We start from the raw sequence: 56,237 nt of genomic DNA, 5'->3' as shown, positions 1-56,237 counted from the left end.
CCTTCATTTCTTTTGTGCCGGCCTGTGCTGCTTCAAGGTCCAGGTGACTGAGCAAACGCTCAGCGGTCTGATAACTTTCCGGGTGAATAGCCGTACGGTCGAATGGATTCGAAGACTCTGGCACCCGCAAAAAGCCAGCTGCCTGCTCATACGTTTTCGCTCCCAGTCTCGGTACCTTCTGAAGTTCTTTACGATTTGTAAAGCCTTCAAGCTCTTCTCTTTGCTTAATCACATTGTTTGCCACCGCTTTAGAAAGGCCGGCCACATATTGAAGCAGACTGCTCGAGGCACTGTTCACATCCACCCCAACCTGGTTTACCGCTGTCTCCACGACAAATGTCAGTGACTCATTTAGTCTCGTCTGCGAGACGTCATGCTGATACTGCCCCACCCCAATAGATTTAGGGTCTATCTTCACTAGCTCCGCCAGCGGGTCCTGGAGCCTTCTTGCGATGGAAGCTGCGCTTCGCTCTTCAACCTGAAGATCCGGGAATTCCTCGCGGGCAACCTCCGAAGCAGAATAAACGCTAGCACCAGCTTCGTTTACAATAATATACGAAACGTCTCCTTCCGCTTCCTCGACCATTCCGGCAATAAATTCTTCTGTTTCCCTTGAAGCCGTACCGTTGCCAATAGCTATAACCTGTATATCGTATTTTTCAATTAAAGCAAATACTTCTTTTTTCGCTTCGGTTATTTTATTTCTAGGCGGGACTGGATAGATCACTCCTACTTCAAGCAACCTTCCGTTGCCATCTACGACTGACAGCTTACAGCCGGTGCGGTATGCCGGATCTACGCCAAGTACTGTTTTCCCCTTCATCGGCGGCTGGAGCAGGAGGTTTCGAAGATTTTCGGAGAAGACAGAAATCGCCTGCGTTTCCGCTTCTTCTGTTTTGACTTTTCGAAGCTCCCGCTCGACTGCCGGGCCAATCAACCGTTTGTAGCTGTCCTGGATCGCTTCGTTCAGCTGCGGAACAGCAGACGAACCGAAACGCTTCACCACTTTCTTTTCTATAGTCGAAAGAATTCTGTCTTCCGGTGCCTGGAGGGAAATTTTCAGTATCCCTTCACTTTCTCCGCGGTTCATGGCTAACACTCGGTGCGACGGGGCCTTCGCCAGCGCTTCTTCATGATCGTAGTACATGCTGTAAATACCACGTTCATCCTTACTTTCATCTTTAGCCGCAGACTGAAGTCTGCCCTGCTTGTAGCTGAGATCACGGACACTGTGGCGAATGCCGGCATCGTCGGCAATCTGTTCAGAGATAATATGCCTCGCTCCTTCGAGTGCCGCTGCGGCATCTATCACTCCGGCTTCTTCGTTCACATACGCCCGCGCCTGTTCCTCCGGTAAACCTTCTTTTGGCTGCGACATGAGCCATTCCGCTAACGGCTCAAGCCCTTTCTCTTTCGCCACCGTCGCCTTCGTTCTTCTTTTCTGCTTATAAGGACGATAAAGATCTTCTACTTCCTGAAGCTGTACAGCTCCATTGATAGATTGCCTTAACTCCGGCGTTAATTTTTCCTGTTTATCAATCAGCCGAAGCACTTCTTCCTTTCGCTCGGTCAATTGATTTGCGTAATTCCAGGACTGCTGAACGTCCCGGATCACCATTTCGTCCGAGGCACCGGTCTGCTCTTTACGGTAACGGGCAATGAAAGGAACCGTATTGCCTTCTTCAATCATATGTATAATGTTTGTGACATGCTTTTCCCTTATCTGAAGATCAGAAGCTATTTGGGATGCGACACCGCTTATCTCTTTTTCCATTTGTATTTCCTCCTGTCCAGCGTAACAATCCATTAGAATCTGTACTTATTATATTATAACGTACGTATGCCTATGTAAGGGGCAAATTCATCATAACATCAAAACGTCTGGCCTGTTTTCGCTTATTATATACAAAAAACCCCTCCCATCACCGGCAGTGATGAAAGAGGTTTAACCTAATGCGCCAACCATTAAAGTAACATCATCATTTTCGTTTTCAGCTTTTTCAGCAAGTCTGTTTTTATATTCCTCTACCGAACGCATATACGGCAGGGCGCGTTGGTCTTCAGAGGATACAGTCATGCCGTCCGAGTGAAGAACAAAAGAGATGCCCTTATCGAAAGGAACGTACTCGAGCCGGTATTGAAATTTCCTGCCTGAAAGATAGCCCTTTGTTGGAACCGGCCGAAAAATTTCTTCATTATCCGCACTGATATAGCAGGTAATATTACCGATGCTTCCATAGGTCAATTCCTGCTCCTGATAGCAGACCTTAATGACTGCAAGGACTACTCCCCGTTCAGAAACAAGCGCCCGGTTACAGCGCTCCAGGAGCATGGGGATAGATTCATGTTTATGGGCCCGGATGATATTCATGGCTATCTCTGCGGACTGCCTGGCACCTTCGCCACTCCCCAGCCCGTCCGTCACAGAGCAAAGAAAAAAATCCTCTGTTTCGATAACGAGATAGCTGTCCCCACACACACGGTTGCCCGGCTTTGTCTTTTGAAAGACCGCGGTATTCACTTGTGTATTCGAGATGGACTCCTTCATTACAGGCACTCCGAAGGCTCCACTCTTATAGATTCACGCAGCTTCTGCAGAGCCCTTCGCTGCAGTCTTGAAACGTGCATCTGAGAAATACCCAGCTGCTCTCCCGTTTCTTTTTGGCTTAAGTTTTCAAAATACGTACATCTCAGGATCTCTTTTTCTCTGTCCGTTAAAACCGCAAAAGCTTTTTGGAGCAGCAGCTGCTGATCTGTTTTTTCATATCCTTCTTCATTGGCACCAACAAGATCCAACAGCGTCACGGCACTGCCTTCCTGATCTGCTTCTATGGAACGATCCACAGATAAAGCCTGATAGCTTTTGCCCATTTCCATGGTTTCGAGCACTTCTTCCTCGCTTACCTCGAGGTACTCGGCAATCTCATCTACATACGGAGAACGCTGCAGACGGGTTGTCAGCTCTTCCACGGCCTTTTTAATTCTCGGGCCAAGCTCCTTAATACGGCGGGGAACATGAACGCTCCACGTTTTATCACGGATAAACCGCTTGATTTCCCCTACAATTGTTGGGACTGCAAACGATTCAAAGCTCCTGTTAAAGGAATCGTCAAAACGGCGCAGCGCTGCCAGAAGCCCAATCATACCTACTTGATAAAGGTCGTCATCATGGTCCTGTCCCCGGGAAAATTTTCGTGATAAAGACTGCACAAGCGGTTCATAATGCTGTACAAGCTTAGTCTGAATTTCTTCAGTCGGGTCTTCCTGGAACTGGCGGATCCATTCATAAACTTCTTCACTCGTGCCGTTATTTTTGTTCTTGCGCGTTTGTTTCGGTTGAGACTCCGTCGACATTATTTTCCACCTCGTCTCTTTGCAGAAACTTTGTCATAGAAATAGCCACTCCGTTTTCGCCGCTGATTTCTACTTTATCCATCAATGTGTCTATGAGGAACAGTCCAAGTCCCCCCTCTTTCAGTTCCTCGATCGGTTTTTTGCTGTCTACGGGGCCGAGGTTTTGATCCAGTTCTTCAAGGACAAAGCTTTGACCTGTGTCTGCCACGACCATTTCCACCCGGTCTTCGAACACATTACAGGACAAATGCATATTACCGGTTTCTTCGTACGCATGGTTGACCACATTTGTGCATGCTTCCGCTATCGCAATTTTAATGTCCTCAATGTCATCGTAAGAAAAACCGAGGCGGTTTGCGAGTCCTGAAACTGTCAGCCGGGCGATCCCTACGTATTGAGGCTTGGCCGGAAGGGTCATTTCCAAATAATCTGACTGGCGTTCCATTATTTGGCCTCCTCTGTATTTTCATCATCAATAGTGATTACTTCATCAAGTCCGGTAATGGTAAACAAACGCTTCACACGCTCATTCAGCCCTGTCAGACGAAGCGTAGCATCATGATTTTCAGCTGACTTCAAAGCGCCAATAAATATACCAAGGCCGGTGCTGTCAATATAGCTTACCTCTGTCAGGTCCACTACCACTTCTGCGCCTTCTTCTTCTGTCAGCGGATTCAGGTTCGCTTTCAGTTCCGGAGCCGTATATGCATCCACTTCCCCGGCCACTTTCAAAATTTTCTTTTTATCCGATTTTTCTACCACTTCTGTCGATAAATTCATTTAGTAAACCTCCTCATAACCATGCTGCTATATATAAATTACGATTTTTTAATTGTGCATCCTTTTCATTTTTCCCAGATTACAATCTGGTTAAACATTTCTGCGCAGTATAATCAATGTAAAGTCGTCACGAAGCTGAAAGCCCTGGGCTCTTTCCAGTTCATAGAATACGTGATTTACAATTTCCTGGGCAGGCAGATGCTGATACGTACGGATGAGTCGCGTAATAGCTTCACGCTCAATAAAGCCGTCGTCGGTTCTGCATTCAGTAACGCCGTCTGATAAGAGCACAACAAAATCTCCCGGCTCCACCGTGAGTTGATATTCCTTATAGTTAGTGTTCCGCTTAATGCCAAGAACGATGCCTTTGGCATGAAGCTCTTCAAACGTATCTTCAGCTGCCTTATAGTAGAAACCGGGCTCGTGCCCCGCTCCTGCATAGTTAAATTGATGGGAGCGTGAATCATACGAGCCGTACATCATCGTAATGAACATGTTCGAGGCAATATTCTGCTCCACCACACGGTTCACATTTTCAAGTAAAGCCCCGGGCTGCAAACGCTGCTCCGGATAGCTATCCATCGTATACTTGATCATCGACATACATAAAGCGGCCGGTATCCCTTTACCGATAATATCAGCAATCGCAAGACCGACACAGTCGTGGTCGTCTTTAACGAAATGATAATAATCACCGCTCATTTTCGAAGCGGGCACACTTAGAACCCCCACATCCAAACCATTTACGTGTGGGATTTCATCCGGAAGAAACGTCTGCTGCATATTAGCAGCCACGTTAATTTCTGCTTCGAGTTCCTTTGTTTTATCACGAAGGCTCTGGTGTTCCCGGTACGCCAGTCCGTATCCCATCATTACCTCAAGAAGAAGCTCAAATGATTCATGAGCTCCTTTAGGAAGATCCGGAAAGAACTCCTCGAGCACCTCTAAATGAAGGCTGACCACTTCTTCCGGGGAAATCTGCTCCTCAAGCACTCTTTTACTGAACTGCTGGGCATAATAAAGCCCTTGTTCGCTCTGCTCTTCTAAATACGCCCGTAAAATATTCGCGTACTGATCATGTAACAATTCTTTCGACTCAGCCAACGTTTTTCCTCCTTAACGGAGCCATTTGATTGCCGTTATCGTTGTACCCTCTTCCATTACGGAGTCAACGTCAAAATCATCCATTAGTCTTCTCACTCCTGGAAGTCCGGCTCCTAAACCACCCGAAGTAGTATATCCGTCTTCCATTACTTCTCTTATGTTCTTAATGCCAGGGCCGCGGTCCTTGGCTGTAATCTTTATGCCCTTCTTTTTCTGGGTCCCCCTGGTCTCTTCCACTGCTTCGATAACGATTTCCCCTTTTTCAGCATACAGGTAGATGTTTCTTGCCAGCTCTGAAATGGCTGTCGTTATCCGCGCCTGATCCACACCGCCAAACCCTATTTCCTTAGCTAAATTTCGTCCGGCCTGTCTGGCTGATACAATTCCCCATTCGGTCTGCACTTCAACACTGGATTGGATACTCATGCTTACCCCTCCAATTCCTGTTGAAGTTTCTCAAGTCCCTGCTCAAGATCTAGTGCCGTTGGTACTTCTTCAAGCATAATGCCCATATCTATCAGAGTGATCGCCACTGCCGGCTGGATGCCCGTCAGAACAACTTTCGCTCCCATTAAATTGGACATTTCCACGACGTCGCCCAGCACTTTGGCGATAAATGAATCAATCATATCCACGGAGGTTAAATCAATCACTACGCCTGTAGAGCCTTCTTCGTGAATTTTACTCAGCAGGTCTTCCTGAAACTGAAGAGCTGTTTGATCATCTAGATCTACCTGCACTGAAATTAATAAATAATGACTTAGTTTTAAGATTGGAATCCGCATCGACTTATGCCCTCCATTCTGCTCCATTCTCTATCTGAACCATTTTGCGCTGCGTCAGCTCAAGCGCTGATTCAATGCCCTTGCGCAGGCTGCTTTTCGTTGGGAAGGTACTCAGATCAATGCCCAGATTTACAATTGTCTGGGCAATTTCCGGGCGGATACCGACCAGAATGCACTCCGCCCCTACCAGCCTCACCGCTTTAGAGGCCTGAATAATATGGTTTGCCACCATCGTATCTACTACCGGCACACCGGTTATATCAATTAAAACTACCTGGGAACGATGCTGAATAATCCCGTCGAGCAAATTCTCCATAATAAGCTTTGCCCGCTCGGTGTCAATCGCTCCAATCAATGGCATGACACTGACTTTTTCAAAGACAGGAATAAGAGGAGCAGAAAGTTCATTTAGAGCCATCTGCTGAATTTCGAGTGTTTTTATCCACGAATCGGAATAATCATCAACCAGCTGGTTCACGATCGCATCCACCCATTCTTCCACTTCTACAATCAAGCGCACGCTGTCTTCGTCTGCGTTATTAATATATGGCACAATGTAGGCAGTAACGATGCGCCGGAACACCTGCATTCCCTGCGTAAAATAGCTCAGCGGCCAGTCGGTCTGGATAAGCCGTTCCGCAAAATTCTTGATTTTACTTTTGGCTTCCGACCGCTCTAAACGGACTGAGCTGTACAGCACATCAATAAATTCTTCGTTGTTTGTGAATACTAAATCATCAGGAAGGGAGTTTTTAAAATATTCTTCCTGAACCCGGGCCATCTCTTCTTTCCATTTGGAAACCAGCTGTTCCTGATGGTCATTGATGGCCTGCACTACAGATGAATGCATCGTGAATTCCTCCATCTAGTCTGTCCATTTCCGTTTTATGGGCGGGGATAATTTTTATATGTTAATGCCCGGACTGGTGCATACTTTGTATTGTTTTGTACCGCATAGTTTGTTAATGGCACACCTGTACACTATCATACTCTATTTAGTATTATTCCATGTATAATACTTTAGCGCAAACAATTATGGCTGCAATCATATATATTCCTGAATAAAATTTATTACAATAAAAAAGCTGCCCGCCTTTCATAGACAGGCAAGCAGCTTTTTTATTCATCTCTGTTTCTTTAAAAGAAGAAATATAATTTCGAGTGTTTCAGATTCCGCTAAGCAATCGGCGATTCAAAGAGTGATCCACTTCTGTTTCTGCCTCAAATGATTCAGCAGCAATATTTAAATTGATACTGCTCATTTCTTCATACCCTTGCTTCATCGCTTCTTGAAACTCCAGACGTTGGCGTTCTTTTAAATACATCTCCGTGGCTTGATGAATAAATTCGTTGCGGTTTGAGCTCTGCTGCCCCTCTTCAATCATTCCATCAAGTTCGTCAAGAAGATAGTCAGGCAGGCTGACCTTAATCTGCTTAGTGCTTTTCTGATGCACTCCACACACCTCCAGGTTGACCCTTTTAGATTCCCATCCCTTAATCATTACTTAATTCATAATAGCATTTCTATATGCTGTTTGCAAAGCGCGTTTTTCATAAAATCAGGGTTCAAACCTGTTTTCGGGAGTATATACCCGGGGGACACGTTTACTGATGGTACAGGGAACTTCATATGTAATCGTTCCAAGACGGCCGGCTACTTCCGTGACGCTGATCGTTTCCTCTTTCTGGCTGCCAATCAGTGTCACTTCCGTGTCCACCGGAAATTCATGCGGCAGCCGAACCATCATCTGATCCATGCAGATGCGCCCTACAATAGGTACGCGAAAGCCTCCTGCCAATACCTCCCCCTGATTTTCAGCGTGCGCTCTCAGCCAGCCATCTGCATAACCGATAGGCACAGTACCTATCCATTCATTTCCCGTGGAGGTATAGGTTGCGCCGTAGCTGATACTCGTGCCCGGTGGCACTTCTTTCACCTGAGTCAGGCGGCTGTGAAGCGTGAATGCTTCCTTAAGTGTAAATGGAAGATGCCCGGTAATATCTGCTGCGGGGGTCAATCCATACATTGAAATCCCGAACCGGACCATATTAAAGCAGCGCTCCGGAAAACGCATAGCCGCTGCGCTGTTACCGCAGTGAATCAGGCGGGGAGCGCTCCCCAGCTGCTGCACCAGGGCAACGACCCGGGAAAAACGGGCATACTGCCGTTCAAAATAAGCAGTCTCCAGTTCATCAGCAGTAGCGAAATGCGTATACATACCTTCCAATTCTATAGAGGGAATCCGGTTTACCGCGGCCAAAAAGGAAGAGATTTCTTCGTCATTTATCAATCCCAGACGGCCCATGCCGGTATCTACTTTCATATGAATGAAAAGAGCTTCTCCGGCTGTATGCCGGGAGGCTTCCTTTAGCCATTCTTCCTGAAAGACCGTGAGCCGGATATCGTGGCGGGCGGCCACTGGGGCGTCCTGCGGCCGCGTTCTTCCAAGCACGAGGATAGGCAGTTCTATGCCGGCTTCCCGCAGTTCAAGCGCTTCTTCAAGCAGCGCCACCCCAAAATAGGAGGCTCCCGCCTCCGCTGCTGCCTTTGCAGTTGCCGCCGCCCCGTGTCCGTAGCCATCCGCTTTCACTACGGCCATTACGGCCACGTTATCTGTATGAAGCTTCCGCACTTCACGGATGTTGTATTTAATGTTTTCTGTATTGATCTCCACCCACGTGTCCCGGTAGGATTCGCTGGAAAACGCCATGATGACTCCTCTTTTCTATCGTTTCTTTTGTGCCTGAATGAAGGTCAGGGCTTTCGGCAGATAATCGATCAAATTGGATGCAGTAAAAGAATAATCCGATATCCCTTCATTTATCGCAATTTCTGCAGCCAATCCGTGTGTATAGACTGCATTACAAACTCCCTCTTCCACTGTTGGACCCTGAAGCATCATCGCAAGCACGATGCCGGTCAGTGCATCCCCGGATCCTCCCTTGGCCAGGGCACTGCTGCCGCTGGTACTCACATACTGCCTGCCTTGAGGGGTTGTAATAATCGTGTTTGGCCCCTTCAGCACAAGATAGCAGCCGAATTCACTTGCATATTCGCGTGAAACCGTAAACCGCTCTGCATTGACCTCCTTTGGCGAAAGGCCCGTGAGGCGGCCCATTTCACCGGGGTGCGGGGTCAAAATCAGCGGGTATTCTCTGTTTATCATTTCCTTCTCCAGCTCCGGCAGAAAATAAAGTCCATCTGCATCCAGCACGAGCGGCGTTTGTGTCTCTGTCAGGAGCCGCTTCGTTAATACTCTCGTGCTTTCTGTCCGGCCAAGCCCGGAGCCGGCTGCAACACCGTCCATGCCGTCCCACGGAAACGGCGTTTCCTGTAAATCGGCGACCTGACCGTCCTCCGTTTCAGGCAGCGGAAAGTAGGTTGCTTCTAGCACATGAGAGGCGACGGCGCTCAATGCAGATTCCGGTACGCTTGTGGTCAGAAGGCCGATGCCGGCATGCAGGCAGGCGTTCGAAGCAATGGCCGGAGCGCCGGGCATATTATAGGCCCCTGCTATCAGCAGCCCTTTGCCGTTATCGCCCTTGTGGGACTCCTGCGTCCGTTCCGGCAGACTTTTGGCTGCGTCAGTCAGATCCCACGTCTGTCTTTGCTGATCCAATGCCTTCCAGGAAGCTTGCGGTACGCCAATCGGCACAATTCGAATTTCACCGTAATAGTGCCTCGCCGGATACAGGTACGTGCTTAGTGTAGGAGCTTCAAGAATTACTGTAGTGTCTGCATTCACCGCCATACCGGGAAGTTCTTCCTCATTCGCCGGTACTCCCGTAGGAATATCTACAGCTACAACCGGTGCTGTTATTCTGTTCAGCCACTTTCCTGCAGAATAAAAAGGCTCCTTCAGCTCTCCGTAAATTCCGGTTCCAAGCATTGCATCAATATAGATAATCCCTTCCTCCGGCAATTCTGGTTCAGGCACGCTGGTACCTGCTTTCAGCGGAAGCCCGCAGGCTCGGTACAAGTCTTTATGATAAAGCGCTCCTCCGGAAAGGGCCTCCTCTTCTGCCAGCAGATACACAGAAACCTCCCACCCGAGAGAGGAGAGTGTCCTGCCGATAACGAAACCATCGCCCCCGTTGTTTCCCTTCCCTGCAAAGATAACAGCTTTACGCGCTTCAGGATACATATCATGTATGGCAGCTGCCGCCGCCCGTCCCGCATTTTCCATTAGCAGTTCTTCTTTCATTCCAAGTGTTTCGATGGTGTATTGATCGAGCTGCTGCATTTCTTTACTTGTTACGATCTGCATCCTATTCGCCGCCCCTTTCTTCAATAATAACCTGAGCAACCGCACTGTCCCGCGAGTGACTGATGGAAACATGGATAATATAAGCCTCATAGCCTTCGCAGCGGAGCAGCGGCTCCCCCCGCTCTCCATTACTCACTGTAATATCGTGAAAGCCTGTCTGCGAAGAGATGCCGGTGCCTGCTGCCTTTACAAATGCTTCCTTGGCAGCAAACCTTCCTGCTGTAAATTCTATCAGCCGTTTGCCGGAAAAATGTCTGCAGGCATGTAATTCATCTTCATTTAAAATTCGCGGCAAAAATTTTTTCTGCTCTAAAGAGCGTTCAATCCGCTCTAACTCAATGATATCAACGCCTATTCCTTTAATCATTACTTTCTCCCTTCCCGCAGCGCTTTTCGTGTATTCCTCTATTTATTCATGCTACACTGACCGTACATACTTATACACTTTAGTATACCCGTCACCAGAAAGGGGACTAACCCACTTGTTTATCCGCCATGAAACTTTTTCCACATTTATAAGACGCTACCCCGTAATCTCAATTATATTAGCAGTCCACCTGCTATTGTTTTTCTGGGTAAATCTTTCGGAATGGACGAACGGCCTGATTCCGTTCGGGGAAGTTATTTATTATTTGATGGTTGGCAACAACTTCGCTATTCAGAGCGGAGACTACTGGCGCCTTCTTACTCCAGTTTTTTTACATACGTCTTTTGGGCACGTGCTTTTTAACTCCTTTGCGCTGCTGCTTTTCGGACCGCCGCTTGAATTCATGCTCGGCCGGCTCAAATTTCTGACATTTTATTTAACAGCCGGAGTTATTGGAAATATTGCTACACTGTTTTTCGGTTCGCTCTACTTGTCACATTTGGGTGCCTCCGGCGCCATTTATGGGCTTTTTGGAGCTTATGTATTTATTATGATGAACCGCCGGCATCTTATCGACCCTTCAAGCGCCCAGATAGTTATTGTTCTCCTTGTGATAGGCATGGTGTTCACCCTTTTGAATTCCGGCGTCAATATATGGGCGCACCTATTTGGATTCGTTGCCGGTTTCGGACTGATTCCTATGTTTTTAAAAAACGCAGTTCCCTTTTACTTCTCCCAGGGATTTGGGCCTTCTTCCGACATTCGCAGGCCGCGCCGGAAAGTACGCGCGGTTACTGCCCAGAAAGTAGGAAGACGAATCGCTTTAATTGCCGCCTACGTCATTGTCGGCGCCGTGCTTCTCCGGGTGCTCCAGCTCGTCATCGCCGCGCTGATGTAAAAAGAAAAGCGCAAGAAGCCGGGTAGTGGCGTGGGATCTGGAAGCTCTTTTGACAAGTGGCTCTTTCACTTGGAAAAAAGAGCTGAAGAGACCTGCTGCCACTGGCTTCTGGAGCTGGACAGAAAGAAAAGCGAAGCACCGCGGTACAGGAGCCTTATACGGCTGGCCCGCTCCTGGCTGGACTTGGCCAGAGCCAAGGAAGTAAGGGCGGCCAACGGAATAAGCGACTGCGGGGCGTAGCTGGGCATAGAAAAGCGCAAGAAGCCTGGTAGTGGCGCGGGATAATTCTCTCCATATAATAACTGCTTTCCCCAGATAGAAAAGAGGCCCTTCCCGCAGAAGTGGCCTCTTTTTCGTTTATCTGCTTTTTACGAGCAGATTGACAGCTTCCTGGACAGATTCACTGGTATCTTCCCCACGTTCCATCTGTTCACGCATGCATTGTTCCAGGTTTTCACTGACAATTACACCGATTGCACGGTCCATCGCAGAACGAGCAGCTGACATCTGCCCTACAGTATCCCGGCAGTCCTGTCCTTCTTCCATCATCCGAAGAACACCCCGCACCTGCCCTTCGACACGGCGGAGTCTGTTTTTAATATTGGCATCATATTCCATGAGTTAAGCGGCCTCCAATGTATTTAAAATGTACATTGTAATTATACATGAAATAATTGGTAATTTCCTACACCCTCTAATAAATTTTCAATCAGCTTGCTTTCCACCCGATCGTATTAGGAGCTGCAGGGACTTCCCATTTTTGGTTGAGCGGCACTTCTCCAAGTGAGTCACTGTTCTCAGAGATAAACTTTATGGATTCATATCCAAAGTCAGCTGCCGCCAGTCCCACCGCGTCAATCATCGCCTGCTGCACTTCCACAGACGTATCCTCAAGAGAGCCAGCCAGGCTGATAGTTACTGATTCACCCTCGCCTTCCACATTTCCTACAGTAAGAGAGCCGGGGATAGGAGCTCTCACTTCAGAAATTTCAGGTCCTTCGTTCATTTTCACCAGCGTTTCCTCCAAAGAAAGCAAAGACCCGTTTTCATTTGTTGTAGAAACACCCGCTCCTTCACCAGTCACTAAATAAGAGGCGTCATTTACATCATATAAATAATAGCCACGATTCTCATCAATGTCCCGGACGTCTATTTCTTCTTCATTTCCGTTGTCTTCATCAGGGATATTTGATACTTCTATACCTTTTTCCCCTAAATAACGGGCAAGCTCTTCAATGCCACGTTCGATCCGGCCGGCTTCCAAAGCCGTAGCTTCGGAGGATACTGCTGCTTCAAGCCTGCCGTTCTCTGCATCTTCCCAGGAGACTTTTTCAGTCATAGCAGGACCGAGCCCGAATTCATTTCCGTCTACTTCTTCCGTAATAAAATTCAAAAGCTCTTTCAGATCCGTTTCTGCTGTAAATGTTAATGGGACAATAACCGAATCCTGTACACTTTCAAAAGGGATCGTCACAGCATTCACACTGCCGCTGCCTTCTTCTTTAGTAAGCGCAGATACATACCCATCCGGTATTTCTTCGTTCTCCTGCGTATCTTCCTGAACTGTCGGCGGGCTTTCTTCTTCAGTACCACTACCCGCCGGCTCAGATTCTTCAGGCACTCCGTTGTCTGTATCGTTTTCAGCTTTATTTTCCGTTTCCTGCTGTTCGGCTGACTCTGAATCTCCGGCCTCATTCTCATCTTCAGCGTTCTCTTCCTGAGAAGGGGAAGCCGTCTGATTCGAAGTCCACCATATTCCCGGAACGATAAGTATCGCTAGTAGGAGAACTGCCGCCGAGGTAAAAACAGGGGCTGGCCATCGCCGATGCGTACGGTGTCTTTTCTTTGAGTCCAGCCGATCCTGAATATTATGGAAAATTTCATCTTTGGATCGTTTATCCTGCACCCGGGGCATTTGCTTTAATGAATGTTCAATCCGTTCCATGGAACGATTATGCTTCTTCACTCTCCTGCCCTCCTTTCTTCTAAATTTTCCCTGTTTTCCATCAAGTCCTGTATTTTTTTCACGGCCCGGTGCTGTGTCGTTTTCACCTTACTCTCTGACCATCCGAGCACTTCAGCTGCTTCTTTGATCGAAAGCGATTCCACATAACGCAGCATAAGCACCTGCCGCTGATCCGGGGAGCACGCTTTCATGCATTCATAAATTTCACGCACATCGTCTTTCGCAGTGAGAATCTCATCTGGAAGAGGCGCCGGGTCCCGCATTTCCTCTTTTGATAAAGGACCGAGTACTCCCAGCCATTTCCGCTTCTTTCTGTTTTGCTTGCGGATCCAGTCTATGCCGACATGTCTGGCGATAGAATAAAGCCAGGTTTTTTCACTGCTTTTGCCTTCAAACGTTTCAAAGGAATGCAGCACTTTAATGTAAACTTCCTGGACCAGCTCCTCGGCTGTTTCACGATCTCGGACCATATAAAATAAATATTGGAAAAGGGAGTGATGATATTGTTCATATAGCCTTTCAAACTCATCATGCATGATGAACACTTCCTTAATGTAGACGTTCCCTGTCTTTTTTAGTTACACCGTTGATTTTATTAATGGAAGGCGGAAAAGAAATTACGCTTCCATCCATTTTCTGTTTATGTATATTCAACATTTAATTTTTCTGCTGATACTTTCTAAGATATTAGCAAAATACTTCGCATTATTATAGCATTTCCACGGTTTTTTCCGAAAAACCCCCCACCGCTTTCACACTCTGATTTAACATTAGTAAAGTCCTGTTTATGTTCATTTGAGGGATTTGAACCTTTCTTTATTTTGAAACATGGTATAATTATGTAACAACATTGTATTAATTGTAAACTAAATTTAATATTTGACCTGGGGGGATTCCATGAAAAAATTCTCATTTTTAGCAGTTGCCGCCACAGCCGTTATTACTCTCAGCGCCTGCGGCACCGAAAATAGCGAAAACGCGGAAAACAGTGAAAAAGCAACTGAAACAGCCTCCGTTGAAGCTAACGGAGAAGAAAATGAAGACAATGAAGAAAATGACAGTGCAAAGAATGAAGAACAGAAAGATAAAGATACGGCTTCCGAAACTGATGAAGCAGCAGAAGACGACGCTTCCGCTGAAGACAGCGCCTCTACAGAAGATACTGCCACAGAAAATGAAGAAGGAAATACGGAATCCGAAGACACTGCCAGCGAAGATGCTTCATCGGAAGGTACTTTACCGGAGGATGATGAGGCAGAAGAAAGTGCTTCTGAAGAAACGGCCAACAGTGAAGAAGCAGCTTCCGAAGAATCTACTGAGACTGCTGAAACTACAGATACAGAAGCTAACAGCACCTCAGCTTCTGAAGAAGAGGCTGTAACAGAAGAAGTAACTGTTTACTACCTCGACAGCGATTTGATGAATACAATTTCTGAAACCCGCAGCCTTGAAGCAGCGTCTGAAAATGATCTGCCGTTTGAAGCTGTGCAGGCATGGCTCGACGGCCCTGAAACAGAAGATGCCGTTAGTCCGCTTCCAGTAGAAACCGAAGTACAGTTTGTCGAATTTAAAGACAACACTGCCTTTGTTTCCTTTGAACCTTCTGTCCTCGAAGCCACTACAGTCGGAAGCACTCTCGAGCTCGCATTTGTAGAACAGCTGGCAGTGTTAATGGACCAGTTTGGATATGGTCAGACTCAGATTCTTATTGACGGCGAAGTTGTCACGGACTTTTACGGGCACCGGGAAATCAACCAGCCTATCGAAGCGACGGATCCTTCGGAGCTTTATGGCAGTAACTAACGCCAGGTATATAAAAAAAGCGCCCGCACACGCGGACGCTTTTTTTGCTTTCTATTAGTTGCCCAATTTCTCTGCCACTTTTGCAACGCGGGCGCCTAAACGGCCGCCCATTGTCAATTCACCCTCGCTTGGCATCCGGGTACCGTCCGGACCAGCAAGCGTAGAGGCACCGTATGGCGTTCCGCCGACAAAGTCACGTTCAGTCATTTCCGGGTTTTCCCCGTATGGAAGACCAACAAAAATGAATCCAAAATGAAGCAGCGGTACGATCGACGTTATAATTGTTGTTTCCTGACCGCCGTGAGCTGTGTTTGTGCTCGTGAAGATTCCTGCTACCTTGCCTTCAAGCGAACCGTTTGCCCACAGGCCGCCAGCTGCGTCCATAAACTGCTTAACCTGAGCCGGCATATTGCCAAAGCGTGTTGGGATACCCCAAACAACGCCGTCAGCCCATACGAGATCGTCTGTTGTAGCTTCAGGAATATCTGCCTGTTTATTCTGCGCCTCTACATACGCTTCCTGCGTAGACATACCTTCCTTAGCCATCTGCGATTCGGGAATTCTTACGACACGTACTTCTGCACCTGTTTCTTCTGCGCCTTTCGCTACTGCCTTTGCCATTTCATGTATATGTCCATAAGAACTGTAAAACGGTACCAATACTTTACTCATTAAAAAACACTCCTATTACTTATATTTATAAAGTTACTTACTTTTCGAAAGTACATGAAAACATTTGTACTGTCAACTCACCCTTCAAGCTATACCCCAGCCCCTCCTCTACGAAACAATGATTTTGTGGTACTATGTTCATAAAGAGGTGAACTATTATGCAGAAGACTTCCATCTGCCCAAAATATGAATTTGCAGCGGAGCTGCTCGGCAAAAAATGGACGGGCCTATTAATCCTTGTGCTTCTTCAGGGACCACTCCGCTTCAAAGATATAAAAAGAGAGATTCCGGATATGAGCGACCGGCTGATTACCGAACGGCTAAAAGAGCTTGAAGAAAAAGGGATTGTCGAACGCAGCGTATTTCCGGAAAAGCCTGTGCGCGTCCAGTATCAGCTGACGAGTAAGGGTAAGGATCTCGAACCGGTCATTAATGCCATCCAGGACTGGGCTGAGGCCTGGGTTTAATAAAAAGCAGGTACTTTTCATGCAGGAAAAGCCTGCTTTTTTCGTGATTTAAACACAAAAAAGCGCCTGCCTTCAAGCAGCCGCTTTTCCCTGATTCTTTATTTTTCCAAAAACATCTGCGTCCAGTATTGACCGTATTCTCCGCCTTCTTCATAGCCGATCGCAATATGCGTGAAGTCCGGATTGAGGATGTTATCACGGTGACCCGGGGAATCCATCCAAGCATCAACAACGTCCTGCGGCGTATCCTGCCCGGCTGCAATGTTTTCACCTGCGCCCTCATAGCTTACGCCGAATTCCTGCATCATTTCAAAAGGACTGCCGTAGGTCGGACTTTCATGGGCAAAATAATCATTCTCAATCATGTCCTGGGACTTCGCATCTGCTACGCTTTGCAGGGAGCTGTCCGCTTCCACCGGTGCAAGTCCATTTTCTGCCCGAACTTCATTCGTCAGACGAACAACTTCCTGTTCAAATTCGGACTCGCTCTGGGAAGAAACTGCATCTGAAGTTTCAGCGGAACTGCTTTCTGAAGAAGAGTCACTTTCACTTCCCGGAATAGCAATACTCTGGCCTACATTAATCACATCAGGATTTTCAATGCTGCTGTTTTCTTCCATAAGTGCATCAACGCTTACACCGTGATCTTCAGCAATCGTATATAAAGTATCTCCTGACTCTACGGTGTATGTATCCTGCCCCAAAGCAGTTAAAGGGAAAATAAGTGTTGCTGACAGAGCACCGACAACTGCTGTTCTTTTAAATCTCATCTCATTCACCTCTTATAAAAGATAGATAACTAAATATATAAATGATAACGTTATATTAAAATTTTACCATTAATTTCTTGAAAATAAACATTTCAAAGGAATTTTACAAATTTTTGCGGCTATTGTACTATATTTTACATTAATTAAATCTAAAACTTTCCTTATCAAAATAATTACTATGGTACTCTACCCTCCTTGTTGTTGCCGAAAACTAAGATTATCTATTAAGATAGGAAGAGTGCTTACGAACGCGGGCAGATTATCAGCAAATTTAAACGAAGGATGGATATAACGAATGGCTACATGGAAAAACGAAATCGAATCCCGAAAGACGTTTGCCATTATTTCGCACCCGGACGCCGGTAAAACGACCTTAACGGAAAAGCTTCTGTACTTTGGGGGCGCTATCCGTGAAGCCGGAAGCGTTAAAGGCAAGAAAAACCAGCGTCATGCTACAAGTGACTGGATGGAAATTGAGAAGCAGCGCGGGATCTCTGTCACAAGTTCTGTAATGGAGTTTAATTATCAAGGGCACCGCATCAATATTCTCGACACTCCCGGCCACGAAGACTTCAGTGAAGATACGTACCGTACGCTGACCGCGGCCGATTCGGCAACCATGCTTATTGACGCAGCCAAAGGGGTCGAGGCACAAACCAAAAAGCTCTTCAAAGTCTGCAGCATGAGAGGCATTCCTATCTTCACATTTATTAATAAGCTGGACCGCCAGGGGCGGGACCCGTTCGAGCTGATGGAAGAAATGGAAGACATTTTAGGTATCCGTTCATACCCGGTCAACTGGCCGATTGGTATGGGCCAGGACTTTCACGGCATATACGACCGCCATGCCAAAAAAGTAGAATGGTTTAACCCGGATTCCCCGTCCCAGACGGAAGTCGTTTACGTAAACGGCACCGACGATCCTAAGCTGAAGGAACGTATCGATCCACAGCTCCTCGCTGCCTTTCAGGAGGAAATTGAACTTCTCGATGTAGCCGGGGATGCGTATGATGAAGAACGCATCAAAAGCGGCGAGCTCACTCCCGTCTTTTTCGGGAGCGCAGTTTCGAACTTTGGGGTGCAGAATTTCCTGGAATATTTCATGGAATGGGCGCCGGCTCCTGTCGGAAGGGAAAGCGATCAGGGATTTGTTTCCCCGCTCAGTGACAATTTCTCCGGGTTTATTTTCAAGATTCAGGCGAACATGAATCCAAAACACCGGGACCGGATCGCCTTTATGAGAATTACTTCAGGCAAATATTCTCCAGGTATGCAGGTCAATCATGTCCGTATCGGCAAAAACATGAAGCTTCACCAGCCAACACAGTTTCTTGCCAAGGACCGCAGTATTGTCCAGGAGGCATACGCCGGCGATATTATCGGCCTGTACGATCCGGGGACCTTCCGAATCGGCGACACGCTTGCAGAATCAGGCACATTTTCTTTTGAAGAAATGCCACACTTTTCTCCTGAACACTTTGCTGCCATTTCTGTTAAAGATGCAATGAAGCACAAATCATTTGAAAAAGGACTGCAGCAGTTAACCGAAGAAGGCGCCATCCAGCTGTTTAAAACGTATCAGCGGGTGCCGGAGCAGCAGATTGTCGGCGTTGTCGGCGTGCTTCAGTTTGAAGTACTCGAGCACCGGCTGAATAATGAATATAACGCCCATATTAAAATGGAAAATCTTCCATTGTCAGTCGCCAGGTGGATCGATGGACCAGCAGAGGCAATGAACACCTTTACCAGAAAACAAAAGAATTTGGCTCTCGACCGGAATGGCCGGCTAGTTGCCCTATTTGAAAATGAGTTCCAGTTAAACATGGCCAAAGACAAATATCCTGATATTTCCTTCCACGAAAACTCTTATTTCGTTTCCAGCCAGACGACGTAAAAAGATAGCAAAAACGGACTGCCTTTCCATCAAGAGGCAGTCCGTTTTTTTGCGTTATACAAAGAATTTTTATTTCATGTCTTCACCCGGATTTTTACGCTTTTCTTGATGTCCAGCTCCAGAAGCCAGTGGCGGCAGGTCTCTTCAGCTCTTTTTGCCAAGTGAAAGAACCACTTGGCAAAAGAGCTTCCAGATCCCGCGCCACTACCCGGCTTCTTACGCTTTTCTTGATGGCTGTAGTTCTTTGATGAATTTTTTGTCGATCCGGTGCTTGATTTTAAACGGTGCTTTGCCAGCACGGGTTTTGTCACCGTAAATCATCAGCCCCTGCTTACTTCCAAGATTTAAAATTGCCATATAATTTTTTTGTGGCGAATACTTGGTCAGCTTTTTGCCTTTCAGAGAACGCTTGATGTTTTCAAGAAGCACAGGAGCTTCTTTGACAGCTGAGATTCCGTTTTTCGGAATGTCTTCATGTCCCGCGATGGTAACGCAGTCGCCCACTCCGAATATTTGCGGATACGCTACTGACTGCAGGTGTTCGTTTACGAGCAGATACCCTTCGCTATCGACCGGCAGTCGGGAGGCTTCAAACCAGGCTGGTGCTTTCGGGCCGGTCATCCACAGTAGGTCTTCATACGGAAAGGAGAGCGAATCCGTTTCCACCGTTCGGTCTGTCACCCGGTGCACTTGTTCGTTTTCAAAGTATTCAATCCCTCTTTTATCAAGAAGATCGTACACCTTCTGACGCGTTTCATCTGTGTCCTCCGAAAGCAGCTTACTCCCGGAAATAATTTTCACCGGAGACAGGAACTTGTTTTTACTTCTCCATGCCTGCGCGGTAAATGCCATCTCGATTCCAGCATAACCACCACCGACAACAACCGGATGATGACTTGTGCGGACACTCTCTATTGCTTCAGAGAAGTTTTCGTTGGCTTTTAAAATTTCCGCATGCTTTTGCACATGTGGAATTTCAAGACCTTTCGGCTGGGCGCCAATATCTACGGATAAATAGTCAAAATGCATAACTTTACCTGCATTGGTGAGAACAATATTCTGCTCTGGATCAATGGAAGTAACCTTGGCTGAAACAAACGTGCCGCCGTTTTCATTACAGAACGACCGAAGCGGAACACGAATATCTTCGATGGCGTAGCGTCCTTCCATATAGCCTGAATACATACCTGAATAATACTGGTACTGTCCCGGGGAAATAAGAATCCACTCTACGTTTTTTTTCTTTTTCTTCCATTCTTTTATTACGGAAAGATTGGTGTGGCCTGCTCCGACGAATATTACTCGTTTAGTCACTATATTTCCTCCTCTGTCTCTTCAATTACCGAAACCATGCTACATACTTTTTAAGTACCTTGTTGACGGGGCTGTTAAACAAAGCCTCCCGCCAGTATTCATCCGCTGCTTTTTTCACGATGTCCCCGTGAGCCGGATACGGATACACGACACTTGAAAATGACCGCAGCTTCTTCTTCCACGTTTTTGCTGCAGTGACCTGCTGCATCCAGTCAGCCGCATGGCGTCCGACAGCATGAGCCCCAATAATGTTTCCTTTTTGGTCGGTAATAATTTTTACTAAAGGAACCGGGTCCCCTTCAGCCAGAAAACGGTCCACCTGTTTTCCTTCGATGCGGTAAATACGGGCATCTACGCCTTCAAGCTGTTTCGCTTCTTCCTCAGTGACGCCCAGATGAAAAATTTCCGGCTCAGTATAATACGCCCAGGGAAGCGCATTATAATTAATTTTCCGGCGCAGCCCGAAAACAGCGTTGGAAACCACAGTCTGCCCTTCCATACCGGCCGCATGTGTAAACATATATCCTCCGCTTGCGTCACCAACAGCGTAGATATGCGGCACAGACGTCTGCATTGTATTCGAGACGTCGATGCTCCTATCTTTCTTTACCCTCACACCTGCTTTTTCTAATCCTATGTTATTTGTGTTCGGCACACGTCCTGCCGCAAGCAAAAGCGCATCCGCTTCAATTTTCTGTTCGGCCGCTCCTTCTGTGACAGCATAAACGCGCCCATTTTCTTCTTCGAGTCTTACCACCCGGGTGTTGGGAATAAAATGGATTTCCTTTTCTAATTCTTTCTGCGCCCGTGCAGCAATTTCCTTTTCCTCTTTTGAGAAAATCCGATCCCCCGAATCTACCGCCGTCACAGAAGAGCCGATTCGTGCAAGCGTTTGGGCAAGCTCCATACCTACCGGGCCGCTTCCGACACACACCAGCTTTTCCGGCAGCTTCTCAGCCTCGAAAATTGTTTCATTCGTGTAGTAAGGCAGAAGCTCCAGATTTTCAATTGGAGGCACATTCGGACTCGAGCCGGTGGCAATGACGATTCTTTTTCCTCCAATGACACTTCCATCTTCAAGATATAAATGATGGGAATCCATAAATTCACCGCGCCGCATGTACACATCAATCCCGAGCGCTTCGAACTCGCTTATGTCATCAAGCTCCTGCACCTCAGCGACAGCGTCCCGCACTCTTTTTTTCACTTGTTCAAAATTGGCATTTCCATCCAGCTGAAGACCAAATTCTTCCGCTGCCCTTCTTGCGTTCTGGATTTCCCGTCCGACAGTCACAAATGCTTTCGAAGGTATGCAGCCGGCATGCAGGCATTCGCCTCCAAGATTTTCCCGGTCATCGACCAGAGCGGTCTTCATGCCAAACTGCGCTGCTCCCGACGCGACGGTCAGTCCGCCGGACCCGCCCCCAAGTACTATTAAATCGTAATCAATCTGCGGCATTCTCATCCTGCTCCTTTAATAATCGTTTTGCTTCCAGCAGCCTCTGCAGGCCGGTAAATGTTTCGACAAATAAAAATAAAGCAGTGGAATACAATAAAAAAGCTGGAAAAAGCATCATTAGGGAAAACAAAATAAATCCTTCGGTCCGCTCAGCGAGCCCCGCCTGATAGTAAAACGATTTGACTCCGCTTCGTTCCGACATATTTCCCACTGTTAAAAACACGGTAATCGAAAACAATATGGAGACACTTAACAGAAGAAGCAGCCACATTAAATCCGGATACCGGAAGGCAAGTCCAAGCAGAACGCTCGCTTCCACAAGACGATCAAACGTAATATCAAGCACCGTCCCAAACGCAGAAGGCCTGGTTTTTCTCGCCATTGCCCCGTCTACGGTGTCTAAAAACCCTGATATCCAAAGACAGATAAAGGCTGCCCATGCAGCGTCAAAATAAATGAGCGGCCCTGTAAGCACGCCGATTCCAAATGCCAGAACCGTTACCTGGTTGGCGGTCCAACTCCGGTTCAGAAACCAATCGGCTGTTTTGTCTATAACCGGGTCTGCCCATTTCCGGGCGTGTGTATCAATCATTGCAGTTCCCCATTTATGTTATTTATATTATTTTCATACCCTTTTTTCCGTAAAATGACAACCACGATCAAAAGAGCGGCAAAAACGCTGACAGCGCTCAATATATATCTCCATTCCCCGGTTAACAGCCCCGACCCCAAAAAGCTGTAGCCGACTGCCCCCGGCAGCAGTCCAATAACAGTCGCTGCTGTATAGGAGGACAGGCGCACCCGGGACAGCCCGCATACGTAGCTGACAAGGTCAAAATTCAGGACGGGCAGAAGCCTCATCAAAAGCGTGCCCCGAAAGCCTTCCGCTTCGAGCTTCCTCCGCCACACTTCCATCCGCCCTTTAATTTTTGGCCGAAACAATTCTTTCCCGAGAAGGCGTCCGAGTCCGTAGGCTAGCAGGGCCCCGGTGGTCCCGCCAATCATAATGTATATCACGCCTGCAGCCGGACCGAAGGCGAGACCGCCGGCAAGCGACATGATCGAAGCTGGAAATAAAATAAGCGGCCGGAGCATACAGGCTGCTATGTAATAACTGGAGCCCATACGCCGAGTAATAGAATTTCATCCCGTACTGCCTGTGGCGAGAACCGGAATACTTCGGCGTTCAGCCAGGCAATGGTCACGACAGCTGTCAAAAAAACCACATATTTTATAATGCTTTTAATACTCATACGCTGCCCCCTTTTTAAATCCAGGTTATAAATGTTTTTCCCTGAAACGGTTCATTCACAGCAAGGGTAACGGACTGGACTCCCCCAACTTCATAAAATGTCTGAATCCACAGGCCGTACTGTTTTTTTACAGGTCCTGCTTCAGCTGCGACATAACCCTTTCCCGCCTCCTTTGTGACCCGCAAAGCTTCGGCCGGGACAAAGCCTTTCTCCGGAAACCACCATCCATCTGCTAGCAGAGAAGCAGTCTCTTGTCGCTCCGGCGCACTCATCAGTTTGTCTCTATTACCTGTTTCTATAACTTCTCCGCCGGCCATCACACTGACACTCTCTCCCATATCGAATGCCTCCTCGCGGTCATGCGTAACAAACATTGAGGTGATGTTTTCCTGCTCCAGTATTCCTTTCACCCAGTGGCGCATTGTTTTACGTAAAGAGGCGTCCAGACTCGAAAACGGCTCATCAAGCAGTAATACTTTCGGTGTTGCAGCTATCGCCCGTGCAAGAGCTGCACGCTGCTGCTGGCCTCCGGAGCATTGATACGGATACAGTGCCCCGAGCTCCCCTATCTCCATTTTTTCGAGCAGCTGCCTTCCGGCTTTCGTGCGTTCTTTTCTAGTTATTCGTTTCATCTTCAAACCGTACGTAACGTTTTGCAGAATCGTTAAATGTGGAAAAAGCAGCGGCTGCTGAAACATTAACACGACAGGACGCTTCTCCGCGGGACTTTCGTTTACACTTGCCCCGTCAATCATCACCGTACCGCCTGAAAACGTATCAATACCCGCAATACAGCGTAAAAGTGTTGATTTTCCCGTGCCGGATTTACCGACCAGGCTTCGGTTTTCCCCCTCTTTAAGCTCGAGGTTTATGTTCCGGAGCACCTGATTGTCCTGATAGACCTTGCTTCCGTTCTGAACTGACACATACGACATATTTCCCTACCCCTACCACGATTTTAAAATTTTCGTACTTATTCTGAGTACTCCGTCAGCAGCAAGCGCAGCCGCCGCTGGCAGGGCGGCTGTCATTAATGAAAAGGCACTGACTGCTGACGGCGGCGCACTGTTTGTATACGGATAATACAATACCGCCATGGTCGTAACCGTTCCTCCTCCTATAATAACAGTCAGGGCAAATTGGCTGACAGAAATTACGACGGCGAAAAAGACAGCTGTGCGCACAGAAGCAGTCATCTGGGGAAGCTCAATCAGCAAAAACCTGGCGGCTGCCCCGCCACCGAGGCTTCGCGATTGTTCATACTGACTTCTTCCTATCCGCTCGTAGCCGGCACGAATGATACGAATCGTGTATGGAAGTGTCGGAAGCAGATGAAAAAAAGCGACCCCGTACCATGTATTTGCGGTACCACTTTGCAGAGCAAAAATGTGCAGACCGACAGCAAGGGCGGTAATCGGAAGAAGCACAGGGACTAAAAGCATGGCATCTATCAGTTCTTTCCCCCTGAATTCCCGGACAACAAGCGCTTTGGCTGCCGGAATGCCGATCACAAGGTTCAGAGCCGCCACGCAGAGGGCAATAAGAATCGTCTGTCCCCAGGCCTCGGCAAGCAGCGGGTCGCCAAATGGCACTCCCCAGCCGTCGAGCGTCCAGGCCGTCGGCCAAACCTCCCCAAACGGCCATTCCGAAGCGAAGCTTTGCACCATGAGCGCAAGCAAAGGGACTGCAAAGCAAAGTGCAAAAGCGGCTGCTGCTGCTTTTCTTTTCATGCTACTCCCCCCTCCATATCCGTATACGCAGCCGGCGAGTATACCACATCAGAAGTGCGCTGAGAGTAATGAATATCACGCCGATCCAGGCCGATACCGCGTAGGCATAGGGACGCTCCTCCCAGTTTCCGCCGCTGTACCATTCAAAAATAGTAACACCAATCATTTCCGGACGGGTTGCCCCTATCAGCCCCGGCACTTCAAAGGCACCGAAAACAAACGCAAACAGGATTACTCCTGTTTCCAGGGTTACTGCTTTTAAATAAGGCCATTCCGCGTCTTTAAATTGACGGAACGACCCACCGCCAAGCGTCGCCACTGCATGTTTTACCGAATTGTTCATCTCAAGGTATACCGGTGCTGTCATCAGCACCACGAAAGGCACCTCTTTCCATACGTAGGATAAAATAATACCGATGCCGCCAGTATCATTTGTCAGGATAGGGAACTCTGTTCTATTGTCGATCCAGCCCATCTGCTGCGTCAGAGAGGCTGCCCATCCGCTTTGCGAAAAAAACCAGATGACAAGATAAGCCCCCACAAAATGGGGTACAGCCATTGGGACCCAGAACAGCGAACCAGCTCCGGCACTCCGCTTTTTACCAAACAATAATTTAGATGCGATCACTCCGATCCCTAAAGAAAGCACGGTGGAAACGGCCGTCACTCCAAAACTGAAGCTGAGGCTTTCCCAAAAAGCAGGCAGCGAAGCTATCTCATTAAGGATGACTAACGGACTTCCTTCTGCGCCCAGCCGCGTCCACAGTACTGCGACCGCGTAAAATGAAAGCCCTGCCGTAACGAGAAGAGCCGGCAAAAGCATAACTGTCATGCTTTTACCTTTGAACAATTTCATTTTCCCACCGGTCTTCGGTCCACTCTACATAGCCCGCATCCATTTCCGGCTGATAGGCGTTGTTCAGCACTTCCGTATCCAGCACGGAATCCCCGCGGTCCTGTTCAATAAACTTCTGGCGCATCTCCCCGGAGAGCGTATCCAGATCAAGAACGGTGCTGTCCCCCCACATTGACGGCGCCTGTTTCTGCAGCTGGGCTTCCGGAGACACCAGGTAATTAATCGCAGCCATCGCTCCCGGTACATTAGTGCTGTTAAAAGGTATAGACAGATAATGGGTGTTCCCTATCGAATTGTTATCAAATACAAACGTGTCTGTTGTTTCCGGAAACGTGCCGTCCTGGATCAGGCTTTCCGCCCGAGCTTCATTGTAGCCCATGGTCATAGACACTTCGCCGTCCCGGTACAGCCGGTCCAGCTGGCTGAGCGACGATGGATATGTCTCTCCGTTTCTCCATAAATCCGGCTCCATTTCCCGCAGGGTCTCCCACATACTGCCGCTTTGCTCATCGATCCATTCTTCATCATAGCCCTGTTCAATAACCTGTTCGGCTTCGACATTGTTATAAATAAAATGACGCAGAAACGCGTTACCGGTAAAATCGGTCGCTTCCGGATACGTAAACTCTCCCGGATTCTCCTTCACCCATGCAGCCAGCTCTTCAATACTGTCCGGAGGCGTCTCAACCTTTTCCGTATCATACATAAAGGTAAACTGTACCGACCCCCACGGCACTTCCATCCCTTCAACCGGCGTACCGAAATCATACGCGTTTGTATCGGCCTCCATATCAATATGATTTTCAACGTTAGGGAGAGCGTCTGCAAAGGAACCGTATAAAAGCTCATTTTCCTTTGCGTTGCGGAAATTCTCCCCGTTCAGCCAGACGATATCCATCGTCCCTTCTTCCGTACCCGCTTCTTTTTCAGAATAAAGATTTTGCAGCGCATCTTCGGTTTCAATTGGATTCCGGTTCAGCGTAATGTCATACTGCTCCTCCAGACGCGGGGCCACCCATTCATCTATGTATTCGTTGGTTCCCTGGTCCCCGCCCCACATATGTAATTCCACGGTCGTTCCAGCGGCTTCTTCCTCAATATCCTCCCACTCCTCTTCCTCCCAGGACGTCCCGCCTTCCTCTGAATCTCCGGAGCATCCTGCAGCGATAAGCATCGTTCCCGTGGCTGCGATTATTTTCCAATTCATCTGCTTCAATTTCTCCCTTCATTTGTGCTTATTCCATGCTTTTTCTTTTCCCTTTTATCAGTATCTCATACATACCATGTTTATCGCCTGCACACAAAAAGACTGCCCTCTGCAGGACAGCCTTTTTAAAAATAAATACTACGCTTCTTCGCGGCGACGTTTCGTTACAGCAATCCCTGCAAGAATGAGCGCCATGCTGCCGGCAGCAATTCCCCATGGGCTCACATTCTGCTCTGAGCCGCCAAGGCCGGTCTGAGGCATTTCTTCCGGCATTGCTTCGTCAGAAGAGCTTTCTTCAAAATTCTCCGGATACTGAGCTACAATGGCGCCGGAAAGACCTTCACTCACGCCGAACATATGGCCGTAAGCTTCGCGTGTATCTTCATAGGCACTGTCGTACTCTCCCATTGTATAGCTGTCAAAAGCGCCGATCAGCTGATCCACGTGCATGCCGAGACCTTCAGAAAGTCCTTCTGCTTCCAGCTCACCTTCGGTAGCCCCTGCCAGAAATTCAGAGAACTCTGTCTGATAGTTTCCGAGGTTGTCGAGCGCTTCCTGCTTTGCTTCCTCGTCTTCTGCACCTGTCGCTTCCACGTAATCAACAAAGTAGCCGATGTGCTCGCTCCACATTTCTTCAAACTGTTCTCCTGCTTCTTCCCCGTACACGGAAGCAATTGTATCAGAGAGCTCCTGTGTATTCTGATTCAGGATTCCTGCCGCTGCCCCAAAATCCTCTGCTCCGGCTCCACCCTTCTGCATCGTCGTTACAGCGAGTGCTGCGTGTTCTGAAAGCAGGAAGTTCAGGTCCGAACGAAGATCAACCGCCGGGGTGTCCGGGGTGGTGTTGTCATACTCTTCCGGGAACTGGGCGGCAATAGCACCTGATAAGCCTTCGCTGACTCCGTACATGTGCTCAATGGCATCGCTTGACATGCTGTAGGCCTGGTCGTAATCGCCTGCAACGTAGCTGTCAAAAGCGCCGATCAGCTGATCCACGTGCATGCCGAGACCTTCTGCAGCTGCATCGGCTTCAAGTCCGCCTTCAGTAGCACTGTCAAGAAACTCTGAAAACTCTGTCTGATAGTTTCCGAGGTTGTCGAGCGCTTCCTGCTTTGCTTCCTCGTCTTCTGCACCTGTCGCTTCCACGTAATCAACAAAGTAGCCGATGTGCTCGCTCCACATTTCTTCAAACTGTGCACCTGCTTCTTCTCCGTAAACGGATGTGATAGTGCTTGTGAGATCCTGTGTATTTGCTTCTAATGCCGCGGCGGATTCTTCAAAATCATCTGCTCCGTCCGCCCCCTTCTGCATCGTCGTTACTGCCAGATAGGCGTGCTCTGAAAGATAGTGGTCCAGCTGGGCCCGGAGGTCCCCGGCCGGCGTGGCTACAGAAGCCATCATTTCCTCTGACATTTCCATATCGTCGTGGCTGTCATGACTGTCGGCTGAAGCGACTCCCGGTGCTGCCGGGATAATAACGGCGGCAGATAACGGCAGGGCTATGAAGGTACGTTTCCAGTTGATGTACATGAATGAATCCCCCTTATATTTGGTTTCAGTCAGCTAACGAAACAAATATACAGTTGGATCATATTTTGTGAATTTTTTGTTAATTTTCATTTGATATAATCTCCCATGACCCCCGGTATGAAAGCAATTTCATATAAAAAAAGAACCGGAAATTTTTTCCGGTCCTTTCGCAGCTTTAGGAAAACGGAGCTTCGAGCACTACTTCACCTTCAGGTGCTTCATTATCCGGCTCTGGTTCTCTCGTAATCGCTACGGCGTTCCAATCTTCGTTCACTGCATCCGATGGGAAGACAAGCGAACCGCTTCCGTCTTCATTGGTTGTAAATGATCCGGCCGGAACCATCTGGTTACCGTCACCAACCATCCATACCTGATAGACTTCACTATTATTGAGATTTTCGAGTCCTTCTACGTGTACAGCCATTTCTCCCTGCTGCTCTGTATTAAGAAGCGTAACCGTTCCGCTCCCCTGGGAGTTTTCTGTAGCGGCAAACTCCTGGGACGCAATCACTTCGCCCGTTTCCTGCGAAGAATCTTCAAGCTCGGAAAGAGCCGTTTGCATTTCTCCAAGGTCTCCGGCGAGTTCTTCGCGTTCTTCAGCTGCCTGCTGCCACTGCGTGCCAAGGTAAACGTTCGTGCCTATGGAAGCAAGCAGTACAGCGGCCAGTGCGCCTGCTACAGCGCTCCATTTTCTTTTTGGTTTTGCCGCCGTGATTTTCTCTTCCGGCTCTCTTCCGACGACATGCTCCATAACCCGGTTTTTCATACCGGCCGGCGGGTCCTGCGGTTCGATATGCTGGGGAAGCTCTCCCATAATCGCCTGCATTTCCTCAAGCTCCTGTCTCGTCTCCTCGTCCGTTTCGAGCCAGGCTTCAAACTCCCGCTCTTCTTCTGTGGTCAAAAGACCATTTATATAATCAAACAACCAGTCTTGTTTATTACTCGCCATAATCAACCCTCCGTTCCCTGGAGAGGTGTTCTTTTAATTTCTTTAGGGCTAGCCTTATGCGGCCCTTAACAGTACCGAGCGGTATATCGCAGGACTCTGCAATCTTACGCTGGGAAAGCCCCTGAAAATAAAACAGGCGGACAATTTTTTGTTGTTCCTCTGAAAGAAGCGCGATTGCCTGTTCGAGCTCTTCGTTGCTTTCCTTCAGCTCCACCTGCTCTTCCACCCCTGTCGTTTCCTCTTTTGAATCCCTCGGATCCCATTCCACTTCCGGCTTTCTTCTCCGGATGGCATCAATCGAGGCATTGCGTGTAATCGTAAGCAGCCAGGAAGAAAGCGACCCTTTATCTTTCTGGTAGACGGCGCTTCCCTTCCCCTGCCATATTTTCATAAAAACATCCTGCATGATCTCTTCGGCTATTTGCTGATCCTTGGTCATTCGGTAGGCGAATGAATAAAGCAGCCGTTCGTAACGATCATACAGAAGTTCGAGCGCTTCTCTGTCGCGCTCGCGTATGCGCTCATACAAATCGTTATCCGATAACTTCGACATAGGTCTTCTCCTTTTTTCAAAATGCGTGGGAAAAGAGGTATGTACTCAGCTTACGCAACGTACCCCGGTATTGGATCTCTTTTCCTCGAAAAAATTTGTGTAATTCTATGGTGTATACATCTCCTTTATCTATCGTAAGCGTTTAAATCAATTCTGCCAATAAAAAAATCCCGCCCGAAAGGCGGGAATTACACCATGTAGGTAAATACATAATGAAGGAAAAAGAGAAACGAAATAGCGTACATGACCGGCGAAACGGCCCGCGGACTTCCAAGTGCCATCTTCAAAAGCGGATAGGCTATAAAGCCAAAGGCAATGCCGTCGGCAATGGAGTACGTGAGCGGAATGATTCCGATGACCAGATAGGCCGGGAACCATTCGGAGGCATCATCAAAGGAAATATGGCGGATTTCCTGCACCATCATCCCTCCAACAATAATTAAAACAGGAGCAATCGCACTTTCAGGAATAAATCCTAAGAGCGGGGTGAACAGGAGAGCCACCAAAAACAGCAGGCCGGTTACGACCGCCGTCAGCCCTGTTTTTCCTCCTTCTGCCACTCCCGCAGCACTTTCTGCAGCTGGAATTGTCGGCGACGTGCCGAGAAAGCCGCTGCCAAACGCCGTTACTGCTGCTGCCTGATAGGAACGGCCAAATTTTTCTTTACGCTCCAGCAGGCCGTGTAAGAGCCCCATACTTTCAAACACGATAATCATAGTCAGAGAAAAGACTGCTGTCCAAAACGGAATAGACGACCATGCGGAGAAGTCAGCTGCAGTAAATACCGAGGCATAGGCGCCGGTAGTTTCCGCCGTTTCTCCTGCGCTGCCGCTGCTGATCCCAAACAGTCCTGCGGCAATAGAAATAACCGCAATGCCAATAAGAAAAGCACCCTTCACTTTACGGACGACAAGCATCAGCATGATTAAAAGGCCAAAAAGCGTCAGCATCGCAGCTGGCTCTGCCAAATTGCCAAGAGCCACAAAAGTTTCCGCATCGCCCTGCACGAGCCCGCCCTTCTGCAGGCCGATAAAGGTTAAAAATACCCCGATACCGACTGTAATGCCCTGCTTGAGCGACAGCGGCACCGCTTTTGCCAGCTTTCCTGCAATCGGCGTCAACGCCGTTATTAAAAACAGCAAGCCTGAAAGAAGGACAATCGCAAGTCCCTGCTGCCATGTCCAGCCCATTCCAATCACAAGCGTATACGCGAAAAAGGCGTTCACTCCCATGCCCGGGGTCAAAATGATTGGGGCATTACCCCACAGCCCGATGAGCAGACACCCGAAGGCTGTCACGAGTGCCGTAGCGAGAAGGGCAAATTCGTACGGCATTCCTGTATCAGATAAAATAGCCGGATTAACAATTAATATATAAGCAATGGTAAAGAAGGACGTTAAGCCTGCCGTCCATTCTTTTTTTACTGTCGTCTGATGGTCCTCCAGCTGAAACAATTTTTTTAGCATCATTCATTCTCCTTTATCTTCCCGTATATGATTTTTAACCATAAAAAAGTGCCCCCGCGTGAAGGATCACGCAGAGACACGTAGTCGGGAAAATCGGCTCCCGGTAGAAACATCGGACCCAGTTCGTCCGATTATACGAGTCATTTTTGTTTGTCAGTTTTTCTTCCAATTATGGAGTATAGCTTCTTCGGACCATTTCGTCAACTATTATTAACTTCCGTTTGTCAATTCGTGTTATTCTGAATGTATAATTCGGACGCCACGGGCGTTACATAAGAGGTGACGGGAATGAATGTAGTAGCAATTGATATGGACGGCACTCTTCTCCATTCAAAAAAATATATATCTGAACAGAATGCCAAAGCATTAAAACGGATGCGGGTGGAAGGACATAAGCTCGTCATTGCAACCGGCAGGGGCATTGAAGACGTGGAGCATCTGCTCGAGGATGCCGGCCTTGAAGCTGATGGCATCGTTTCGCTGAACGGAGCCATCGTAAATCAGGGGCGCTCCGTGGTGTATGAAAACGTAATGGAAAAGGACACAGCGCTCCGCGTTGTACAGTCGCTTGAAGACTTTGGCGTTTATTTTCATGTTTACACGAACAAAGGCATGTTTTATATGCCGAAGGGCTGGCAGTATTTTATGGAGGACGCCCATGAGTTCGCAAAAGAAGAGAACGATTATGAGGATCGTATGGCAGAATTCAAGCGCAAGGAGGAATACAATACGGGGCGCTTTCATATGCACCAGCTCCGCTCCCTCGAAGAGATTGAGGGCGAAGACGTGCATATTTACAAATTTTTGATGCTTTCCCCGCTCGAGGATAAGCTTGCTGCTGTCCGAAGCGCGTGGAAAATCCGCCAGGACGTTTCCATTACGTCCTCAGGCCGGGACAACCTGGAATTTATGCACCCAAATACCGAAAAAGGAGCCGGTCTCCATCACCTGCGCATTCAGGCAGGGTGGGAGGATGCAGTTACGTTTGCGATCGGTGACAACTTTAACGACGTATCCATGTTCCGCTACGCTGATACTGCTATCGCTATGGAAAATTCCGAACAGGATGTAAAACTGCTCGCAGATGAAGAGACGAGCCATAATGATGATCACGGAGTCGCTCAGGCTGTATATGACTACGTGCTCTCTTCCACGAAACGAAAAGCAGAGCCGCGCTAAAAACATTCAATAAAAAAACCGTCTGCTGCGGCTTTTGCCACAGCAGGCGGTTTTATTTTACAACAAGCACCGGACATTGCACGCGCTTTACCACTTTGTGGCTCACGCTGCCAAGCACCATCGTCTGCAGCTGGTTAAGTCCCCGGCTCCCGATCACAAGGCAGTCATAAGCTCCGCTATTTGCGAAAGATACGATGGTCGGCCCAGGCTCGCCGTGTTCAATATGAACCTCGTAAGAAATACCTGCTTCTTTCAGATCGTTTTCGAGATCTTCAAGCTGCTCCCGGCGCTTCATCTGAATAATTTCTTTGTTTCCGTAATGCAGCACGTCCGATTTGGACTGATCCTTATCAATAATATAAATGACGTCCAAATGTCCGTCCGGCACATTTTTTAATAGCTTTACCGCATGCCCTGAAGCACGGCGGGCATGGTCGGACCCATCTGCTGCTAGTAACACTTTTTGGTACACAGACATTCCCCTCTCCATTAACAATTCTTTCTCCCGTAGTTACTTCTTAATGTCCGGAAGACATTCCTTCAAGCTTGCGCATTAATTCCGAGCTTTCCTCGTTAATGCTTGTAAAGTGTACTTTGGTGCCTTCCTGTTTAAACTTCAGTCTGACTTTTTCAATCGCTTCGACCGCCGAGTCATCCCAGAGGTGGGTTCGTGATAAATCAATTTCCACTCTATCGAATTTCTCTTTGTAATCAAAGCTCTTCACAAAGTCAGTTACCGAAGCGAAAAACAATGGCCCGTCCACATGGTACACCCGTGTGGTTTCATCCTTAACAGTTTTACTCACGTGAACCTTTGAAATTTTAGCCGCGAAGAAAATAGCACTCAAAATAACACCGGCCACTACGCCAATCGCAAGGTTATGCGTATAAACGACTGTAGCTACCACTACAACCATTACAGTTGAATCCGTTTTTGGCGCTTTTGCCATTGTCGGCAGGGAGCCCCAGTCAAATGTACTGATTGAGACCATGATCATGACTCCTGCCAGGGCCGCCATCGGGATTTGAACGACGAGACCCTGGAGTACAAGAATCAGAAATAGAAGTACTACGCCTGCAGTCAACGACGAGAGCCGGCCAGTACCGCCCGACTTTACGTTGATCACCGATTGACCAATCATGGCACACGAAGCCATACCGCCAAAGAAACCCGTCACAACGTTAGCGATTCCCTGGCCACGTGATTCCTTATTTTTATCACTTTCTGTGTCCGTCATGTCATCAACAATTGTTGCGGTCAGTAATGACTCAAGCAGACCTACGACAGAAAGCGATAAAGCGTATGGAAGGATAATCATAAGCGTTTCAAAGTTTAATGGAATATCCGGAAGCAGAAATACGGGAAGCGACGTTGGAAGAGTTCCCATGTCACCCACTGTCTGCGTGTTAATGCCTCCAAATACAGCAATTAAACTAACAACAATTATAGCTACCAATGTAGAAGGGATCGCCCCTGTAAGCTTCGGAAATAGATAAATAACAAAGAGGGTAATACCCGCTAATACAAACGGCCAGTAGCCGTTGCCCTGAAAATATTCCAACTGGGAAGTGAAAATCAAAATTGCCAGGGCGTTGACGAAACCCACCATTACCGATCTGGGAATAAACTTCATCCAGCGGGCAAGTCCGCTGAAGCCGGCAATTAATTGAATGATTCCAGTTAGAATTGTTGTCGCTAGCAGATACTGCAGTCCATGTTCAGCCACCAGGGTAACCATCAATAATGCCATTGCCCCTGTAGCAGCTGAGATCATGCCCGGCCGTCCCCCCACAATCGCAATCATTACCGCCATGCTGAAAGAAGCATAAAGCCCTACTTGAGGGTCTACACCTGCCACCAGGGAGAATGCTATTGCTTCCGGAATCAGCGCGAGTGCTACTACAATTCCTGCCAGCACGTCACCCCTAATATTTCCGAGCCACTCCATTTTCAGTTTTGAAAAATCCAAACCTTTTTTCTCCTCTCTTTTTTTATACTCTTTATCCTTGGTGCATGCGGGCATTCCGGCCTGTTGCGCGCCTCACATGCTTTCTTTTTTCAGGCTTTCATCTGTATGAAAACCAACGTCACGAACCATCAAAGTGTAGCATATCACATCAATTTTTCAATAGATTACATGAAAGTTTTTTATGTAAACGCTCTCTCATAATGGGCTTTTTTCCTCTGATTGAAAACCGGAAAACTCGGGAAAATCAAATAGCGAGATATCTATTAGGAGGAGTCAATATGTACGGTACTTTTGTTTTTGATGTAGACGGAACGCTTATTAATACAGAGGACGCCATTATTAAATCACTTAGGCGCGCTGTGGAGGAGACCACGGGAGAAGTTATTGAGAATGAAAATCTGCGGCCGCTTCTTGGCATGCCCGAGGCAGACGTCTTAAACCGGCTGGGGCTTCAGGATGACGAACGCCGCACGGTGCAGGAAAAATGGAGCACATACCTCGAGGACAACCGGTTTTTGATTGATATGTTCCCCGGCATCCAGGAGCTGCTTGAAGGGCTGAACATTCAGGGCTACCAGGTCGGAATCGTTACCTCCAAAACACGCGAGGCATTTGACCATGAAATGAAACCCTTCGGCCTGCAGCAGTTTGCTTCTTACATTATCAGTGCCGACGACACTACCCATCATAAGCCTTCTCCGGAACCGCTCCGGGCATTCATGGAAAAAAGCGGAGCAGAGGCCTCCAACACCATTTATATTGGGGACACGCAGCATGACAGTGAAAGTGCTGAAAAAGCAGGCACTGCTTTCGGTTTAGCCGGCTGGGGTGCAGTTCACCCGGAAAATACGTCACCGACGCTGCGTTTCGAACGTCCCGAAGAAATTTTGGAATATGTCACAAACGCCCCGTCATCCTGATAAATATAGAAAGGGCTGCCCGGACGACCGGACAGCCCTATTTTTATGCCTTTCTTTCCCATTCACTGTAAAACTCCTCCAGATAACTGACCATAAACCGCTGGCGTTTTGTAGCGATCGATAGGCCCGTATCTGTATTCATCATTCCTTTCAGCCTCAGCAGTTTATCGAAAAAGTGCTGAATCGCGCTGTTCCGTTCGTTCCGGTACTCCGGACGCGGATCATGAAGCGGCTGATGGATGTGTCCAGTATATGCAAATGTACGGGCAATCCCGATCGCACCGAGGGCATCCAGGCGGTCCGCATCCTGCACTACTTTTCCTTCCAGAGTCTCCGGTGCCCGTTCTTTATGGTGCCGGAAGGAAATCGAAGAAATAATCTGCATAATATGATGCTTCAATTCTTCATCGGCTTCATTTTGCTCAAGCCAGCGCATGATTTTTTCTTCTCCGTCTTCCCCCTCTTCGAGAAGCTTTTCATCCCCTATGTCATGAAGCCAGGCTGCGAGAATACATACATCAGGGTCGGCCCCTTCTTTTTCAGCGATGTCCCCTGCAAGCGCCGCCACCCGCTCAGTGTGCCAATAGTCATGTGCGGGATCTGTATGGGCAAAGAACGCCCATGCCTCCTGCTTCGCTTCATGAATCAGCTGCCTGATATCCATAAGAACCTCTCCTTCCGACTATCTCTTTCTTTATATTATACCTTTTGCAATCGTTATTGTATGTACTTTTATTCCCTTATTTCAGGAGTAATATGCTAAAATACGGGCATGGAAAACGTACGGAAGATAGTATTTCCAGCGTTGCAAGGAGGATGAGGATTGGCTTTATTTGTTCCGGACGCTATACGCCAGATGACCGATGAAACTACATATTTAGAAGGCAAACGCCTGTATGATTTATATAAAATCGCCCATATGACAGAAGAAACCCTGATGCAGACCCGGCATGTGGAAGCAGTCGTAAAGGACACTCCTTTTCCGGAAGACGTTTTTATTGCCGTTGACGGGAGCCATACCATTCAGGAAATGTACTGTTCCTGCGACCGTTTTTATCATTCCTCGTCTGCTCCATGCCGCCATCTTGTTGCCCTGCTGCTCGAAGCTCCTGCCTTCACCAGCCCTCCGGCTTCGCCTGTTTCAGCTGCATCGGCCGGAAAAGATACAGTGAAAGATCAGTTCCTGGAATACTTTTCGCCCTTTCAGTCAAAGGTGGAGGACATAGGCACGCAGATACATGCTGATTTTTTACTATCTTTTCCTGTAGATAACCGGAGGCCCGACGTTTTATTTCCAGTCGTCCAGGTGAAGATTGGAGAAAACCAGCGATACGCTGTGAAAAACATTTATCAGTTTATTGAAGCAATGAAAAACGAGACCCCCTTCCGCCTGGCTCCTTCTTTAACATTTGATCCTGTCTCCCACTATTTTTCAGAGGAAGATCTTCATGTCCTTCAGCTGCTTGCTTCTGTGCTTCGGCATGAGGAATCGGGGTCTTCCTTTCAGGAGCAGTGGATAGCAAGAAGCGGAACGAAGAGGGAAATCGCGGTGCCGCCTTATGCAGTCGAAAAGCTTTTCAGCCTGCTCGACCTCTGCCCGAATGCCTATATCATAGATACATACGGTGAAAGGCCCTGGAACGTGAAAGACAATTGGCCGTATTCTTTTTTTCTCAGTTATGAAAAGGAAGCGGATACGCTGATTTTCTCCACCCCACAACAGGAAACGCCGTCTTTTATCAGCGAGAGCATATATTGTTTGTGGAACGGACAGCTGTACTGCCCGGAAAAGGAACTGGCGCGAACCGCAGCTGCCGCCCAGCGAATGCTCATACAGGCAGAAGGGCAGCGCCTCGTTTTTTCCCGACAGGAGTTTCTCGATACCTTTTTACACTGGGGCGCTCCGTTAATGAATCACCACTGCCTGGAAATGGATGAGAAGCTGGAGGAAAATCTTCACATAGAGCCGCTGCAGACAGCCCTTTACCTTTCAAAAGGTACCGGAGGTAAAATTACCGGAGAGTTAATTTACCGTTATGGATTTAAAGAGTACAGTGCCTTCCGGCCGGACCATGTGCCGTCTGTCGAAGATTCTTATTTTATGCCCCGGGACCGGCAGCAGGAACACCTGCAGCTCCAACGGCTGCAGAAGAAAGGATTCCTTCAGGAAAATGACCGTTTCGTCCTTTCTTCCCCCAAAAATATTATTGATTTTTTATCGAAGGAGCTGGCAGCGCTGCGGCCTTATATGGACATCTTCATGAGTGAAGAAGTTGAAAATATGCTTATTCCAGGGGACAGCCTGTCGTTACTGTCTGACATTCATGCCGATGAGGGATGGATGGAGCTGTCGCTTGCCTCGTCTGTAACAGACACTTTAGAAACACCCGGGGTCTGGAAGGCAATCCAGGAAGGACAGGACTTCTATAAAACAGATGACGACCGGTACCTGCCTCTCGATGATGAGCTGCTGCAGCGCCTCGCCCGCGCCCTACAGCAAATGCCGAAGCCGGACCAGTCCAAAGAAGGCGGTGCAGTGCGTTATCCGGCCCATCAGGCGTTCAATCTGGATAAACACCTTTCCGGCACTCCCCGCTGGCAGACGACCCTTGAGGTCGATGACATGCTTGAAAACATCCGGCGGGCTGCTGAAAACCATAAATTACTTGCCGAGCCGGCCGGCGTAAAGCTCCGGACGTATCAGCGTGAAGGGATCCAGTGGATGAAGCAGCTCGCCGCCTACCGCTTTGGCGGCATTCTGGCAGACGACATGGGCCTTGGAAAAACGCTGCAGGCGCTGGGCTTTATTGCGACAGAATGCAAAGAGAACCCCGGAGGAGAACCATTTGTTATTATCGCTCCCTCCTCACTTTTATATAATTGGAAAAAAGAAACGGAACGCTTTTTTCCATCTTTAAACACCACAGTTGTTTCCGGAAGCAAAAAAGAACGGGAGCAGCAGATCCAGCAGCAGAGCGATATTTTCATCACCTCCTATCCTCTGATCCGCCGGGACGTTGAATGGTACGGAGAAACATTTTTCCGCGGCGTTCTGCTCGATGAGGCCCAGGCGGTCAAAAATGCCGGATCTAAAACAGCAAAGGCCGTAAAACAGCTCCGGAGTAAATACTGCTTTGCGCTGAGCGGCACCCCGGTGGAAAACAGGCTTGATGAGCTGAGATCGATATTCAGCGTCGTGATGCCCGGGCTCTTTCCAAACAAAAAGCTGTTTTCTTCCTGGAGTCCCGAAGAGGTGAGAGACAGAGCATCTCCTTTTATTATGCGCCGCACGAAAAAAGAAGTGCTCCAGGAGCTCCCTGAAAAGGTTGAAACGACCACTTACTGTGATCTGTTAACGAATCAGGCGGACATATACAAAAAAACGCTGCAGAACGTGCAGCAGGAGGCAGGCGCTCTCCTTGAAGAAGGAGCGGACTCCAACCGGATGCACCTTCTTTCCCTTTTAACCCGCCTGCGCCAGATCTGCTGCCACCCTTCGCTTGTGGAGCCCGAATATCAAAGCTCATCCGGAAAGCTTGAAGAACTCGTGCGTATCCTCCATGAGGGCACGGCCAATGGCCAGCGGGTACTCGTTTTTTCCCAGTTCACCTCTATGCTTGCTCTTATTAAAAACCGTCTGGCAGAAGAAGGCATCGATTACTATTATCTTGATGGGAGCACTCCAGGAGAGGAACGGGTACGACTTGCTGAAACCTTCAACGAAGAAGAAGGCCCGGACGTCTTCTTGATTTCATTGCGCGCTGGCGGCACCGGTCTTAACCTTACCGGAGCGGACACCGTAGTACTGTATGACCTATGGTGGAATCCGGCGGTGGAAATGCAGGCAGCTGACCGCGCCCACCGTCTCGGCCAGACTAAGACAGTTCAGGTAATCCGGCTTATCACTCATGAAACCATCGAAGAAAAAATTCAGCACATGCAGGAGGAAAAACGACACCTGTATGACCAGGTCATCACTGATGAACAGACCAGCCTGAACACGCTAAGCGAAAATGATATCCGCCTGCTGTTAACCGGAAAAGCGCAGGAAACCTGAGTAGCGGTGGATGCTCTGGAGGAGATTGGCCCAAAGGGGCTTTTTCCCTTTGGCGAAGCTCTGAAGAGCACGCCGCCGCTGGTTTCCGGAGCTGGATCAGGAAAAGCGCAGGAAACCTGAGCAGCGGTGGATGCTCTGGAGGAGATTGGCCCATATAAATTAAAGAAGCAGAGGCGCCTGATCGGACGCTTCTGCTTCTTTATTTACTGTTATTGTTCCGGAAGATATCCGGCTACCAATTCGACCAGCGGGTGATGAGCAGGAAGCTCAGCGTAATGGCTTAAAGCTCCTTTGTACCCTTCCCGGTCGATCGTGTTCTGAAGCTCTACGGCCTCCCCGTCTTCAGTTACGTTAAACTGAAGAGCGGCGGCGATAACAAAAGCCAGTGCTTCCGGGCGTTCCCCTGCTTCCTGCAGCTCCACCGCAGGACGGACTAAACGATCCTTCGGACCAAGCTTCCGGATCGGCCCGCGGCCTACCCGGGTCACGGGATCGGAAAGATATTCGTTTGAAAATCTTCCTTTGATTTTTGCCTGGTACTCGTTCTGTTCTTTTTCACCGAAGCCATGCTTAATTTGCAGCAGGCGCCCAGTTTCCCGAATAGCCGCTTCAAATGCACCAGCCACCTCCGGGTGATCCATCGCTTCCTTCGTCGTTTCACATCCGTATAAAAAACCGACATAAGCAAGGGCTGCATGGCCGGTATTTACCGTAAACAGCTTCCGCTCAATATACGGGGTCAGGTCATCCACATACGTAACCGCTGGTATATCCGGAGTTTTTCCCTTCAGCGAAGGGGCTTCCACCGCCCATTCCAAAAATGGCTCGACGACCACCTTCAGTCCCTGGCCCTCAGGCTGGTTCGGAACAATGCGGTCTACTGCAGCATTGGCAAATCCGGCAAAATTAGCGGCTTCTGCTTTTTCTTCCTCCGTCAGCTGCTCCCAGATATATTTTTTCAATTCCGCCGTTCCGGCCACCATATTTTCGCAGGCTATAATATTAACCGGGCTGGCGTGCCCTTCAGCAGCTTTTTGTTTTAATGCTTTTGCAATAACGGGAGCTACATGCTTTAATACTGCCGGCCCAACGGCCGTTGTAATCAAATCCGCTTCCGCCAGCTTCTGTACGAGAGCCTCTTCCTCTTTCGCACTGTGAAAAGCCTGAACTCCCGAAATGGTTTGCGCAGAAGCACCGTCTTCGGCGAGCTCTACCACATATTCCCCTTCGGCCTTCAGCTGATCGATCAAAGTATCATTTACATCTGCAAAATACAGCTCATACCCGGCATCAGAGAGCACCTGCCCAATAAAGCCACGGCCAATGTTACCAGCGCCTATTTGTACTGCTATCATGAGAGTTCAACCTCACCAATCACCTCGAGCAGCTCTTCTTTAGACGAAGCCTGAACCATTTTCTCAATGTTGTCTTCATCGGAGCACACAATCGCAATTTTCGATAAAATGTTCAGGTGTGCATCCCCTTTGCCAGCAATACCTATCAGAATTCGTACATTGTTGCCGTCAAAGTCCACCCCGTCCGGCACCTGAATGACTGACAAACCGGAATGGTCCACCCATTCGCGCGAGTCTTCCGTACCGTGCGGAATCGCAACGCCGTTCCCCATGAAGGTCGATGTTACTTTTTCGCGCTCGAGCATACTGTCAATGTAGTTTTGCTGTACATATCCATTATCGACAAGAACGCCTCCCGCTTCACGGATGGCTTCTTCCTTTCCTCCGAGCGATACGTTCAATTTTACATTTTCCTGCTGCAGTACTGGTTTAGTCATATGATTTCTCTCCTTCTCCTTAATTTATTTTCCGTTTCAACCATTCCCGAAAAACTTCATCAATATGCTTTTGAATGTCATTTTCTTCCCCACTCCTGAGGACATCCAGCCGATCGGGGTTCATCAGCATCTCTTCACTGATGGTACTCATCAGCTCAAATACTTCTTTTCGTTCCTGTTCCGGTGCAAGCATGACCAAAACACGGTCAACGTCCGTTGTTTTACCATCCATGGCTGTCAGCGCCTGTGGTGCTTCGAGCTCCCACAGCGTCAGAGACGGTTCACTCACCATAGCGCTTCTTGTATGAAATAATGCCACATTGGTTTCGGGAATCGCAAAGCCCTTAGCCTGCTTTTCCCAGATTTCTTCTGCGATACTTCCCGCATCCTGTACGATATTTTCTTTCTTCAGCTCGTCCATGATCCAATGAACTGCCTGTTCTGCTTTCTGTCCGCCCTCTACTTTTCTCATATAAAAGCGGTGATACATCTGTACGGTTAAATCTACGCAAAGCTGTATTTCATATAAACTGGGTGTTGTTTCATGTGCTTCCTTCCGCTTCACTGACACCCCGGCTCTGCTCTGCTGACGGTAGATCGAGTCCGCTGACCGAAGGATTGCTCTCGTATCTTCTTCATTTAGAAAAGGATGAACCACTAGATGTGGAAGCGGCTGCGGATCCAGGGGGATCGTAGAGATAATTAAATCGTAGCCGTCCATATTCATTTCCTCGAGATCGAGCAGACTCACATTTTCGAGATCTCCGAGTACGGGGATTTCTTTTCGCAGCCGGCTTTCAAGCAGCTTCGAGGAGCCGATGCCGCTCGAGCATACGACAAGCGCATGCAGGGGAGCGGCAGCCTCTTCACGCTCTATTGCCGTTCCGAAATGCAGGACCAGAAAACCAACCTCGGCATCCGGAAGATAGCTTTCCGTAAATACGGTGTCCGCTGCCTGACGAAGATTTGCGAACAAATCAGCATAATTTTCTTTAATAGATTCCATCAGTGGATTATGGATTCTCATGTTTTCACTAAGCCGGTACAATGCCGGCTCGAGATGGGCAACCAGCCCTTCATACAGGGAATGGTTTTTCTCAAGCGGTTCTCCCGTTAATTTTTCCATCTCTCGAATCAGCGCTTTTGCTTTTAAGGCCACCGGGAGGTGATCCACCTCCAGCTGGTTTTCCACCGGCGTCCGGAGCTTTGCCCCCCGCAGATGCATTGTAATATAGCCAATTTCCGCTTCAGGAATGGACAGTTCAAGCACACGCTCAAGCTTTCGAATGATGGCCTCTGCAATCGCAAACTCTTTTGTGTCACGCAGGTTCTCCATGTAGTCCGCATTAATATCTATGCTTTCTCCTACAGAGATCCGCTCAATCGCTAAAGTTAAATGGACGATCAGTCCGATATAAGCACTGTCGGCAAAATTCTTCGGAAGCTGATCCTGCATGTTTGAAAGCACCTGCTCCACCGTCGACCAGTGGTTTTCTCCAACCATATCGAGCAGACGTTCAGCTACGCGGCCCTGTTCGGTCTGCACATTTCGCTCGTAAATGTGGTGGCGGATCGAGCTGAGCAGCTCCTTTTCTTCCACATTTTCTGCAATCAGGCTGCTCATCGCCCGTCGTTTAGCTGCTTCCGCTCCCTGCACTTCCACCCCGTAGCCTCTGCGTCTCACAAGTGTGAGTGAAAATAGCTCAAGCCAGTCTTTGAGTTTATCCAAATCCTGGCTGATCGTTGCTATAGTTACTTTTAATTCTGCACCGAGCGCCGTTAATTTCACGGGGCCGTCCGATTCAAGAATGAGACAAATCAGCAGGGTACGGCGTTCATCCGGCGTATATTCAATAACAGCGGGACGCTGGAGACGGAGTTTGATTTCTTCGATATCTTCTTCCGTCCCCTTAAGCCGCACTCCGCTTCCTGTCCGTCTTTCGAGTTCAACCTGTTCGCCGGCAAGCCAACCTGCCAGCTTATCAAGGTCCCGATGGATGGTCCGGGAGCTTACATTAATTTCTTCAGCTATTTCAGCCACTGGCTTTAGTTCCTGATGATGCAGAAGGTGCAGCAGTAGTTCGCGCTCCCGGCCTGTGAGGTATTCCATCGGTTTCCCTCCTTATTCTCTTGTTTTTAGATCTTCAACCACTTCGTCGTACTTGTCGCTGCCGAGGAAATTTTCCACCGAAACATGTTCTGCGTCCGGCCGTTTCTGCCGTGCCCGTTCGGTTAAATCCTTGTGCGTAATGATCAGATCCGCGTCGTCCGGAATGTTCGAAATCGATGTGTTCGATACACTGATATCGAGTCCGGCCTTTTTCACCTTGTCCTTCATCACCGACGCTCCCATGGCACTTGAGCCCATACCGGCATCGCAGGCAAAAATGATTTTGTTAACCGGCGGCTTTGCCGCTGCCGTTGTTCCAGCAGAAGAGCTTTCTTCCACACCTTTTTTCTGCTTCAGATCTTCAACCACTTCGTCGTACTTGTCGCTGCCGAGGAAGTTTTCCACCGAAACATGTTCTGCGTCCGGCCGTTTCTGCCGTGCCCGTTCGGTTAAATCCTTGTGCGTAATGATCAGGTCCGCGTCATCCGGAATGTTCGAAATCGACGTGTTCGTTACGCTGATATGGAGCCCGGCCTTTTTCACCTTGTCCTTCATCACCGATGCGCCCATGGCGCTTGAGCCCATACCGGCATCGCAGGCAAAGACAATTTTGTTAACGTCTTTATCCAAATAAGCACCGGTGTCTGCTTCAGCCGTACTTGCATTGGAATGAAGCGCAGAAGCTGCAGAGCTTTTCTTCCCTTTCATGCTTTCCATCTTCGCTGTGGATTCTTCAAGTGTTTCTCCTTCATTGGAGCTGAACTTTAGAATCAGGGAAGCGATAATAAAGGATACGGCAGCTGAAAGCACTACGCCCAGTAAGACTCCAATGAAATCTCCAGGGGCTGCAAGGCCGAGTACCGGGAAAATACTTCCTGGTGACGGAACGCTTGTAAGGCCAACGTTGAACAGGGAGAACGTGAATACCCCGGTCATGCCGCCTGCGATAGCTGCAAGAATTGTGAGAGGTTTTGACAATACATACGGGAAGTAAATTTCATGAATACCGCCCAGGAATTGAATAATCATAGCGCCCGGAGCGGAAGCTTTCGAAATTCCTGTGCCAAATATTGCAAATGCAAGCAGAATCCCTACACCGGGACCTGGGTTTGGCTCGAGCAGATACAGAATTGATTTTCCGGCGGAAGCCACCTGTTCTGCTGCGATAGGACTAAGAACTCCGTGGTTAATAGCGTTGTTTAAAAACAGCACCTTCGCCGGTTCAATGATAATACTCGTTAACGGCAGCAGGCCTGTGTTGACCAGAAAGTCCACCGCTCCGCTTAAAACGTTCGTTAACCATTCCACGATCGGCCCGATGGCAAGAAGGCCGAAGATAGCCAGAATGAAGCCGATAATTCCTGCGGAAAAGTTGTTTACGAGCATTTCAAAGCCCTGACGGATTTTCCCTTCAACCAGTCTGTCGAATCCTTTAACGGCAATACCGCCGAGCGGCCCCATTGCCATAGCTCCGAGGAACATTGGAATTTCAGCGCCGGCCACAACGCCTATTGTGGCGACTGCGCCAACGACCCCGCCGCGAACGTCATGGACAATTTTTCCGCCCGTATAACCAATTAAAAGCGGAAGCAGGTAAATGATCATCGGATCTACCAGTGTTGCCAGAGTTTCGTTCGGCAGCCATCCGGATTCGATAAATAATGCCGTAATCAGTCCCCATGCAATAAAAGCACCGATATTCGGCATGATCATGCTGCTTAAAAAGCTTCCGAACTTTTGAATTCTTGAACGGATACTTTTCTTCTGCGGTGCATTTTCTGTTGATGCACTCATTGTGGTTCCCCCTTTTTTGGTCCAAATATATTGATGACAATAATGAAATGATTTCTTGATGAATTATGGACCGTTCATTTTTAGTATTCGCTTACATCTTTATTTTATGGGGATTTTTGCACGAACACAATTAAAGGAAAATACAAATACGACAGGAGCGATGTTGACACGATTAAACAAACAGATCCAAATGCTGTAAAGCACCTCCAGCGCACGCAGACTTTTTCATTTATGTATAACTATTCGCTGATCTCTTTCTGGTATCCTTCATTTCATAAAAAATGCCGCGCTTAGCGCAGCATTTTTATTTCTTTATCTGGTCGGCGGGGCCATGAATTCAGGTCCAACCGGGTCTTTTACATGCTTATTTACAATTTCGTTCACGGCTTTCATATCCGTCTGATCGAGCTGCCAGTTCATAATTTCCTCAATGCCGTTCATCTGATCCGGGCGGCGGCCGCCCCAAAGGGCTGTGCTCGTACCCGGCTGGTCCAGCACCCAGCGGACAGCTAAATGAATCACGCGCTTGTCATATTTATTTTTCACGTATTGATCGAGTTCATTTACCGCCGCAATATACTGTGGAAAACGGTCTGCCTGAAACTTTGGATCCCCGTTGCGGAGATCATCACCTTCAAATGTCGTATTTTCCGTCATTTTGCCGCTTAACAGCCCGCGGCACAGTGAACCATACAGCAGCGTGGAAATTCCCTGCTTTTCAGCATAAGGCAGAATGTCTCTTTCGATGCCCCGTTCAAAAATGTTATACGGCGGCTGTATAACGTGAACCGGTGCCGTTTTTTGAAATTCTTCGAGCTGCTCCACAGTGAAATTACTGACCGCTATTGCGCGGATTTTACCAGCATCGAGTACTTCCTTCATGGCTCCTGCCGTTTCGGCCATATCTGCTTTAGGATCCGGCCAGTGCACATGATAAATATCGATATGGTCAGTCTGAAGCCGCTGCAGGGAATCATCAATTTCCCGGTGGATCCGGGCAGCCGTACCGTCCCGGAAGGCACCTTCATCGTTCCAGTTCATGCCGCACTTGCTCGAAAGTACAACGTTTTGCCGTTTATTATCATGTTTTAACGCTTTTCCGACAATTTTTTCTGATTCTCCGAACCCGTAAGCAGGAGCAGTATCCACAAGGGTGATGCCTTTATCAAGTGCTGCATGTATCGTTTCAATCGACTGTTTTTCATCTGTACCGCCCCACTGCGTGCCGCCAATAGCCCACGTTCCGAGCCCTACGCGGGACGGGCGAAGATTCGTGCCGGCAATTGAAGTATGTTCCATACTGAAAGTCTCCTTTGTATGATGCGTAGTTGAACATACTTTTCCTCCAATGCCAGCATTTTAAACCGTGTCGCTTTTTAATTCCTCTACGATAGACGTCCCCTTCTCACTGCTTTCATCCTGCCACTGCCACTGTTCGTGCAGGCGGATTCTTCCGTCTTCCAGCACTTCCGGGACCGAATAGCACCTGCCGCCCCGGAGGCTCCAGTCCTCGTTTACATGATTGTAGCGGAATTCCAGTTCTCCATTTGCATACACTTTTCCAATTAGAACACCGGAAACGACTTCTCCTCCAGAATAGTGGGCCCGAAGCACTGACCCCTCCTGCTCGTAATAAAAAACAGTCTGCCCTGATACCTCTCCGCCTGCGCTGTTCTCTATACCTGCAAACTGTCTGCCATGATACTTCACTGCTTTTCCTCCTTCACTGCCCGAGCGAACGGGCTAATTGGTTTGAAAACATGATGACCGCCAGAAAAAACGGACCGGAGCCTGCCATGATCCAGGCAACGGTCTGGGCCTGCACAAACTGGGTAACAAAAAATGACATGGAGGACGCCATCGTCACAATGACGAAAAAGCCGTCGAGCTGATAGGCGTAGATAATCGATACGCCGTAAAAAATGCCAAGAAAACCGAAAAAAAACGTACCCAGAATTGGATACAGAATATGATACTGATACGGCTCCACGAGCTTAAGAAGAAGCACTCCGACAATCGAACCAAGGTACGTGCATACCGCTAAAAGAAAAGCCAGATTGGGAAAAAGCTGCACCTCCCCCAGTATAATTGTATAAAATATAAATAACAGCAGGGTAACCGTACAGGCGGCTCCGCTGCCCTTTAAATACTCTCTCAGCATATCTGTCGATGTATCCATGCAATCCTCTCCCTGTTCCTTCCTTCTTTTCATATTATATCAGACAAACCCCTCCCCTTGGCGTTTCTTTCTTTTTCCTATTATGCTAAGATAGTATCGGTAAATTCTAGGGAGGTGTTCATCTTTGGAGAGGGGTAAACGTTTAGCAATTATGATAGAAACAGCATTCATGGCTGCTCTCTCTTTTATTTTAGGATTTCTTGAATTCGGCGGACCGTGGCTCGCCGGCGGTTCGATTTCTTTTATTATGGTTCCTATTTTTCTAATGGCTTTTCGCCGCGGATGGAAAGCGGGACTTGCCACAGGGTTTTTGGCAGGAATGCTCCAGCTTCTGCAGGGAGCAACTATCGTTCACCCTGTTCAGCTCGTTCTTGAATACCCGATCGCTTACACGGTGCTCGGATTTGCTGCGATTTTTACGACACATGCTGTATTCCGGGAACGGATTCCTTACCTTTTAATGCTTATCGGCATTGTTTTCGGGGCACTGCTTCGCTATATCGACCATTTTGTCTCAGGCGTTATCTGGTTTGGAAGCTACGCTCCGGAAGGTACACCTGTGGTAGCGTATTCGGCACTTTACAACGCTTCGTATTTAATTCCGCAAACCATTATTACCGTTATTATTCTATTTGTTATCGCAAAATACCGTCCGAAATTTTTTGATCAGCCGAAATGGAAATAGCATGTTAACGCAAAACACTTTAAAGCGGCAGTCGTCCTGCCGCTTTTTTCTATGATGGAGACGTTTCCTTTTCCGGTCCCGGGGGAAAAGTTTATTAATAACTTTTGAGGAGGTCGTCAGTCATGCAGCCAATCAATACTGCTATTATCGCTTTTGGTTTTTCAGGGTCTGTGTTTCATACACCTATTATTGAAAAAAGCGATCACTTTAACATCCGTCTCGTTTCATCCTCGAGTCCGGAAAAAGTACATGAACGGCTTCCGGATGTTGAAGTTACCACTGAAGCAGAGGAAGCCTGCCGGCGGGAGGATATTGATCTTGTGGTCATTACGAGCCCAAACACGACGCATTACCCTCTGGCTAAAGCTGCAATTGAAAACGGCAAGCATGTTGTTTTGGAAAAACCATTCGTTCCTACATATGAGGAAGCCGTAGAGCTGACAGAGCTCGCCGAAGCAAATGATGTCGTTTTAAGCGTATATCACAATCGCCGCTGGGACGGTGATTTTTTGACGATCCGTTCCTTGCTTGAAGCAGGGGCGCTTGGCGACGTTCACACCTTTCAGGGTACGTGGAACGACTATGCCCCGGAGGTGGAGGGACTCTGGCGTGAGCAGGACCTGCCAGGCTCGGGAAGCTGGTTTGATTTAGGAGCCCATTTCATTGATCAGGCGCTTGAACTGTTCGGTATGCCGGAAACCATTTTCGCTGACCTTGAAATGCAGCGTCCGAAAACGAATAATACCGATTATTTTCATGCGATTCTTGGGTATCCGAACCAGCGGGTTATTTTGCAATCCAGCTTTCTTGCTGTCGGAGAAGTTCCGAGATATATTGTGCATGGAACGAAAGGCAGCTTTGTAAAATACGGCTTTGACCCCCAGGAGGATATGCTGATTAACGGGAAAACACCAGGGGATCAGGAATGGGGCCTGGAAGACGAGACTTACTACGGGACGTATACCGATGCGTATGGAGGCACTGAGAAAATCCCTACGCATCAGGGATCGTACGAATCCTATTACGAAAGGATCGCCCAGGCCATCCAGGAGGACGGTAAAAATCCGGTGACCGCCATTGAAGCAAGCAGAGTCATCCGCCTGCTCGAGCTCGCCGAAAAAAGTGATTGGGAAAAACGTGTCATTCCAGTCTCCTTTAATAAATAATAATGCTTTTCCCGGAGTTCCTCCGTGCTTATGGGTTTTTATCACCCCTGTCTGCATGGGGGATTTTTATTTCCAGGATTGGAACAGTAGAAGTATGTCACCGATCTCACCACGAATGAACGGAGAAATCCAGGTCCTTCTTTAAGTGGCTTTTCATCAGCGCTTCTGCCTCGTCCTCTTCGTGATTCCGGATCGCTTCAAGTATTGCTTCGTGCTCTTCAATCAGACGGGGCCTCTGGTGATACACCACTGTTCTCCGGAACAAAAAAATAACTGACTGCATCCGTTCAATGGTATCAATTAGTACATCGTTATTGCTCGCACTGACAATAATGTCGTGAAATTCCTTATTTGCTTCCATTATTTCCTCTGTTGTTCCCTGCTTTGCCGTCTCTATACACCTCTGCAGGCCTTCTATCCGGTCAGGACCCATGTAACGGGCAGCCTGGCGGACAGCAAACCCTTCGAGCAGTATCCGCACATCAAACGTATTCATTAAATCTTTAATAGTTGGATTAATCACCCGTTTGTCTTTAATCAAGCCCTCCTCTTCAAGCTTGCGCATTGCATCCCTTACAGGCGTCCGGCTGACCCCAAGTTCGTCTGCCAGTTTTACTTCCGTTAATTTTTCCCCGCGTTCATATTTTTCCTCAAATATGGCATCCCGAATTTTTTCGTATGCCGTATCCGAAGCAGAGTGCTGTTGCTTCATCGTGCCGTCATCCCTTCTGCTGCAATCCTCTGATTTCATTTCTTATTCTTATTATACCTATCTAATAGAAATTAAACCAACTCGCTATTGAATGTATACAATAAATATAAAATTGTGTACAATTATCTTCATTGAAAGCCTTATCAATGATAATAAAAAATTTCCATTTTACGAAATGAAGGAGTGAAACGATATGAATATCGGACAAATTGGTTTAGGCATTATGGGAGGGCCGATGGCCGAAAATCTTCTGAAGGCCGGTTTTGCACTGAAGGGATTTGATATCCACCCTGCAGCCAGAGAGCGGGTAACGGAAGCAGGCGGGAAAGCTGCTGATTCAGCAGGGGAAGCAGCCGAAAACAGCGACATTATTATCACAATGCTCCCCACCACCGCTATACTCGATGAAGTAATAATTAATGACATTCTGCCAGTCGTGAAAAAAGGAGCCATCGTTATTGATATGAGTTCTGTCTCCCCCGTGGACTCCAAGCGCTGGGCAGAGAGGCTTCAGGAAAAAGAAGCAGCCTTTTTGGATGCCCCGGTAAGCGGCGGTGAACCGAAAGCGATAGATGGTACGCTTTCCATCATGGCTGGCGGCAGCGATTACGCTTTTGCTGCTGCTTATCCAGTGCTGCGGGCTGTTGGCACAGACGTCACACATGTTGGTGAAGTGGGAGCCGGATCCACTACGAAGCTTGCCAATCAAATATTAGTAAATGTCACGATGGCAGCCATGTCGGAAGCCGTTCTTCTCGCTTCCAAAGCAGGAGCGGACATTGATAAAGTATATGAAGCCATCCGCAACGGCCTGGCCGGCAGCAGTGTACTCGATGCAAAAATCCCAAAAATTCTCGAACGGGACTTTACTGCAGGCGGACGCATTGACATTAATTTAAAGGATCTCTCTAACGTGCTTCAAACCGGCAAATCCCTCGGGGTCCCCCTGCCGCTTGCATCGGATGTGGCTGAAATGTATGAATCGATGATTGCGCACGGCAAACAATCCGACGATCACAGCGGCGTGCTTCAGCACTACGAAATGCTTGCGAACTATTCAGTGCCAAAAGGAGGAAAACACGGATGACACAGATAAATAGTTACATTAACTCCCTTCCAGATTACGATGAGAAGAAAGTAGATGCTTTTTTTACGGAAGCAGCCGAAAATATACCTCACAAAATCATCTCCCTCGACGACGATCCTACCGGTGTTCAGACTGTCCACGGCGTGCCGGTGTATACAGACTGGGAGGAGTCGACTATTCGGGAGGCCTTTGAAGACGAGCGGCAGCTCATCTTCATCCTCACAAATTCGCGTTCCTTCTCTGAAGCCGAAACAACGAAAGTCCATACTGACATCGCAGAGCGAATAGCCCGCGTATCTGAAGAAAAAAATCAGCCATTTCTGCTGATCAGCCGGGGAGACTCCACCCTGCGAGGTCACTATCCGCTGGAAACAGAGGTTTTAAAAGATACGCTCGAGGCCCGGACAGGCAAAGCAGTGGACGGAGAAATTCTTATTCCCTTTTTTGAACAGGGCAACCGGCGGACCGCTTTCGACGTCCACTATATTCAGCAGGGGGAAACCTTTGTACCCGTAGCGGAAACAGAATTTGCCCGCGACCGGATGTTTGGATTTGCTTCGAGCCACCTGGGTGAATACGTTGAAGAAAAAACAAACGGGGAATTTAAAAAGGAAAATGTTATTTCCATCTCTCTTGACGAGCTCCGGGCTCTCGACCTCGAAGCGATCGAGGCTAAACTTGAACAGGCCGCTTCCTTTCAAAAGATCATCGTTAACGCTGTCAGCGAAACAGATGTAAAAGTATTCTGCACAGCCCTGTTCCGCGCCGTGCAGAATCGGAAAAACTTTCTCTTCCGGACGGCGGCGACGTTTACTAAAGAAATTGGCGGTATTATCCGCAAACCGTATTTAGACGCGGAGAGCCTCTTCGAGCACCAAAGTGACAATGGCGGTCTGATTATTATCGGCTCTCATGTGCAAAAATCGACGGAGCAGCTCGAAGCTCTAAAACAGCTGACCGATATCCAATTCGTGGAATTTTATTGTCCTGCAGTAATGGATGAGAATGCCTTCCGTAAGGAAACCCGCCGCGTTCAGCAGATCGTCGATGACTCTATCGAAGGCGGGAATACGGTATGCGTCTACACTTCCCGGGAGCGCATTGACTTAGGAGCGAACCGAAAAGAAGAAGAACTGGCGCTATCCGTAAAAATTTCCGATGCAGTAACAAACTTTGTGAAAAATGCTGCTTCACAGCCGGCATTTGTCGTTGCGAAAGGCGGTATTACATCAAGCGATGTTGGCACGAAGGGGCTGCTCGTAAAAAAAGCAGAAGTGCTCGGGCAGATTGCTCCCGGTGTACCCGTCTGGCAGACAGATGAGAAAAGCCGCTTTCCTGGTATTCCCTATGTAATTTTCCCGGGAAATGTAGGAGAAAAAGAAACATTACAGCACGTCGTACAAACCTTACAGAAGCATATATAACATAAAGAACCGGCGGGAAGTTTGTACTGACCCGCCGGTTCTTCTATTTTTCCTGTTTTTCTGCCGGCCCATTCAAACGGCTGCGAAGTTCTCTTGCAGCATCTTCCGGCTCGTCTGCCAGACTGATCGCAGAGATCAATGACACTCCGTCAGCTCCGGCCTCCACAATATCAGCAGCGTTGGTGGCGTCAATGCCGCCGATACCTACAATCGGAAGAGCAATGCCTTCCGCCCGGAGCCGGCGGATGCCCTCCAGTCCGACTGGAGCTTTGGCATCTTCTTTAGTATCAGTCGCAAACATCGGTCCTACGCCCAGGTAATCCGCCCCGTCTGCAGCCGCCCGGTGTGCTTCTTCAATAGTGCGCACGGATACCCCGATCACCATGCGGGAAGGGCAGCGTTCTTTAACTTTAGAAGCCGGGTCATCCTCCTGTCCGATATGAATCCCGTCTGCTTCGAGCCGGATTGCCATATCCACATCGTCATTAACAATAAACGGAACATTAAAGGCAGCACACTGGGCCTTCATCTTCCAGCCGAGCTTCCATTTTTCCTCTTCAGGCAGTGCCCCCTGGCCTTTTTCGCGGAACTGGAAGCACGTAACACCGCCCTGAAGAGCTTCCTGCAGTACGTCTTCCGGGTTTCGTTCACCTGTATTGTTGCTTCCCATAATAAAATACAGCTTCAAAATCTCTTTATCCATGGTTTCAGCTCCCTATGATTCCTGTTTGACGCGGATATAGTGGCGCAGATCCATTTCCTGTGTTGCGTGGAGGGCGTTTAATAATTCAATTTGAAAGGAGCCCGGGCCCTCCCTCGTCGTTAGACTGCCTGCGATTTCTGCTGCTGCCCCGTAATAAGCAAGTGCGGCTGCTACTGCTCCAGCCGAATGCTGAACGGTTAAAAAGGATGCTGCGATCGAACTGAGAAGACAGCCGGTGCCGGTTACTTTGGTCAGCAGCGTATGGCCATTCTGCACGATAAATACTTCGCCCTGATGAGCGACCGCGTCTTCCACTCCGGTCACCGCGGCAATTGCTTCAAACTTTCTTGCAGCTTCTTTGGCAAGCTCCGGGTTATCTGCTTCTCCCGAAGCGTCTACGCCCTGTACATTCCCGCTTTCGCCGAGCAGCGCGGCCATTTCTCCTGCATTTGCCCGGATCAGCGCCACGTCCAGCTCTTCGAGAAGAGCAATCGCCGTTTCGGTCCGATAAGCCGTCGCGCCTGCCCCTACGGGATCCAGTACAACGGGGATGCCTTTTTCATTGGCTGCTTTGCCGGCGATCCGCATCGCCTTCACCTGTTCGCGGTTCAGCGTACCAATATTGAGTACAAGTGCGTTCGCTGCTTTTGCCATTTCGGCTACTTCCTCCGGCGCGTTTGCCATAACCGGGGATGCGCCCATCGACAGCAGTCCATTTGCAGTAAAATTGGTTACTACTGTGTTCGTAATATTATGAATCAGCGGCCGGGTTTTTCGTACTTCCTCCAGCAGACCTATAACTTCCTTTGCTTTCATGCCGATCCCTCATTTCTTTATTTTAATAGTTGATCGAGTGGAACGCGCACTCCCCAGTGGTTGACAGGCCCATTGCCTTTACCGATCTCAAGGGGGTGTGCAATCGCATTGGTAATATATTCTTTGCTTTCCTGCACTGCCAGATAGATGGACTTGCCCCGTGCAAGCTTTGCGGCAATCGCGGCTGATAGTGTACAGCCTGTCCCGTGCGTGTGCTTTGTATCCGTCCGCGGCGAACGGAAATAATGAATTTCTCCATCGACGTACAAAATATCGACTGCGTCTTCTTTCATATGGCCGCCCTTAACAAGCGCTGCCCGGGCCCCTAATTCATCAACAATTTTTTTAGCAGCTGCTTCCATCTCTTCGAGGTTCTGGACCTGAAAGTCCGTCAGGCTTGCTGCCTCAGCCATATTCGGCGTGACGACTGCGGCCAGAGGAAGAAATTCATTTTTCATAACTTCAAGCGTCTCCTTCTCAGACAGAGAATCGCCGCTTGTGGCAACCATCACCGGGTCAATAACCACCGGCAGGTCGTATTTTTTCAGCATGTTCACCGTCGTGCGGATCATATCCGGCGTTGCGATCATTCCGGTTTTTACCGCATCCGGCATAATATCATCAAAGACAGAATCCAGCTGGGCCTGAAGCAGACTGGTGCTCATATGCTCCACCTTTTGGACCCCGGTTGTATTTTGTGCGAGCACGCTCGTAATAGCAGACATCCCGTAGGCTTCACATTCCTGAAATGCTTTCAGGTCAGCCTGGATCCCAGCCCCGCCGGTAGGATCTGTTCCGGCGATGGTTAATACTTTAGGTACTTGTGGCATTCGTTGTATCCTCCTTTAGAAGGAATCCTGCTTTAGGTTCAAAAAAAGCTCACTCCCTGAAAGTAGAGAGTGAGCTTTGGCGTATACGTACGTATTTGTATAAAACGAAGCTCCACTTCCCTACGCTGGTACTACCCAGATCAGGTTCGAAGGGACCAAGAATGGTTCTTGTCTCAGCGCAGGCGCCCCTAGCGGATTCCTTACTATTTTTCTTAATCGTACGTGACGCACAGTCCTAATGTCAATTTTTTTCATCATCGCCGGATTTTTTATTTTTGTCCGAATCCTTCGAGGAACGGTCCCGTTCCTCATTTTGTGAGTTGCCGACGATACGTTCGAGAAGGTACAGAATCTCATCCCGCGACAGGTCTTCGCGTTTTTTATCTTCTACATTCTCAGGTTCCTTGCTCTGTTCTGCAGCTTCATTATTCTGCTGGTCTTCATTATTATTCCGTTCTTCCTGTTCTCTCTTTTCCCGTTCCTTTCGCCGTTCTTCTACTTCCCAGCCGTACATGTAGCCCCCGTCCGGCATGGCGAATTTTTTATTCATGCTTCTTGTTTCTTTGGTAAACAAGGTATAGAGCGTTGGAATAATAAACAGCGTCAGGAACGTACTGCTGATGAGACCGCCGATGACTGCGATACCCATCGGCTGCTGAATTTCTGCTCCTTCCCCGAATCCGAGGGCAAGCGGCAGCACCCCAAGGATAGTCGTAGAAGCTGTCATCAGGATAGGGCGTGCCCGCTTTTTCACAGATTCAATAACGGCTTCTCTTACCGGCAGCCCCCGTTCCACCAGCTGATTCGTATAATCAACAAGCACAATCGCGTTGTTAACAACAATACCCGCAAGTACAATCAAGCCGATAAACACTGTGATACTTAGTGGTGTCTGGGTCGCAAACAGGGCAAGCATAACACCGATCACGACCAGCGGTACGCTGAACATTACCACAAACGGATATTTGAATGATTCAAACTGTCCAGCCATTACGAGATAAATGAACACTACCGCCAGCAGGAAGGCAAACACCAGACTCTGAATGCTGTCATCGAGAAGCTCCTGTTCGCCGGAGAAGTTCAATGTAGTCGCCGCTCCGGTATCTACATCGTCAATCGTATCCTCAATTAACGTAGAGGTTTCGTTCAGACTCGTTCCGGAGCCGTATGTGACTGTAAACTCAGTACTCCGCTCCTGGTCAAGCCGGTTAATAACCGCCGGCCCCTCTCCTTCTTCAATATCAGCCACGTCGCTTAAGCTGACGTATTCTCCTTCCGGAGTAGCGAGCTGCAGACTTTCAAGGTCCTCCTGGTTTTCAAGGGAATCCTCTGCATACTGCACGTTCACATTCAGCGGGCCTTCATTAT

General features: G+C 48.4%; 57 protein-coding genes and 2 riboswitches (2 of these 59 only partly in view). Of the genes, 11 read left to right on the top strand and 46 right to left on the bottom strand.

Annotated elements, in window-relative coordinates:
- The 13 genes from ACTRXF_RS08240 to acpS form a co-directional block, all read right to left on the bottom strand.
- Positions 1 to 1,774, bottom strand: the 5' portion of a protein-coding gene (locus ACTRXF_RS08240; RefSeq protein WP_474278662.1) for a Tex family protein. It extends 386 nt beyond the left edge of the window; the window shows 1,774 of its 2,160 coding nt (coding positions 1-1,774); it begins with the start codon at positions 1,772 to 1,774; its stop codon lies off the left edge, out of view.
- Between the two features lie 171 nt (positions 1,775 to 1,945).
- Complete coding sequence (locus ACTRXF_RS08235; RefSeq protein ID WP_474261398.1) at positions 1,946 to 2,548, bottom strand: PP2C family serine/threonine-protein phosphatase; 603 nt, start codon at positions 2,546 to 2,548, stop codon at positions 1,946 to 1,948.
- Positions 2,548 to 3,354 carry an RNA polymerase sigma factor SigB gene (gene sigB, locus ACTRXF_RS08230; RefSeq protein ID WP_022792609.1) on the bottom strand — a complete coding sequence of 269 codons (807 nt, stop codon included), beginning with the start codon at positions 3,352 to 3,354 and terminating at the stop codon, positions 2,548 to 2,550. The genes ACTRXF_RS08235 and sigB overlap by 1 nt, the downstream gene beginning before the upstream one ends.
- On the bottom strand, positions 3,308 to 3,799 hold the full coding sequence (rsbW, locus tag ACTRXF_RS08225; protein ID WP_474261399.1) for an anti-sigma B factor RsbW: 492 nt from the start codon (positions 3,797 to 3,799) through the stop codon (positions 3,308 to 3,310). The genes sigB and rsbW overlap by 47 nt, the downstream gene beginning before the upstream one ends.
- Positions 3,799 to 4,134: an STAS domain-containing protein gene (locus ACTRXF_RS08220; RefSeq protein WP_322527002.1), complete on the bottom strand. Its 336-nt coding sequence runs from the start codon at positions 4,132 to 4,134 to the stop codon at positions 3,799 to 3,801. Before ACTRXF_RS08220 ends, rsbW begins: the two co-directional genes overlap by 1 nt.
- A 90-nt stretch (positions 4,135 to 4,224) precedes the next feature.
- A complete protein-coding gene (locus ACTRXF_RS08215; protein WP_319632359.1) occupies positions 4,225 to 5,238 on the bottom strand; it encodes a PP2C family protein-serine/threonine phosphatase in 1,014 nt (337 codons plus the stop codon).
- 12 nt (positions 5,239 to 5,250) lie between these two features.
- Positions 5,251 to 5,664, bottom strand: a complete 414-nt coding sequence (locus ACTRXF_RS08210) for an anti-sigma regulatory factor (protein WP_022792605.1) — start codon at positions 5,662 to 5,664, stop codon at positions 5,251 to 5,253.
- A 2-nt stretch (positions 5,665 to 5,666) separates the two neighbouring features.
- Positions 5,667 to 6,023 (bottom strand): STAS domain-containing protein, encoded by a 357-nt coding sequence (locus ACTRXF_RS08205; protein ID WP_022792604.1) that lies wholly within the window; start codon positions 6,021 to 6,023, stop codon positions 5,667 to 5,669.
- 4 nt (positions 6,024 to 6,027) lie between these two features.
- Positions 6,028 to 6,873: an STAS domain-containing protein gene (locus ACTRXF_RS08200; RefSeq protein WP_474261400.1), complete on the bottom strand. Its 846-nt coding sequence runs from the start codon at positions 6,871 to 6,873 to the stop codon at positions 6,028 to 6,030.
- 316 nt (positions 6,874 to 7,189) lie between these two features.
- Complete coding sequence (locus tag ACTRXF_RS08195; protein WP_322527004.1) at positions 7,190 to 7,477, bottom strand: CopG family ribbon-helix-helix protein; 288 nt, start codon at positions 7,475 to 7,477, stop codon at positions 7,190 to 7,192.
- A gap of 105 nt (positions 7,478 to 7,582) precedes the next feature.
- On the bottom strand, positions 7,583 to 8,734 hold the full coding sequence (alr, locus tag ACTRXF_RS08190) for an alanine racemase (protein ID WP_474278660.1): 1,152 nt from the start codon (positions 8,732 to 8,734) through the stop codon (positions 7,583 to 7,585).
- 15 nt (positions 8,735 to 8,749) lie between these two features.
- Complete coding sequence (locus tag ACTRXF_RS08185) at positions 8,750 to 10,291, bottom strand: NAD(P)H-hydrate dehydratase (RefSeq protein WP_474278658.1); 1,542 nt, start codon at positions 10,289 to 10,291, stop codon at positions 8,750 to 8,752.
- 1 nt (position 10,292) lies between these two features.
- Complete coding sequence (gene acpS, locus ACTRXF_RS08180; protein WP_474278656.1) at positions 10,293 to 10,658, bottom strand: holo-ACP synthase; 366 nt, start codon at positions 10,656 to 10,658, stop codon at positions 10,293 to 10,295.
- 115 nt (positions 10,659 to 10,773) lie between these two features.
- Here acpS and ACTRXF_RS08175 point away from each other — a divergent pair, with 115 nt between their 5' ends.
- On the top strand, positions 10,774 to 11,556 hold the full coding sequence (locus tag ACTRXF_RS08175; RefSeq protein ID WP_474278654.1) for a rhomboid family intramembrane serine protease: 783 nt from the start codon (positions 10,774 to 10,776) through the stop codon (positions 11,554 to 11,556).
- A gap of 357 nt (positions 11,557 to 11,913) precedes the next feature.
- Here ACTRXF_RS08175 and ACTRXF_RS08170 read toward each other — a convergent pair whose 3' ends face one another.
- The 3 genes from ACTRXF_RS08170 to ACTRXF_RS08160 all read right to left on the bottom strand — a co-directional run bounded on the left by ACTRXF_RS08170 (position 11,914) and on the right by ACTRXF_RS08160 (position 14,058).
- A complete protein-coding gene (locus tag ACTRXF_RS08170; protein WP_462867255.1) occupies positions 11,914 to 12,174 on the bottom strand; it encodes a metal-sensitive transcriptional regulator in 261 nt (86 codons plus the stop codon).
- A gap of 91 nt (positions 12,175 to 12,265) precedes the next feature.
- Entirely contained in the window at positions 12,266 to 13,522 is a 1,257-nt protein-coding gene (locus tag ACTRXF_RS08165) for a hypothetical protein (protein WP_474278652.1), read from the bottom strand.
- Entirely contained in the window at positions 13,519 to 14,058 is a 540-nt protein-coding gene (locus tag ACTRXF_RS08160) for an RNA polymerase sigma factor SigX (protein ID WP_474261405.1), read from the bottom strand. The genes ACTRXF_RS08165 and ACTRXF_RS08160 overlap by 4 nt, the downstream gene beginning before the upstream one ends.
- Before the next feature lie 361 nt (positions 14,059 to 14,419).
- Between ACTRXF_RS08160 and ACTRXF_RS08155 the strand changes: the two genes are divergently transcribed.
- The gene (locus ACTRXF_RS08155; protein WP_474278650.1) at positions 14,420 to 15,325 is read left to right on the top strand and encodes a hypothetical protein; all 906 of its coding nucleotides are present in this window, start codon (positions 14,420 to 14,422) and stop codon (positions 15,323 to 15,325) included.
- A gap of 54 nt (positions 15,326 to 15,379) precedes the next feature.
- Here the strand turns inward: ACTRXF_RS08155 and wrbA are convergent, their stop codons facing one another.
- On the bottom strand, positions 15,380 to 15,997 hold the full coding sequence (wrbA, locus tag ACTRXF_RS08150) for an NAD(P)H:quinone oxidoreductase (RefSeq protein WP_474261407.1): 618 nt from the start codon (positions 15,995 to 15,997) through the stop codon (positions 15,380 to 15,382).
- A 158-nt stretch (positions 15,998 to 16,155) separates the two neighbouring features.
- Here wrbA and ACTRXF_RS08145 point away from each other — a divergent pair, with 158 nt between their 5' ends.
- On the top strand, positions 16,156 to 16,464 hold the full coding sequence (locus ACTRXF_RS08145) for a winged helix-turn-helix transcriptional regulator (protein WP_474261408.1): 309 nt from the start codon (positions 16,156 to 16,158) through the stop codon (positions 16,462 to 16,464).
- A 98-nt stretch (positions 16,465 to 16,562) separates the two neighbouring features.
- Here the strand turns inward: ACTRXF_RS08145 and ACTRXF_RS08140 are convergent, their stop codons facing one another.
- Entirely contained in the window at positions 16,563 to 17,234 is a 672-nt protein-coding gene (locus tag ACTRXF_RS08140; RefSeq protein ID WP_474261409.1) for a CAP domain-containing protein, read from the bottom strand.
- 295 nt (positions 17,235 to 17,529) lie between these two features.
- On the opposite strand from ACTRXF_RS08140, the gene ACTRXF_RS08135 reads away from it, so the two are divergent.
- On the top strand, positions 17,530 to 19,128 hold the full coding sequence (locus ACTRXF_RS08135; protein WP_474278648.1) for a peptide chain release factor 3: 1,599 nt from the start codon (positions 17,530 to 17,532) through the stop codon (positions 19,126 to 19,128).
- A 216-nt stretch (positions 19,129 to 19,344) separates the two neighbouring features.
- Here ACTRXF_RS08135 and ACTRXF_RS08130 read toward each other — a convergent pair whose 3' ends face one another.
- The 13 genes from ACTRXF_RS08130 to ACTRXF_RS08070 form a co-directional block, all read right to left on the bottom strand.
- Positions 19,345 to 20,442 (bottom strand): NAD(P)/FAD-dependent oxidoreductase, encoded by a 1,098-nt coding sequence (locus tag ACTRXF_RS08130; RefSeq protein WP_474278646.1) that lies wholly within the window; start codon positions 20,440 to 20,442, stop codon positions 19,345 to 19,347.
- Between the two features lie 25 nt (positions 20,443 to 20,467).
- The gene (locus tag ACTRXF_RS08125; protein WP_474278644.1) at positions 20,468 to 21,901 is read right to left on the bottom strand and encodes a dihydrolipoyl dehydrogenase family protein; all 1,434 of its coding nucleotides are present in this window, start codon (positions 21,899 to 21,901) and stop codon (positions 20,468 to 20,470) included.
- On the bottom strand, positions 21,888 to 22,493 hold the full coding sequence (locus ACTRXF_RS08120) for a CDP-alcohol phosphatidyltransferase family protein (RefSeq protein ID WP_474261413.1): 606 nt from the start codon (positions 22,491 to 22,493) through the stop codon (positions 21,888 to 21,890). The genes ACTRXF_RS08125 and ACTRXF_RS08120 overlap by 14 nt, the downstream gene beginning before the upstream one ends.
- On the bottom strand, positions 22,490 to 22,996 hold the full coding sequence (locus ACTRXF_RS08115) for a TVP38/TMEM64 family protein (RefSeq protein WP_474278642.1): 507 nt from the start codon (positions 22,994 to 22,996) through the stop codon (positions 22,490 to 22,492). Before ACTRXF_RS08115 ends, ACTRXF_RS08120 begins: the two co-directional genes overlap by 4 nt.
- Before the next feature lie 8 nt (positions 22,997 to 23,004).
- Positions 23,005 to 23,154 (bottom strand): hypothetical protein, encoded by a 150-nt coding sequence (locus tag ACTRXF_RS08110; protein WP_474278640.1) that lies wholly within the window; start codon positions 23,152 to 23,154, stop codon positions 23,005 to 23,007.
- Between the two features lie 14 nt (positions 23,155 to 23,168).
- Positions 23,169 to 24,089 carry an ABC transporter ATP-binding protein gene (locus ACTRXF_RS08105; RefSeq protein WP_474278638.1) on the bottom strand — a complete coding sequence of 307 codons (921 nt, stop codon included), beginning with the start codon at positions 24,087 to 24,089 and terminating at the stop codon, positions 23,169 to 23,171.
- Between the two features lie 12 nt (positions 24,090 to 24,101).
- Positions 24,102 to 24,884, bottom strand: a complete 783-nt coding sequence (locus tag ACTRXF_RS08100; RefSeq protein WP_474278636.1) for an ABC transporter permease — start codon at positions 24,882 to 24,884, stop codon at positions 24,102 to 24,104.
- 1 nt (position 24,885) lies between these two features.
- Positions 24,886 to 25,740, bottom strand: a complete 855-nt coding sequence (locus ACTRXF_RS08095; protein WP_474278634.1) for an ABC transporter permease subunit — start codon at positions 25,738 to 25,740, stop codon at positions 24,886 to 24,888.
- Positions 25,721 to 26,947, bottom strand: coding sequence for an ABC transporter substrate-binding protein (locus ACTRXF_RS08090; RefSeq protein ID WP_474278631.1), 1,227 nt, complete (start codon positions 26,945 to 26,947; stop codon positions 25,721 to 25,723). Before ACTRXF_RS08090 ends, ACTRXF_RS08095 begins: the two co-directional genes overlap by 20 nt.
- 138 nt (positions 26,948 to 27,085) lie before the next feature.
- Positions 27,086 to 28,477 (bottom strand): copper amine oxidase, encoded by a 1,392-nt coding sequence (locus ACTRXF_RS08085; RefSeq protein WP_474278629.1) that lies wholly within the window; start codon positions 28,475 to 28,477, stop codon positions 27,086 to 27,088.
- Positions 28,478 to 28,652: 175 nt separating this feature from the next.
- Positions 28,653 to 29,426, bottom strand: coding sequence for an anti-sigma factor (locus ACTRXF_RS08080; RefSeq protein WP_474261420.1), 774 nt, complete (start codon positions 29,424 to 29,426; stop codon positions 28,653 to 28,655).
- Positions 29,416 to 29,979 (bottom strand): RNA polymerase sigma factor, encoded by a 564-nt coding sequence (locus tag ACTRXF_RS08075; RefSeq protein ID WP_022792578.1) that lies wholly within the window; start codon positions 29,977 to 29,979, stop codon positions 29,416 to 29,418. The genes ACTRXF_RS08080 and ACTRXF_RS08075 overlap by 11 nt, the downstream gene beginning before the upstream one ends.
- Positions 29,980 to 30,167: 188 nt before the next feature.
- Entirely contained in the window at positions 30,168 to 31,445 is a 1,278-nt protein-coding gene (locus ACTRXF_RS08070) for an NCS2 family permease (protein WP_474278627.1), read from the bottom strand.
- A 61-nt stretch (positions 31,446 to 31,506) separates the two neighbouring features.
- Positions 31,507 to 31,604, bottom strand: a riboswitch (purine riboswitch).
- Positions 31,605 to 31,733: 129 nt separating this feature from the next.
- Between ACTRXF_RS08070 and ACTRXF_RS08065 the strand changes: the two genes are divergently transcribed.
- Entirely contained in the window at positions 31,734 to 32,624 is an 891-nt protein-coding gene (locus tag ACTRXF_RS08065) for a Cof-type HAD-IIB family hydrolase (RefSeq protein ID WP_474278625.1), read from the top strand.
- A 52-nt stretch (positions 32,625 to 32,676) separates the two neighbouring features.
- Here the strand turns inward: ACTRXF_RS08065 and ACTRXF_RS08060 are convergent, their stop codons facing one another.
- Positions 32,677 to 33,102: a universal stress protein gene (locus ACTRXF_RS08060; protein ID WP_474278623.1), complete on the bottom strand. Its 426-nt coding sequence runs from the start codon at positions 33,100 to 33,102 to the stop codon at positions 32,677 to 32,679.
- A 40-nt stretch (positions 33,103 to 33,142) separates the two neighbouring features.
- A complete protein-coding gene (locus ACTRXF_RS08055; protein WP_474278621.1) occupies positions 33,143 to 34,594 on the bottom strand; it encodes a SulP family inorganic anion transporter in 1,452 nt (483 codons plus the stop codon).
- A 278-nt stretch (positions 34,595 to 34,872) separates the two neighbouring features.
- On the opposite strand from ACTRXF_RS08055, the gene ACTRXF_RS08050 reads away from it, so the two are divergent.
- Positions 34,873 to 35,514 (top strand): HAD family hydrolase, encoded by a 642-nt coding sequence (locus tag ACTRXF_RS08050; RefSeq protein ID WP_474278619.1) that lies wholly within the window; start codon positions 34,873 to 34,875, stop codon positions 35,512 to 35,514.
- A gap of 43 nt (positions 35,515 to 35,557) precedes the next feature.
- Here ACTRXF_RS08050 and ACTRXF_RS08045 read toward each other — a convergent pair whose 3' ends face one another.
- Positions 35,558 to 36,178 carry an HD domain-containing protein gene (locus ACTRXF_RS08045; protein WP_474261427.1) on the bottom strand — a complete coding sequence of 207 codons (621 nt, stop codon included), beginning with the start codon at positions 36,176 to 36,178 and terminating at the stop codon, positions 35,558 to 35,560.
- 159 nt (positions 36,179 to 36,337) lie between these two features.
- On the opposite strand from ACTRXF_RS08045, the gene ACTRXF_RS08040 reads away from it, so the two are divergent.
- Complete coding sequence (locus tag ACTRXF_RS08040) at positions 36,338 to 39,571, top strand: DEAD/DEAH box helicase (RefSeq protein ID WP_474278617.1); 3,234 nt, start codon at positions 36,338 to 36,340, stop codon at positions 39,569 to 39,571.
- Between the two features lie 209 nt (positions 39,572 to 39,780).
- Here ACTRXF_RS08040 and ACTRXF_RS08035 read toward each other — a convergent pair whose 3' ends face one another.
- The 7 genes from ACTRXF_RS08035 to ACTRXF_RS08005 form a co-directional block, all read right to left on the bottom strand.
- Positions 39,781 to 40,926: a mannitol-1-phosphate 5-dehydrogenase gene (locus ACTRXF_RS08035; RefSeq protein ID WP_474261429.1), complete on the bottom strand. Its 1,146-nt coding sequence runs from the start codon at positions 40,924 to 40,926 to the stop codon at positions 39,781 to 39,783.
- The gene (locus ACTRXF_RS08030; RefSeq protein WP_474278615.1) at positions 40,923 to 41,363 is read right to left on the bottom strand and encodes a PTS mannitol transporter subunit IIA; all 441 of its coding nucleotides are present in this window, start codon (positions 41,361 to 41,363) and stop codon (positions 40,923 to 40,925) included. Before ACTRXF_RS08030 ends, ACTRXF_RS08035 begins: the two co-directional genes overlap by 4 nt.
- Before the next feature lie 19 nt (positions 41,364 to 41,382).
- Entirely contained in the window at positions 41,383 to 43,473 is a 2,091-nt protein-coding gene (locus ACTRXF_RS08025) for a BglG family transcription antiterminator (protein ID WP_474278613.1), read from the bottom strand.
- Between the two features lie 12 nt (positions 43,474 to 43,485).
- The gene (locus tag ACTRXF_RS08020; RefSeq protein ID WP_474278611.1) at positions 43,486 to 45,267 is read right to left on the bottom strand and encodes a PTS mannitol transporter subunit IIBC; all 1,782 of its coding nucleotides are present in this window, start codon (positions 45,265 to 45,267) and stop codon (positions 43,486 to 43,488) included.
- Positions 45,268 to 45,579: 312 nt separating this feature from the next.
- Positions 45,580 to 46,566 carry an aldo/keto reductase gene (locus ACTRXF_RS08015; RefSeq protein ID WP_474278609.1) on the bottom strand — a complete coding sequence of 329 codons (987 nt, stop codon included), beginning with the start codon at positions 46,564 to 46,566 and terminating at the stop codon, positions 45,580 to 45,582.
- 60 nt (positions 46,567 to 46,626) lie between these two features.
- Complete coding sequence (locus ACTRXF_RS08010) at positions 46,627 to 46,977, bottom strand: avidin-fold protein (RefSeq protein WP_474278607.1); 351 nt, start codon at positions 46,975 to 46,977, stop codon at positions 46,627 to 46,629.
- 13 nt (positions 46,978 to 46,990) lie between these two features.
- Positions 46,991 to 47,446 (bottom strand): hypothetical protein, encoded by a 456-nt coding sequence (locus ACTRXF_RS08005; RefSeq protein WP_474278605.1) that lies wholly within the window; start codon positions 47,444 to 47,446, stop codon positions 46,991 to 46,993.
- Between the two features lie 124 nt (positions 47,447 to 47,570).
- Between ACTRXF_RS08005 and thiT the strand changes: the two genes are divergently transcribed.
- Positions 47,571 to 48,131, top strand: coding sequence for an energy-coupled thiamine transporter ThiT (thiT, locus tag ACTRXF_RS08000; RefSeq protein WP_244897352.1), 561 nt, complete (start codon positions 47,571 to 47,573; stop codon positions 48,129 to 48,131).
- 122 nt (positions 48,132 to 48,253) lie between these two features.
- Positions 48,254 to 49,297 carry an oxidoreductase gene (locus tag ACTRXF_RS07995; protein WP_474278603.1) on the top strand — a complete coding sequence of 348 codons (1,044 nt, stop codon included), beginning with the start codon at positions 48,254 to 48,256 and terminating at the stop codon, positions 49,295 to 49,297.
- 106 nt (positions 49,298 to 49,403) lie between these two features.
- Here ACTRXF_RS07995 and ACTRXF_RS07990 read toward each other — a convergent pair whose 3' ends face one another.
- Positions 49,404 to 50,009: a GntR family transcriptional regulator gene (locus ACTRXF_RS07990; protein ID WP_474278601.1), complete on the bottom strand. Its 606-nt coding sequence runs from the start codon at positions 50,007 to 50,009 to the stop codon at positions 49,404 to 49,406.
- Between the two features lie 193 nt (positions 50,010 to 50,202).
- Here ACTRXF_RS07990 and ACTRXF_RS07985 point away from each other — a divergent pair, with 193 nt between their 5' ends.
- Together ACTRXF_RS07985 and ACTRXF_RS07980 are read left to right on the top strand one after the other, a co-directional pair.
- Positions 50,203 to 51,096 carry an NAD(P)-binding domain-containing protein gene (locus ACTRXF_RS07985; protein ID WP_474278599.1) on the top strand — a complete coding sequence of 298 codons (894 nt, stop codon included), beginning with the start codon at positions 50,203 to 50,205 and terminating at the stop codon, positions 51,094 to 51,096.
- Complete coding sequence (locus tag ACTRXF_RS07980; RefSeq protein ID WP_474261438.1) at positions 51,093 to 52,520, top strand: four-carbon acid sugar kinase family protein; 1,428 nt, start codon at positions 51,093 to 51,095, stop codon at positions 52,518 to 52,520. Before ACTRXF_RS07985 ends, ACTRXF_RS07980 begins: the two co-directional genes overlap by 4 nt.
- A gap of 43 nt (positions 52,521 to 52,563) precedes the next feature.
- Here the strand turns inward: ACTRXF_RS07980 and thiE are convergent, their stop codons facing one another.
- The 4 genes from thiE to ACTRXF_RS07960 all read right to left on the bottom strand — a co-directional run.
- Positions 52,564 to 53,223 carry a thiamine phosphate synthase gene (thiE, locus tag ACTRXF_RS07975; RefSeq protein WP_474261439.1) on the bottom strand — a complete coding sequence of 220 codons (660 nt, stop codon included), beginning with the start codon at positions 53,221 to 53,223 and terminating at the stop codon, positions 52,564 to 52,566.
- A 12-nt stretch (positions 53,224 to 53,235) separates the two neighbouring features.
- Entirely contained in the window at positions 53,236 to 54,039 is an 804-nt protein-coding gene (gene thiM / locus ACTRXF_RS07970; RefSeq protein WP_474278597.1) for a hydroxyethylthiazole kinase, read from the bottom strand.
- Positions 54,040 to 54,056: 17 nt separating this feature from the next.
- Positions 54,057 to 54,869, bottom strand: a complete 813-nt coding sequence (gene thiD / locus ACTRXF_RS07965; RefSeq protein WP_474261441.1) for a bifunctional hydroxymethylpyrimidine kinase/phosphomethylpyrimidine kinase — start codon at positions 54,867 to 54,869, stop codon at positions 54,057 to 54,059.
- A gap of 100 nt (positions 54,870 to 54,969) precedes the next feature.
- Positions 54,970 to 55,069: riboswitch (TPP riboswitch) on the bottom strand.
- A 41-nt stretch (positions 55,070 to 55,110) separates the two neighbouring features.
- On the bottom strand, positions 55,111 to 56,237 hold the end of the coding sequence (locus tag ACTRXF_RS07960) for an efflux RND transporter permease subunit (protein WP_474261442.1). It continues 2,233 nt past the right edge of the window; only the last 1,127 of its 3,360 coding nucleotides appear in the window; its start codon lies off the right edge, out of view; it ends in the stop codon at positions 55,111 to 55,113.

It is taken from the genome of Marinococcus sp. LNHM3E3-2.2 (assembly GCF_056034385.1).
The sequence above is the reverse complement of the archived record's forward strand: the minus strand, read 5'-3'. Positions and strand labels throughout refer to the sequence as shown.

Bases quoted from the DNA above. Each gene is read 5' to 3' on its own strand.
- ACTRXF_RS08015 (WP_474278609.1), bottom strand. From the start codon at position 46,566: ATGGAACATACTTCAATTGCCGGCACGAATCTTCGCCCGTCCCGCGTA.
- ACTRXF_RS08200 (WP_474261400.1), bottom strand. From the start codon at position 6,873: ATGCATTCATCTGTAGTGCAGGCCATCAATGACCATCAGGAACAGCTG.
- ACTRXF_RS08235 (WP_474261398.1), bottom strand. From the start codon at position 2,548: ATGAAGGAGTCCATCTCGAATACACAAGTGAATACCGCGGTCTTTCAA.
- ACTRXF_RS08090 (WP_474278631.1), bottom strand. From the start codon at position 26,947: ATGAATTGGAAAATAATCGCAGCCACGGGAACGATGCTTATCGCTGCA.
- ACTRXF_RS08045 (WP_474261427.1), bottom strand. From the start codon at position 36,178: ATGGATATCAGGCAGCTGATTCATGAAGCGAAGCAGGAGGCATGGGCG.
- ACTRXF_RS08025 (WP_474278613.1), bottom strand. From the start codon at position 43,473: ATGGAATACCTCACAGGCCGGGAGCGCGAACTACTGCTGCACCTTCTG.
- ACTRXF_RS08205 (WP_022792604.1), bottom strand. From the start codon at position 6,023: ATGCGGATTCCAATCTTAAAACTAAGTCATTATTTATTAATTTCAGTG.
- ACTRXF_RS08185 (WP_474278658.1), bottom strand. From the start codon at position 10,291: ATGCAGATCGTAACAAGTAAAGAAATGCAGCAGCTCGATCAATACACC.
- ACTRXF_RS08120 (WP_474261413.1), bottom strand. From the start codon at position 22,493: ATGATTGATACACACGCCCGGAAATGGGCAGACCCGGTTATAGACAAA.
- ACTRXF_RS08005 (WP_474278605.1), bottom strand. From the start codon at position 47,446: ATGGATACATCGACAGATATGCTGAGAGAGTATTTAAAGGGCAGCGGA.
- thiM (WP_474278597.1), bottom strand. From the start codon at position 54,039: ATGAAAGCAAAGGAAGTTATAGGTCTGCTGGAGGAAGTACGAAAAACC.
- ACTRXF_RS08050 (WP_474278619.1), top strand. From the start codon at position 34,873: ATGTACGGTACTTTTGTTTTTGATGTAGACGGAACGCTTATTAATACA.
- ACTRXF_RS07990 (WP_474278601.1), bottom strand. From the start codon at position 50,009: ATGAAGCAACAGCACTCTGCTTCGGATACGGCATACGAAAAAATTCGG.
- ACTRXF_RS08065 (WP_474278625.1), top strand. From the start codon at position 31,734: ATGAATGTAGTAGCAATTGATATGGACGGCACTCTTCTCCATTCAAAA.
- ACTRXF_RS08085 (WP_474278629.1), bottom strand. From the start codon at position 28,477: ATGTACATCAACTGGAAACGTACCTTCATAGCCCTGCCGTTATCTGCC.
- ACTRXF_RS07985 (WP_474278599.1), top strand. From the start codon at position 50,203: ATGAATATCGGACAAATTGGTTTAGGCATTATGGGAGGGCCGATGGCC.
- ACTRXF_RS07980 (WP_474261438.1), top strand. From the start codon at position 51,093: ATGACACAGATAAATAGTTACATTAACTCCCTTCCAGATTACGATGAG.
- ACTRXF_RS08105 (WP_474278638.1), bottom strand. From the start codon at position 24,089: ATGTCGTATGTGTCAGTTCAGAACGGAAGCAAGGTCTATCAGGACAAT.
- ACTRXF_RS08020 (WP_474278611.1), bottom strand. From the start codon at position 45,267: ATGAGTGCATCAACAGAAAATGCACCGCAGAAGAAAAGTATCCGTTCA.
- ACTRXF_RS08080 (WP_474261420.1), bottom strand. From the start codon at position 29,426: ATGGCGAGTAATAAACAAGACTGGTTGTTTGATTATATAAATGGTCTT.
- wrbA (WP_474261407.1), bottom strand. From the start codon at position 15,997: ATGAGTAAAGTATTGGTACCGTTTTACAGTTCTTATGGACATATACAT.
- ACTRXF_RS08210 (WP_022792605.1), bottom strand. From the start codon at position 5,664: ATGAGTATCCAATCCAGTGTTGAAGTGCAGACCGAATGGGGAATTGTA.
- ACTRXF_RS08220 (WP_322527002.1), bottom strand. From the start codon at position 4,134: ATGAATTTATCGACAGAAGTGGTAGAAAAATCGGATAAAAAGAAAATT.
- ACTRXF_RS08115 (WP_474278642.1), bottom strand. From the start codon at position 22,996: ATGCTCCGGCCGCTTATTTTATTTCCAGCTTCGATCATGTCGCTTGCC.
- sigB (WP_022792609.1), bottom strand. From the start codon at position 3,354: ATGTCGACGGAGTCTCAACCGAAACAAACGCGCAAGAACAAAAATAAC.
- ACTRXF_RS08155 (WP_474278650.1), top strand. From the start codon at position 14,420: ATGAAAAAATTCTCATTTTTAGCAGTTGCCGCCACAGCCGTTATTACT.
- alr (WP_474278660.1), bottom strand. From the start codon at position 8,734: ATGGCGTTTTCCAGCGAATCCTACCGGGACACGTGGGTGGAGATCAAT.
- thiE (WP_474261439.1), bottom strand. From the start codon at position 53,223: ATGGATAAAGAGATTTTGAAGCTGTATTTTATTATGGGAAGCAACAAT.
- rsbW (WP_474261399.1), bottom strand. From the start codon at position 3,799: ATGGAACGCCAGTCAGATTATTTGGAAATGACCCTTCCGGCCAAGCCT.
- ACTRXF_RS08170 (WP_462867255.1), bottom strand. From the start codon at position 12,174: ATGGAATATGATGCCAATATTAAAAACAGACTCCGCCGTGTCGAAGGG.
- ACTRXF_RS08135 (WP_474278648.1), top strand. From the start codon at position 17,530: ATGGCTACATGGAAAAACGAAATCGAATCCCGAAAGACGTTTGCCATT.
- ACTRXF_RS08070 (WP_474278627.1), bottom strand. From the start codon at position 31,445: ATGCTAAAAAAATTGTTTCAGCTGGAGGACCATCAGACGACAGTAAAA.
- ACTRXF_RS08125 (WP_474278644.1), bottom strand. From the start codon at position 21,901: ATGCCGCAGATTGATTACGATTTAATAGTACTTGGGGGCGGGTCCGGC.
- ACTRXF_RS08100 (WP_474278636.1), bottom strand. From the start codon at position 24,884: ATGAAAAGAAAAGCAGCAGCAGCCGCTTTTGCACTTTGCTTTGCAGTC.
- ACTRXF_RS08140 (WP_474261409.1), bottom strand. From the start codon at position 17,234: ATGAGATTTAAAAGAACAGCAGTTGTCGGTGCTCTGTCAGCAACACTT.
- acpS (WP_474278656.1), bottom strand. From the start codon at position 10,658: ATGATTAAAGGAATAGGCGTTGATATCATTGAGTTAGAGCGGATTGAA.
- ACTRXF_RS08095 (WP_474278634.1), bottom strand. From the start codon at position 25,740: ATGAAATTGTTCAAAGGTAAAAGCATGACAGTTATGCTTTTGCCGGCT.
- ACTRXF_RS08030 (WP_474278615.1), bottom strand. From the start codon at position 41,363: ATGACTAAACCAGTACTGCAGCAGGAAAATGTAAAATTGAACGTATCG.
- ACTRXF_RS08035 (WP_474261429.1), bottom strand. From the start codon at position 40,926: ATGATAGCAGTACAAATAGGCGCTGGTAACATTGGCCGTGGCTTTATT.
- ACTRXF_RS08060 (WP_474278623.1), bottom strand. From the start codon at position 33,102: ATGTCTGTGTACCAAAAAGTGTTACTAGCAGCAGATGGGTCCGACCAT.
- thiD (WP_474261441.1), bottom strand. From the start codon at position 54,869: ATGCCACAAGTACCTAAAGTATTAACCATCGCCGGAACAGATCCTACC.
- ACTRXF_RS08160 (WP_474261405.1), bottom strand. From the start codon at position 14,058: ATGCATGATGAGTTTGAAAGGCTATATGAACAATATCATCACTCCCTT.
- ACTRXF_RS08145 (WP_474261408.1), top strand. From the start codon at position 16,156: ATGCAGAAGACTTCCATCTGCCCAAAATATGAATTTGCAGCGGAGCTG.
- ACTRXF_RS08075 (WP_022792578.1), bottom strand. From the start codon at position 29,979: ATGTCGAAGTTATCGGATAACGATTTGTATGAGCGCATACGCGAGCGC.
- ACTRXF_RS07995 (WP_474278603.1), top strand. From the start codon at position 48,254: ATGCAGCCAATCAATACTGCTATTATCGCTTTTGGTTTTTCAGGGTCT.
- ACTRXF_RS08110 (WP_474278640.1), bottom strand. From the start codon at position 23,154: ATGAGTATTAAAAGCATTATAAAATATGTGGTTTTTTTGACAGCTGTC.